The sequence below is a fragment of the Cupriavidus lacunae genome, from assembly GCF_003353055.1.
Taxonomy (GTDB): Bacteria; Pseudomonadota; Gammaproteobacteria; order Burkholderiales; family Burkholderiaceae; genus Cupriavidus; species Cupriavidus lacunae.
Map to the genome: position 1 here is coordinate 54,525 of NZ_QKWJ01000020.1, position 54,369 is coordinate 108,893.

The following is a 54,369-nucleotide window of genomic DNA, read 5'->3' on the forward strand; positions in this document are numbered from 1 at the left end:
TGGTTACGGCCAGCCGGGCAGCCCCTCCCACCTGTACGCCGAGTACGCCGTGCGGGGCCTGCGCAGCGGCGTGCCGCTGGTGACTGCCAAGGGCGAGGCCGCCGTGGTCCAGGAGATGCTTGCCGGGCGCATCAGCGCCTGCTTCTGCTCGTTCGCCGCGGTCCAGGGCCAGGTCAGGAGCGGCGCACTGCGGCTGGTCGGCGTTACCGGCGTGGCCCGCTCGCCGCTGGCGCCGCTGGTGCCGACGCTGCAGGAGTCGGGGCTGGAAGGCTATGCCGCGGCGGCCTGGTTCGGCGTGATGGCGCCGGCCAAGACCCCGCGCGCCATTGTGGCGCGGCTGGCGGGCGAGCTCGATGGCGTAATGGGCGAGCGCGAGGTGCGTTCGCGACTGCAGGCGGCGGGCCTCACGCCGGTGCGCGACTCGCCGGAGGCGTTCGCCACCGCGATTCGCTCGGAATCGATCCAATGGCAGGTGATCCTGAAGGATGTGGCGACCGTCCAGGAGCCTTAAGCCGCACTGCAGCAAACCGCGTTGGTCCGGTTCGGGGCCCGGCCTGGGCCCGCTAGGACGATTCTGAGCCTTCTCGGGCAGGATTCATGTGGCGCGGGACACACGGGTGCCAGCAGGGCTAGGTAGTAGACCTTATAATGCGCGCCTGTCCCGACCGGTGCCAACGTGACCGATTCTGCTCAAAACCTCGTCGAACTGAATGCGGTGGATTTCGCTTACGCGGACCACGGCAAGCCGATCCTGTCCGGCCTGACCATGCAATTCCCGCGCGGCAAGGTGATCGCGGTGATGGGCGGCTCGGGTTGCGGCAAGACGACGGTGCTGCGCCTGATCGGCGGCCAGGTCCGGCCACAATCGGGCGCCGTGTGCTTTGCCGGCACGGATATCCAGAAGCTGGATACCAGCGGCCTGTATGCCGTGCGCCGCCAGATGGGCATGCTGTTCCAGTTCGGCGCGCTGTTTACCGACCTGTCGGTGTTCGACAATGTCGCGTTCCCGCTGCGCGAGCACACCGACCTGCCCGAGTCGATGATCCGCGACCTGGTGCTGATGAAGCTCAACGCGGTCGGCCTGCGCGGCGCGCGCGACCTGATGCCGTCGCAGATCTCGGGTGGCATGGCGCGGCGCGTGGCGCTGGCGCGCGCGATCGCGCTGGACCCGGCGCTGCTGATGTATGACGAGCCCTTCGCCGGCCTGGACCCGATCTCGCTGGGCCTGACCGCGCGGCTGATCCGCAGCCTGAACGACGCGCTCGGCGCCACCACCATCATCGTCTCGCACGATGTGCACGAGACCTTCCAGATCGCCGACTACGTCTATTTCATTGCCGACGGCCGCATCGCCGCCGAAGGCGAGCCCGAGGCGCTGCGCGCTTCCACCGACCCGTTCGTGCACCAGTTTGTCCATGCCGAGGCCGATGGCCCGGTGCCGTTCCACTACGCCGGACCGTCGCTGGCCGAGGATTTCGCCGGAGGTGCGCGGTGACCGGCTTCCTGACGGGTTTCCTGAGCGCCATTGGCGCTGCCGTGCGCCGCAGCGTGTCGGGGCTGGGCAACGCCACGCGCATGTTCCTGACGGTGCTGGGCCTGTCGCCGGCGCTGCTGCGCCGCTTCCGGCTGGTGACCGACCAGGTCTTCTTTGTCGGCAATCTGTCGCTGGTGATCATCGCGGTGTCAGGCCTGTTTGTCGGTTTCGTGCTGGGCCTGCAGGGCTACTACACGCTTAACCGCTACGGCTCCGAGCAGGCGCTCGGGCTGCTGGTGGCGCTGTCGCTGGTGCGCGAGCTGGGTCCGGTAGTGACCGCGCTGCTGTTCGCCGGCCGCGCCGGCACCTCGCTGACCGCGGAGATCGGCCTGATGAAGGCGGGCGAGCAGCTGACCGCGATGGAAATGATGGCGGTGAACCCGCTGCAGCGCGTGGTCGCGCCGCGCTTCTGGGCGGGCGTGATCGCCATGCCGGTGCTGGCCGCGATCTTCAGCGCGGTGGGCATCCTGGGCGGCTATGTGGTCGGGGTGCAACTGATCGGCGTCGATGCCGGCGCCTTCTGGTCGCAGATGCAGGGCGGCGTGGATGTGCGGGCCGACGTGCTCAACGGCGTGATCAAGAGCTTTATCTTTGGCATCGCCGTGACGTTCATTGCCCTGTACCAGGGTTTCGAGGCCAAGCCCACGCCGGAAGGCGTCGCGCGCGCGACCACCCGCACCGTGGTGATCGCGTCGCTGGCCGTGCTGGCGCTGGATTTCCTGCTGACCGCGCTGATGTTCAGCAAGTGATACGGACGCCACCGGCCACAATGCGAACCACACGATAACAACACAGCGACAAGACACTACGGGGTTGAAGAAAGAGATCCGATGAAAAAGAACACACTCGATTTCTGGGTGGGGCTGTTCGTGGCGGCGGGGTTCGTCGCCTTGCTGTTCCTGGCCCTCAAGGCGGGGAACATGAGCACCCTCAGCTTCCAGGACACCTATAGCGTGCAGGCCCGCTTCGACAATATCGGCGGGCTCAAGCCGCGCGCGCCGGTCAAGAGCGCGGGCGTAGTGGTCGGCCGCGTTTCGGCGATCCGCTTCGACGACAAGACCTACCAGGCCACCGTCGAGATGAGCCTGGAGAAGCGCTACCAGTTTCCCAAGGACACCTCGGCCAAGATCCTGACCTCGGGTCTGCTGGGCGAGCAGTACATCGGCCTGGAAGCCGGCGGCGACACCGCCATGCTGGCCGAGGGCGGGCGCATCACCATGACGCAGTCGGCGGTGGTGCTGGAAAACCTGATTGGCCAGTTCCTGTACAACAAGGCGGCAGATGCCGGCGCCAGCGGCGGCGCGTCCGCGGGCGCCAGCGCGCCAGCACCGGGCGGGAACCTCAAATGAGCGCGGCTCCCTCCTTCCGCATGGGCCTGGCCGCGGCCGCCACCGCAGCCGCGGTCCTTGCCGGTTGTGCCACCGGCCCGACCGCCAACCCGAAAGACCCACTGGAGCCGTTCAACCGCGAGGTCTCGAAGATCAATGAAGACTTCGACAAGGGTATCCTGCGACCGGTGGCCCAGCTGTACGCCGACTACATGCCAACGCCGGTGCAGCGTGGCGTGGAGAACTTCTTTTCCAATGTGAGCGACGTCTATTCGGCGGTGAACAACCTGCTGCAAGGCAAGCCAAGCCGCGCCGCCGAAGACACCATGCGGGTGGCGATCAACACCGTGCTGGGGCTGGGCGGCCTGATCGACATCGCCACGCCGGGCGGCTTGCCCAAGTACAAGGAAGACTTCGGCCAGACCCTGGGCGTGTGGGGCGTGCCGGCGGGCCCGTACCTGGTGCTGCCGCTGTTCGGGCCGAGCACGGTGCGCGACACCGCCGGCATGCTGGTGGACCGCCAGTTCGATCCGTCGGCCTACTTCTACCCGGTATCGCTGCGCAATTCGCTGATCGGGGTGCGCATCGTTGCCGGCCGGGCGCAGTTGCTGGGCGCGAGCAACCTGCTGGAGCAGGCTGCGCTGGACAAGTACTCGTTCATGCGGGACGCCTACCTGCAGCGGCGCCAGTACCTGATCTACGACGGCAACCCGCCGGACGCAGACGAGGATACGGAAAAGACCCCGGCCAGCCCCGCGGCCCCCGCCGGGACCGAAGGCGAAAAGCCAGCGGCACCCGCTACGCCGGCCCAACCGGTTCAGCCGGCTCAACCGGTTCAGCCGGCCCAACCGCCACAAGCGGCCCCTGCAGCGCCACCAGCCGACGCCTCTGCCCCTGCCGCCACGCCGGCACAGCCGACGCAGACGCCTTCAGGCGATCTCCAGCCTGAGAGCCAGAGCCTGCCGGTGCCCGCCGTGGATCCGATGCAGCGGATTGCGCCGGGGGTCATTCGCATTCGCTGAACCCCGTGGCGCGGGCGGCTCCAGGGCCCGCGCCAGGCTGTGAATGCCCTGTGAGGGCTGAAACAATTTGTTTTTAAGTGGCTGAAAAGCCACTCGCGCGTACAACCACCGGCGCGCGCTTGTGTTCCAATCACCGCAAGGCCCACGCGCCGCCCATGGCGCCCTGGCCGGTTCGCCCAGGCGAAAACGTCTTTGATGAAGAAGGAAAATCCATGATAAAGCGACTGTTGGTCCCCTTCCTTACGGTAGTTGCATTTGCCGGCGCGGCGCACGCCGAGGTGGCGCCGGACGCGGCCACCCCGGACGGGCTGGTCAAGGCCGTGGTCAGCGACGTGATGTCGACCGTGAAGGCCGACAAGGATATGCAGGCCGGTAATATCGGCAAGATCACCGCGCTGGTCGAGCAGAAGATCCTGCCCAACGCCAACTTCCAGAGGACCACCCAGATCGCCATGGGCCGCAACTGGTCCAAGGCAACGCCCGAGCAGCAGAAGCAGATCACCGAGGAGTTCAAGACCCTCCTGATCCGCACCTACGCCGGCGCCATCGCCCAGATCCGCGACCAGACCGTGCAGTACCGCCCGTACCGCGGCACCGCTGACGATACCGACGCCACTATCCGCACCCAGGTCGTCAACAAGGGCGAGCCGATCCAGATGGACTACCGCCTGGAAAAGACCGCGCAGGGCTGGAAGGTCTATGACATCAACGTGCTGGGCGCGTGGCTGACCGAGGCCTACAAGGGCAGCTTCAACACCATCGTCGGCCAGCAGGGCGTCGAAGGCGTGATCAAGACGCTGCAGGACCGCAACCGCCAGCTGGCCAACGCCAAGAGCTGACGCGTGCGTCCAGCGGCGTGCCGCTGCGCAGCACGGCGCGCCGAAGTGCTCTACAATGGCCGTTCGCGGCACAGGCTCCCGCCCCGGTGCGGGAGTCGTCGTTTTTGCCGCCGCTTTCAAGCTATCGCATTCAAGCCATCCACATTCAAGCCGCAGGCCACGCATCCATGCTCTCGCTCGGTACCTCGCTGACCAACCAGAACGCCGCCGCCGTGCTGCGTGACGGGCTGGCACGCGTGGCGCAAGGCGAGGTGCAGGTCGACTGCGCCGGCCTGGCCCAGGTCGATTCCTCCGCGGTCGCCGTGCTGCTGGCATGGAATCGCGCCGCCGCCGCGCGCAACCTGGCCCTGTCGCTGCGCGGCGTGCCGGCGCAGCTGTCGCAGCTGGCCAGCCTGTACGGCGTGGATGGTCTGCTGGGCCTTGCGCCCGACGCCGCGGCGCAGGGACACCACCACCGACATTGATCCGGCATCGCCGGTCGCCAGCACGGCGGCCGCTCGCGATGCCGCGGCGACGGCCTGGTGCGGTCGCCGAGCCCCTGGGGGCGGATCCGGTCGGGATCAAGCGGGACCCACCCCGCATCCCCTATAATTCCGGGTTGTTCGCCCATCCCCCCGCCTGTTACCGGTTCATGCCACGCCGGGCCAGGATATCCGGGCACGTAGTTGCTCCCAATTCCTGGCGGCCGGCCCCTCAAAGAGCCGGATCCGCCACAAACAATCGGCCATGAAAGCCATTGAAATCCACGACGTTCGCAAGCGCTACCGCAACCTGCAGGCGCTCAAGGGCGTCAGCTTCACCGTCGAACGCGGCGAATTCTTCGGCCTGCTCGGGCCCAATGGCGCCGGCAAGACCACGCTGATCTCGATCCTCGCCGGCCTGAACCGCGCCGATTCCGGCCGCGTCAGTGTGCTCGGGCACGATGTCGTCGGCGACTACCGGATGGCCAGGCGTATGCTGGGCGTGGTGCCGCAGGAGCTGGTGTTCGATCCGTTCTTCACGGTGCGCGAGACGCTGCGGCTGCAGTCAGGCTATTTCGGCCTGACCCGCAACGACGACTGGATCGACGAGATTATGGCCAACCTGGACCTGACCGGGAAAGCCGATGCCAATATGCGCCAGCTCTCGGGCGGCATGAAGCGGCGCGTGCTGGTGGCGCAGGCGCTGGTGCACCGCCCGCCGGTGATCGTGCTCGACGAGCCCACTGCCGGCGTCGACGTGGAGCTGCGCCAGACGCTGTGGAAGTTCATCTCGCGCCTGAACCGGGAAGGGCACACCATCATCCTGACCACGCACTACCTGGAAGAGGCCGAGGCGCTGTGCGACCGCATCGCCATGCTCAAGTTCGGCGAAGTGGTGGCGCTGGACCGCACCAGCAACCTGCTGACGCAGTTTGCCGGGCTGCAGCTGGTGCTGACCTTTGCGCGCGGCGGCCTGCCGCCGGCGCTGGAGCCGCTGCGCATGCCGTCCAACCCCGGCGAGCGCGCGGTGCGCCTGCGGCTGTCGGGCTACCAGGCGGTGGAGCCGATCCTGGCCGCCTGCCGTGAAGCGGGCTGTGAAATCGAAGACATGGAAATCAACAAGGCCGACCTCGAGGACGTATTTGTGCAGATCATGCGCCGCGAGGGGCATATGCCCGGCGCGCTGCCCGATCCGGCGATGGAGGCCGCGGCATGAAGCAGCCTGGCGAAATCGAAATCCTGGAAGACACCCGCCTCGGGCCGATGGCCGTGGGCAGCCTGGTGGGCTTCCGTACCCTGCTGTACAAGGAAGTGCTGCGCTTCTGGAAGGTCAGCTTCCAGACCGTGGCCGCGCCGGTGCTGACCGCGGTGCTGTACCTGCTGATCTTCGGCCATGTGCTGGAAGACCGGGTCAAGGTCTACGACCAGATCAGCTACACCGCCTTCCTGGTGCCGGGCCTGGTGATGATGAGCGTGCTGCAGAATGCGTTCGCCAACAGTTCGTCGTCGCTGATCCAGTCCAAGATCACCGGCAACCTGGTGTTCGTGCTGCTGCCGCCGCTGTCGCACTGGGAGATGTTCGGCGCCTACGTGGTGGCCTCGGTGATCCGCGGGCTGACCGTGGGCCTGGGCGTGCTGCTGGTGACGGCGTGGTTCGCCAACCTGCATTTCGCCAATGTCGGCTGGATCCTCGTCTTTGCACTGCTGGGTGCGGGCATCCTCGGCACGCTGGGGCTGATCGCCGGCATCTGGGCCGAGAAGTTCGACCAGCTGGCCGCGTTCCAGAACTTCCTGATCATGCCGGCGACCTTCCTGTCCGGCGTGTTCTATTCGATCCATTCGCTGCCCGCCTTCTGGCAGGCGGTGTCCCATGCCAATCCGTTCTTCTACATGATCGACGGCTTCCGCTATGGCTTCTTCGGCGTCTCGGACGTGTCGCCGCTGTTCAGCCTGGCGGTGGTCGGATCGGCGTTCGTGGTGCTGGCCGCGCTGGCGCTGCACCTGCTGAAGTCCGGATTCAAGCTGCGCCACTGAGCGGCGGCCGGCCCTGTTGAATCAAGCTGAATCACGCTGAAGAGAACCCCATGCTGCCTACACCGGAACAAGTCAGGGAATACATTGCCCAAGGACTGCCCTGCGAACATCTGCAAGTCGAGGGCGATGGCCAGCACTTCTTTGCCACCATCGTCAGCAACGAATTCGAAGGCAAGCGGCTGATCCAGCGCCACCAGCGTGTCTATGCCGCGCTGGGCGATCGCATGCGCGCCGAGATCCACGCGCTGTCGATGAAGACGCTGACGCCTGCCGAGTGGCAGGCGGGCGAGGGCAAGTAAGCCTCGCCGACATGCGCCGCGCCATGCGCGCGGCCCCAGAACCATGACGCCGGGCGTGTGCCCGGCTCCAGACGACAGAACATGGACAAATTCCAGATCCACGGCAACGGCCCGCTGAAGGGCGAAATCCGCGTGTCGGGCGCCAAGAACGCCGCCTTGCCGATCCTGTGCGCGGGCCTGCTGACGGCCGACACCGTCTCGCTGGACAACGTGCCGAACCTGCAGGACGTGCGCACCACGCTCAAGCTGCTGCGCCAGATGGGCATGCAGGCCGAGCTGGACGGCGCCCGCGTGACCCTGAACGGCGCCGACGTCAATGTGCTCGAGGCCCCGTATGAGCTGGTCAAGACCATGCGCGCCTCGATCCTGGTGCTGGGCCCGCTGGTGGCGCGCTTCGGCGAGGCCCGCGTGTCGCTGCCCGGCGGCTGCGGCATCGGCGCGCGCCCGGTCGACCAGCACATCAAGGGCCTGCAGGCGATGGGTGCCGAGATCACCATCGAACACGGCTTTATCCATGCCCGCGCCAAACGCCTGAAGGGCGCGCGCGTGGTCACCGACATGATCACCGTGACCGGCACCGAGAACCTGCTGATGGCCGCCACGCTGGCCGACGGCGAGACCGTGCTGGAAAACGCCGCGCGCGAGCCCGAGGTGACCGACCTGGCCAACCTGCTGGTCAAGATGGGCGCGAAGATCGATGGCATCGGCACCGACCGCCTGGTGGTGCACGGCGTCGAGCGCCTGCACGGCGCCAGCCACAGCGTCATCGCCGACCGCATCGAGGCCGGCACCTTCCTGTGCGCCGCCGCCGCGACGCTGGGCGACCTGGTGCTGCGCGGCGTGCAGCCGGACATCCTCGACACCGTGCTCGACAAGCTGCGCGAAGCCGGCGCAAAACTCGAGACCGGCGCCGACTGGATCCGCCTGGCCATGCCGCAGCGTGCGAAGGCCGTAAGCTTCCGCACCTCGGAATACCCCGCTTTCCCGACCGACATGCAGGCCCAGTTCATGGCACTCAATGCCGTGGCCGAAGGCACCGCGCGCGTGACCGAGACCATCTTCGAGAACCGCTTCATGCACGTGCAGGAGCTGAACCGCCTGGGTGCCGATATCGTGGTCGAAGGCAACACCGCGGTGGTCAACGGCGTGCCGCGCCTGTCGGGCGCCAACGTGATGGCGACCGACCTGCGCGCCTCGGCCAGCCTGGTGATCGCCGGCCTGGTGGCCGATGGCGAGACCGTGATCGAGCGCATCTACCACCTGGACCGCGGCTACGACCGCATGGAAGACAAGCTGTCGGCAGTGGGCGCGAAGATCCGCCGCATTGCCTGAGGACGTCCGATGAGCCCCACTTTCAACGCATCGCCCAACCAACTGACGCTGGCGCTGTCCAAGGGCCGCATCTTCACTGAGACGCTGCCGCTGCTCGAAGCCGCCGGCATTCGCGTCACCGAGGACCCCGAGACCTCGCGCAAGCTGATCCTGCCGACCTCCGATCCCGCCGTGCGCGTGGTGATCGTGCGCGCCTCGGACGTGCCGACCTACGTGCAGTACGGCGCCGCCGACTTCGGCGTAGCCGGCAAGGACGTGCTGATGGAAAGCGGCATGGCCGGCCTGTACGCGCCGATCGACCTGAACATCGCCCGCTGCCGCATGTCGGTGGCGGTGCCGGCCGGGTTTGACTACGCCAACGCCGTGCGCCAGGGCGCGCGCCTGGCCGTGGCCACCAAGTACGTGCAGACCGCGCGCGAGCATTTTGCGAAAAAGGGCGTTCACGTCGACCTGATCAAGCTGTACGGTTCGATGGAGCTGGGCCCGCTGGTGGGCCTGTCCGACGCCATCGTCGACCTGGTCAGCACCGGCAGCACGCTGCGCGCCAACAACCTGGTCGAAGTGGAAGAGATCGTGCAGATCTCGTCGCGGCTGGTGGTGAACCAGGCCGCGCTCAAACTCAAGCGCGAGCGGCTGGCGCCGATCCTCGACGCCTTCGAACGCGCTTCAGCGGCGCTGGCCTGAGGCCGGGTCGCCCGAGAGGAACAGAAGTCATGAACGCAACCGAAATGGAAAACCTGCCGATCCGCCGGCTTGATTCCAGAGAACCGGGCTTTGCCGAGGCGCTGCGCCAGGTGCTGGCCTTCGAAGCTGGCGAGGACGAGGCCATCGACCGCGCCGCCGCGCAGATCCTGGCCGACGTGAAGGCGCGCGGGGATGCCGCGGTGCTGGAATACACCAAGCGTTTCGACCACCTGGAAGCGTCGTCGATGGGCGCGCTGGAGATCTCGCAGCAGCAGCTCGAAGCCGCGCTCGAAGACCTCGAGCCCAAGCGCCGCGCCGCGCTGGAGGCCGCCGCCGCGCGCGTGCGTGCCTACCACGAGAAGCAGAAGATCGAATGCGGCAGCCACAGCTGGGAATACACCGAGGCCGACGGCACCATGCTGGGCCAGAAGGTGACGCCGCTGGACCGCGTCGGCATCTACGTGCCGGGCGGCAAGGCCGCGTACCCGTCGTCGGTGCTGATGAATGCGATCCCGGCGCGCGTGGCGGGCGTGAAGGAAATCATCATGGTCGTGCCCACGCCGGGCGGCGTGCGCAATGAACTGGTGCTGGCCGCGGCGCAGATCGCCGGCGTGGACCGCGTGTTCACCATCGGCGGTGCACAGGCGGTGGGCGCGCTGGCCTACGGCACGGCGACGCTGCCGCAGGTGGACAAGATCGTCGGCCCGGGCAATGCCTATGTGGCCGCGGCCAAGCGACGCGTGTTCGGCACCGTCGGCATCGACATGATCGCCGGCCCGTCCGAGATCCTGGTGATCTGCGACGGCACCACCGACCCCGACTGGGTGGCGATGGACCTGTTCTCGCAGGCCGAGCACGACGAACTGGCGCAGTCGATCCTGCTGTGCCCGGACGCTGGCTATCTCGCCCGCGTCGAAGCCAGCATCCAGCGCCAGATCGGCACCATGCCGCGGCGCGAGGTGATTGCCGCGTCGATGTCCGGCCGTGGCGCGCTGATCAAGGTGCGCGACATGGAAGAAGCCTGCGAGATCGCCAACGCGATCGCGCCCGAGCACCTGGAGATCTCGGCCGAGAACCCGCGCCAGTGGAGCGAGAAGATCCGCCATGCCGGCGCCATCTTCCTGGGCCGCTACACCAGCGAGTCGCTGGGCGACTACTGCGCGGGCCCCAACCATGTGCTGCCGACCTCGCGCACCGCGCGCTTCTCGTCGCCGCTGGGCGTCTATGACTTCCAGAAGCGCTCGAGCCTGATCGAAGTGAGCGAGGGCGGGGCGCAGATGCTCGGCCAGATCGCCGCCGAGCTGGCCTACGGCGAAGGCCTGCAAGCCCACGCCCGCAGCGCGGAATACCGTTTCAAGCGCAGTTGATCCCCCGCAGTTGATCCTCTGAACCCACGCAAGCCCAAACAGGAGTTTCCATGTCAGCCGTAGAGCCCTCCCTGATCGAACGCATCATCCGTGACGACGTGCGCGCCATGGGCGCCTACCACGTGCCGGATTCGCACGGTCTGGTCAAGCTCGACGCCATGGAGAACCCGTACCGGCTGCCGCCCGCGCTGCGCGAGCAACTGGCCGCACGCCTGGGCGAGGTGGCGCTGAACCGCTATCCCGTGCCCAGCAGCGAGGCGCTGCGCGCCAAGCTCAGGAGCGTGATGGAGGTGCCCGCCGGCATGGACGTGCTGCTGGGCAACGGCTCGGACGAGATCATCAGCATGCTGGCGCTGGCCGCGGCCAGGCCCGGTGCCAAGGTGATGGCGCCGGTGCCGGGCTTTGTCATGTACGCGATGTCGGCGCAGTTTGCCGGCCTGCAGTTCGTGGGCGTGCCGCTGCGCGCCGACTTCACGCTGGACCGCGCCGCCATGCTGGCCGCGATGGCCGCGCAGCAGCCCGCCATCATCTACCTGGCCTACCCGAACAACCCCACCGGCAACCTGTTCGACGCCGCCGACATGGAGGCCATCATCCGCGCCGCCCAGGGCGAGGTCTGCAACAGCCTGGTGGTGGTGGACGAGGCCTACCAGCCGTTCGCCCAGCAAAGCTGGATGCCCCGCCTGGCGGAGTTCGGCAACCTGCTGGTGATGCGCACCGTGTCCAAGCTGGGCCTGGCCGGCATTCGCCTGGGCTACCTGGCCGGCGCGCCGGAATGGCTGTCGCAGCTGGATAAAGTGCGCCCGCCCTACAATGTCAATGTGCTGACCGAGGCGGCCGCGCTGTTCGCGCTGGAACACGTATCGGTGCTGGACGAGCAGGCCGCGCAACTGCGCGCCGAGCGCACCCGCGTGGCCGACGGCATGGCCGCGCAGGCCGGGGTCACGGTGTTCCCCAGCGCCGCCAACTTCCTGCTGGCGCGCGTGCCGGATGCTGCACAGACGTTCGACCGGTTGCTGGCTCGGAAGGTATTGATCAAGAACGTGAGTAAAATGCACCCGTTGCTGGCCAATTGTCTGCGCGTCACGGTCAGCACTCCCGAAGAAAACGCGCAGTTCCTTGAGGCATTCGCAGCGTCGCTGCAGGATTAACACCATGCGTGTTGCAGAGGTCACCCGCAATACTTCGGAAACGCGGATTCGCGTTTCCCTGAATCTCGACGGCAGCGGCCGCCAGAAACTGGCGTCCGGCGTGCCGTTCCTTGACCACATGCTGGACCAGATCGCCCGGCATGGCATGTTCGACCTGGAGGTCGAAGCCACCGGTGACACGCATATCGACGACCACCATACGGTGGAGGACGTGGGCATCACGCTCGGCCAGGCCGTGGCGAAGGCCATCGGCGACAAGAAGGGCATCACCCGCTACGGCCACAGCTATGTGCCGCTGGACGAATGCCTGTCGCGCGTGGTGATCGATTTCTCCGGCCGTCCCGGCCTCGAGTTCCATGTGCCGTTCACGCGTGCACGCGTGGGCAGCTTCGATGTGGACCTGACCATCGAGTTCTTCCGCGGCTTCGTCAACCATGCGGGCGTGACCCTGCATATCGACAACCTGCGCGGCATCAATGCCCACCATCAGTGCGAAACCGTGTTCAAGGCCTTTGGCCGGGCACTGCGCATGGCGGTGGAGCGGGATCCGCGCGCGGCCAACACGATTCCGTCGACCAAGGGTACGCTCTGATCTTCCCGAAACCGTAGGCGTGCCGGCTGGTTGCGGCGCCCGCCGACCTTCCAAGTCTGAACCTGGCCAGCGACGCTGGCGACCCGCAACCAATGGATACGCTCAAGTCGTTTATTTCGCTGCTGGCGCTGATCAACCCGATCGGGGCGATCCCGTTCTTCATCAGCCTGACCACGCAGCAGACCGAAGCGGAAAAGCGGCATACCATCAAGATTGCGTCGATTTCGGTGGCAATCGTGGTGGCGGTGTCGGCGTTGCTGGGGCAGCAGATCATCGAGTTCTTCAATATCTCGGTGGCCTCGCTGCAGGTGGGTGGCGGGCTCATCATGATCATGATGGCCATGAACATGCTGAACGCGCAGACCAGCCGCACCAAGGCCACGCCGGAAGAAGAGGATGAGGCCGAGGTAAAGTCCAGCATCGCGGTGGTGCCGCTGGCGCTGCCGCTGCTGACCGGGCCGGGCTCGATCAGCACGGTGATCGTCTATGCCGGCAAGACGCAGCACTGGTACCAGTTGCTGATTCTGGTCGGCCTGGGCGTGGTGATCGGTGCGGTGGTGTACCTGGTGTTTCGCGCGGCCGACCCGATCGCCCGGGTGATCGGGCGCACCGGCATCAATATCGGCACGCGCCTGATGGGGCTGATCCTGTCGGCGCTGGCCGTGGAATTCATTGTGGACGGGCTGAAGACATTGTTGCCTGTTTTGAAATCATGACTACCATAGCAATTGTGGATTACGGCATGGGCAACCTGCGCTCGGTGGCGCAGGCGCTGCGTGCCGCGGCGCCGGAAGCGGACGTCCGGGTGGTGGATGCTCCCGAAGGCATCCGCTCGGCGGACCGCGTGGTGCTGCCCGGCCAGGGCGCGATGCCCGACTGCATGTCGGCGCTCGGCGCGTCCGGGCTGCAGGAGGCGGTGTGCCAGGCCGCCGCCAGCAAGCCGATGCTGGGCGTGTGCGTGGGCGAGCAGATGCTGTTCCAGTTCAGCACCGAAAGCCGGGCAGGCTCGGACCGCACGCCGGCGCTGGGCCTGATGCCCGGCCAGGTGGTGCGCTTTGCGCTGGACGGCATGACGCAGCCCGACGGCTCGCGCTACAAGGTGCCGCAGATGGGCTGGAACCGGGTGCGCCAGGCCAGGCCGCACCCGCTGTGGGATGGTATCCCGGACGACAGCTGGTTCTATTTCGTCCACAGCTACTATGTGCAGGCGCAGGATCCGGCCCATGTCGCCGGCGAAACGGAATACGGAGTCGTGTTTACCAGCGCGGTAGCGCGCGATAATATTTTCGCGACGCAGTTCCACCCGGAGAAAAGCGCGGCCCTGGGCCTGCAGCTGTACCGGAACTTCGTCCACTGGAATCCCTGAAGCGCAGGCTTGCCGATTCGCGATTCGCTTTTTTACCGATGATCGACCGCTAACCGACCCGTCACTTGACCAGTTTCCGATCGACTATCGACCCGACCTGACCGGCACGCGCCGGTCTCGCTCAATCTCTATCACTCAACCACGCTCGTCACGCATATGTTGCTCATTCCGGCCATCGACCTGAAGGACGGTCAGTGTGTACGCCTCAAACAAGGCGACATGGACCAGGCCACCGTCTTTTCCGAAGATCCCGCCGCCATGGCACGCCACTGGGTGGAGCAGGGCGCCCGCCGCCTGCACCTGGTGGACCTGAATGGCGCGTTCGTGGGCAAGCCCCGCAACGAGGAGGCCATCAAGGCCATCATCGCCGAGGTCGGCGACGAGATCCCGGTGCAGCTCGGGGGCGGCATCCGCGACCTGAACACCATCGAACGCTGGCTGGACGACGGCCTGTCGTACGTCATCATCGGCACTGCGGCGGTGAAGAACCCCGGCTTCCTGAAGGACGCCTGCTCGGCCTTCGGCGGCCATATCATCGTCGGCCTGGATGCCAGGGACGGCAAGGTGGCCACCGACGGCTGGAGCAAGCTGACCGGCCACGAGGTGGCGGACCTGGCGCGCAAGTACGAAGACTACGGCGTCGAGGCCATCATCTACACCGACATCGGCCGCGATGGCATGCTGCAGGGGATAAATATCGACGCCACCGTCAAGCTGGCGCAGTCGATGTCGATTCCGGTGATCGCCAGCGGCGGGTTGTCCAACCTCGCCGATATCGACAACCTGTGCGCGGTTGAGGGCGAGGGTGTCGAAGGCGTCATTTGCGGCCGCGCGATCTACTCCGGCGACCTCAACTTTGCCGCCGCGCAGGCGCTGGCGGACAAGCTGCGCGAAGGGCAATAAGGCAACGGCGCCGCGGGGCGCAGCCGCCTGGCCGCTGCCTGCACGGCAGCGGTGGCGGACAAGGAATCTCATGCTAGCCAAACGTATCATCCCCTGCCTGGACGTGACCAACGGGCGGGTGGTCAAGGGCGTCAACTTTGTCGAGCTGCGCGACGCGGGCGATCCCGTGGAAATCGCGCGCCGCTACGATGAGCAGGGTGCCGATGAAATCACATTCCTGGACATCACCGCGACCAGCGACGGGCGTGACCTGATGCTCCACATCATTGAAGACGTCGCCTCGCAGGTCTTTATCCCGCTGACGGTGGGCGGCGGCGTGCGCACGGTCGAAGACGTGCGGCGCCTGCTCAACGCCGGCGCCGACAAGATCAGCGTCAACTCGTCGGCCATTGCCAATCCGCAGCTGGTCTCGGATGCCACCGCCCGCTATGGCTCGCAGTGCATCGTGGTGGCGATCGACGCCAAGCGCAGTTCCGCCCCGGGCGAAGCGCCGCGCTGGGAAGTCTTCACCCACGGCGGGCGCAAGGCGACCGGGCTGGACGCCGTCGAATGGGCGCGCGAGATGGCGGCGCGCGGTGCCGGCGAGATCCTGCTGACCAGCATGGACCGCGACGGCACCAAGAGCGGCTTCGACCTGGAGCTGACCCGCGCGGTCAGCGACGCGGTGCCGGTACCGGTGATCGCCTCGGGCGGCGTCGGCGGCCTGCAGGACCTTGCCGACGGCATCACCCAGGGCCGCGCCGACGCGGTGCTGGCCGCCAGCATCTTCCACTACGGGCAACACACCGTGGGCGAAGCCAAGGCATTCATGGCCCGCGAGGGCATTCCCGTGCGGATCTGATCATGGCAAAGAAGTGGCTCAACAAGGTCAAGTGGGACGATAACGGCCTGGTGCCGGTGATCGTGCAGGAAGTCGGCTCGAATGACGTGCTGATGTTCGCGTTCATGAACCGCGAGGCACTGCAGCGCACCGTGGAGCTGGGCGAGGCCGTGTTCTGGTCGCGCTCGCGCAAGCGCCTGTGGCACAAGGGCGAAGAGTCGGGCCACGTGCAGAAGGTGCATGAGCTGCGCCTGGACTGCGACGAAGACGTGGTGCTGCTGAAGGTGACACAGGTGGACAGCATTGCCTGCCATACCGGACGGCATTCCTGCTTCTTCCAGAAGTTCGAGGGCGATGTGGATTCCGGCGACTGGCAGACGGTCGAGCCGGTGCTGAAGGACCCTGCCCAGATCTACACCAAGCCATGAGCGACACCCCACTCAGCAGCAACGATGTCCTGGCGCGCCTGGCCGAAGTGCTGGAATCGCGCAAGCCCGCCAACGGCGGCGACCCCGACAAGTCCTACGTCGCGCGCCTGTTCAGCAAGGGCGATGACGCCATCCTGAAGAAGATCGGCGAGGAAGCCACCGAGACCGTGATGGCCGCCAAGGACGCGCGCGCCGCCGGCCAGAGCGGCGCCGAGGCCGGCAAGGTAGTCTATGAAGTGGCCGACCTGTGGTTCCACAGCATGGTATTGCTGGCCAACTTCGGCCTGACGCCGGCCGACGTGGTCAACGAGCTGGCGCGGCGCGAAGGGCTGTCCGGCCTCGAGGAAAAGGCCCGGCGCAAGGACTAGTTGGCCCAGGCGCCGGCCGGTCTTCCGCCTGCCGCAAGGCAGTGCATCTAACCAAGGGCGAATATGGCGAACGACTACACCGCGCAAGTCACCACCCCCAGCGGCGAACAGCTGAGCAGCCTGCGCAAGCTGCTGCACATCCTGTATGCCCTGTATGCGATCTTCTGGCTCACCGGCGGCATCACCGCGCTGATCGCCATCGTGATCGACTACGTCAAGCGCGACGACGCGCGCGGCTCGCTGTATGCCTCGCACTTCGCATGGCAGATCCGCTCGTTCTGGTGGTCGGTGGTCTGGGGTGTGCTGGGCGGGGTGCTGTTTGCGACAGTCGTGCTGATGCCGCTGGCCTTTGCCGTCTGGGGCGTGCTGTCGTTGTGGATGCTGTATCGTATCGTCAAGGGCTGGCTGTACCTCAATGACAGCAAGCCGATGTACCCGGATCAGCAGTTCTGAGGCCGGGCCGGCCGGGCGCGCGAAATTGATGCCGGGTGCCGCGGCCGTCGCAATGAAATCTTCATGAACACTCAGGATAATTGCATTTTCTGCAAGATCGTGGCCGGCCAGCTTCCGTCGCGCAAAGTCTATGAAGACGACGACATGGTGGCTTTCCACGATATCCATCCCAAAGCCCCGGTACACTTGCTGGTCATTCCCAGGTCGCATGTCGACTCGCTGGCCGATTGCGGCGCCGGTGAAGGGGAGGTGCTTGCTAGAATGATGCTGAAGGTGCCTGAACTGGCGCGCGCGGCAGGCTGCTCCAACGGTTTCCGGACGGTGATCAACACCGGCCCGGACGGTGGGCAGGAGGTCTACCACCTGCACTTCCATGTGCTCGGTGGGCCGCGCCATGAGTGGAAGGGACCGCCGCCCTGACCGGGCAGCCTTGGCATGGGAGCGTCCGCGGCGGTAACGCCCGGGCAGATGTTGCGCCGGCAACCGTCGCCCGGCGCGGCCATAACGGGACGGAACAACGGGTCCGGGCAACTATGATTGCGCCCGCGGCTTCATCAGGAGCAAGAAATGGGTTCGTTTAGCATTTGGCACTGGCTGATCGTGCTGGTGATCGTCATGCTCGTGTTCGGCACCAAGAAACTGCGCAATATCGGCCAGGACCTGGGCGGCGCGGTCAAGGGCTTCAAGGACGGCATGAAAGAGGGTGAAGACAAGGCGGCCCAGCCGGCCCAGTCGAAGGAACTGCGCGACTCCACCACCATCGACGTCGACGCCAAGGAAAAGTCCCGCCAGCAGTAAGCCGGCGGTGTGCCTTCCCTTCAACGCAAACCTCGCTGCCTGCGTGTCGTCCCGCGCCTGCGCTTTTTTGGCATGTTGTCCGCATGATGTGTCCGCATGATTGATCTCGGCATTTCCAAGCTGGCGCTGATCGGCGCCGTGGCACTGATCGTGATCGGTCCCGAACGGCTGCCCAAGGTCGCGCGCACGGTCGGCGCGCTGGTCGGCCGGGCGCAGCGCTACATCAACGACGTCAAGGCCGAAGTCAGCCGCGAGGTGGAACTCGAAGAACTGCGCAAGATGCGCACGGAATTCGAGGACGCCGCGCGCGATGTCGAGCGCACCATCCACAAGGAAGTCAGCGAGCAGACCCAGGCGCTGAACGAAGCGCTGGGTGGGGCCGAGACAACCGGCGCCGGCAGCAGCACTGACGCAAGCGGCGGTTTCGTGCCCAGCTGGGACGCGGCCCACAAGGCGCACAACGGGCGCAAGAGCTGGCGCGTCAAGCAGGGCGCCCGCCCGCTCTGGTTCAAGCGCCAGCACAATGTCCGCGTCTGGGTGCAGTCGGGGGCGGCGCGCGTCAAGCGTCACCGGCCGGCCACCCGGTCGGCCCGATCCTTCTTCGAGTGAGCATGATCCGCGGCGACACCTTGCCGGCCGTCGTTCCGGCCGCTGCCGTCGTGGCCGCAGTCGTGGTCGCACACGCGCGCCGCCGCGTGGCGGCTGCATCGATCCACCTTGCCAGCCCCCGCGGCTGAGCGGTTCACGCCATGAGCGACACCCGGTCCCCAGATCCCCAAGACCCGCAAGACGAGTCGCAGCAGGAAACCTTTATTTCCCACCTGATCGAGCTGCGCCAACGCCTGGTCAAGGCGGTGGCGGGCATCATCCTGGTCTTCGTGGGCCTGGTCTACTGGGCCCCGCTCATCTTCAACCTGTTTGCCGCACCGCTGATGGAGTCGCTGCCCAAGGGCGGCAGGATGATCGTGACCGACGTCACCGGCTCGTTCTTCGTACCGATGAAGGTGACCTTGCTGGTGGCCTTCCTGATCGCGCTGCCGTGGGTGCTGTACCAGGTCTGGCAGTTTGTCGCGCCCGGCCTGTACCAGCATGAGAAGCGCCTGATCGTTCCGCTGGTGTCGAGCAGCTACGTCCTGTTTCTGTGCGGGGTGGCGTTCGCGTATTTCCTGGTGTTCCCGACCGTCTTCCACTTCATGGCGCACTACAACGCGCCGCTGGGTGCGGACATGTCGACCGACATCGACAAATACCTCAGCTTTGCCATGACCATGTTCCTGGCCTTCGGCATCACCTTCGAGGTGCCGGTGGTGGTGATCGTGCTGGTGCGCTTCGGCGTGGTGGAACTGGACAAGCTCAAGCAGATCCGCCCCTATGTGATCGTGGGGGCCTTCATCATTGCGGCCGTCGTGACGCCGCCGGATGTGCTGTCGCAGCTGCTGCTGGCCGTGCCGCTGGTGGCGCTCTATGAACTTGGCCTGATCATGGCGCGCTTTGTCGGCCGCCCGGCACCTGAAGTGACCGCTTCAGGGGAAACGCAGCCCGACTAACTCCGCTGAGGTAGGCCTTTCCGGCCTGCCAATCCCCGTTTTTGCACCAAAACGGGGATTTCTCGGTGCATTCCTGTTGCTCCCCGACAACAAAAACCGCCAGTAAGCATGGTTTACGCCGAAAAAGCCTTCTGACGGCCGGGGGGGCTGGCACATAATACGCAGCAGACGTGAAGCCAAATGCGTCGCCCAAACACTTGGGCAACCAAGATTTCCCAATCAGTTGACAAGGAAAGTGTCGATATGAAGATGAAACTGTTTGCTGCTGCCGTCGCCGCTCTGGCCGCTGGTGGCGCTTATGCCCAATCGAGCGTGACCCTGTACGGCGTGGTTGACGCTGGTATCGAATACGCGAACCACCAGCCTGGCGTGTCGGGTAGCCACGACGTCGTGCGCCTGACCTCGGGCAACATGTCCGGCAGCCGTTGGGGCCTGCGTGGTGTGGAAGACCTGGGCGGTGGCCTGAAGGGTGTCTTCGTGCTGGAAAGCGGTTTCAACGTTGACACCGGTACGTCGGCCCAAGGTGGTCGTCTGTTCGGTCGTCAGGCTTACGTTGGTCTGAACAGCCAGTGGGGTCAGCTGACCCTGGGTCGTCATCAGACCCCGCTCTACGACTTCGGCCTCCAGTTTGACCCGATGGCCATCTCCACGAACTACTCGATCACCGCTCAAGATGGTGGTTTCTCGAGCCGTGCCGACAACTCGCTGAAGTACATCGGCACGTTCGGTGGCCTGACCGCCGCGCTGCTGTACAGCCAGGGCGCCAACACCGTTGGTACGGCTAACGCCTACCAAGGCATCTCCGGCGAAGTTCCGGGCTCGTACAAGACTGGCCGTGAATACAGCGCCAGCCTGATCTATAGCGGTGGCCCGTTCTCGGTCGGCGCGGTCTTCGACGAAACCAACCTGGGCAACCCGACGGGTGCCAACACCACGCGTGCCAAGATTCAGCGCGCTTCGCTGGGTGGTACGTACGCGTTCGGCCCGGCCAAGGTGTTCGCCGGCTATCGCTACTCTCACGCCCTGGACAACGCTCTTCTGCCGGGTGGCACGCTGGCGAACGGCACTGTTGCAGCCAACGTCTCGAACCTGTACTGGCTGGGTCTGGGTTACCAGCTGACCCCGGCTCTGTCGCTGACGGGCGCGGCTTACTACCAAGACTTCCGCAACACTGGTGCTGATCCGTGGAGCTTCGTGGTGTCGACGGACTACGCTTTCTCGAAGCGTACGGACGCCTACTTCAACGTGGCCTACACGAAGAACAAGGATGGCTCGACCCTGGGCGTTTCGTCGGGTGGTCCGGGCTCCATCGCTGGCTCGGGCTTCGGCACGACCAACGGCTCGACGAACCAGTTCGGCGCCGTGGTTGGTCTGCGTCACAAGTTCTAATCTTAAGCGGGCCTCAGCCCGCTTAAGGTTGGCTTGAAAAACGCCGGCATCCGCAAGGATGCCGGCGTTTTCTTTTGTGCGACCGGGGCATGGAGGGCGGTTGCAGGCTGATTTCTGAAGTTGCCTTCGCCGTGAATGTGGACCTTGGCGTGCACCGGCGAGATGCCAGAGTGCCACGGCCGATGAGATATCTGCCTGACGCAGGGTCGAAAGCCACCGCTCCTTCACGTTCCGCAAAACGTGTCCATGCAGAAGAACTGCGCCTGGCGCCGTGCGTGCAGGGGGGAATGGCATGACTGACATGCCCCTCGCCGAAGTGGTGTGCGTTGCCATTGCCATAGCGCGCCACGTCATCTTGCCTGGCTGGGATGCCCGGCATCCGGAGGCCAGCCGCAACATCAGGTCATAAAAAAACCCGCCATGCCTGGCGGGTTTTCGCATCGAACTGGCAACGCCGGCTTCACTCTTCCTCTTCGAGCGGCAGCGCACGGCGCGGCGGCGGAGGCCGTTTGCCGATCGTCACCGTCAGGTCCGTGGGCTTGCCGCGGCGGATCACGGTCATCTTGATGTCCACGCCCGGCTTGAGCTGGGCAATCGCGTTGAGCAGCGCGGTCGTGTCCGTGATCGACGAGCCATCCACCTTGCTCAGCACATCGCCGGGTTTCACGCCTGCCTTGTCGGCCGGCCCGCCCTGGACCACGGCGGCAATCAGTGCGCCTTCCTTGGCATCGAGCCCGAAGGATTCGGCGATCTCAGGCGTCATGTCCTGCGGCTCGACCCCGATCCAGCCGCGTGTCACGCTGCCGGTGGAGATGATCGACTCCATCACCTGCTTGGCGGTCGACACCGGAATCGCAAAGCCGATCCCCAGCGAGCCGCCCGAGCGCGAGTAGATCGCCGTATTGATGCCCAGCAGGTTGCCCTGCGCATCCACCAGCGCACCGCCCGAGTTGCCCGGGTTGATGGCCGCATCGGTCTGGATGAAGTTCTCGAAGGTGTTGATGCCCAGGTGGCTGCGGCCCAGTGCCGAGACAATGCCCATGGTCACGGTCTGGCCGACGCCGAACGGGTTGCCGATGGCCAGCACCACGTCGCCGACCTTCACGTTCTCTAGCCGGCCCAGGGTGATCGCGGGCAGGTCCTTGAGCGTCACCTTGAGCACGGCCAGGTCGGTTTCCGGGTCGGAACCCACCACCTTGGCGTTGGCCTTGCGGCCGTCGGTCAGCGCGATCTCGATCTCGTCGGCACCGTCGACTACGTGGTGGTTGGTTAGAATGTAACCCTCGGCGCTGACAATGACGCCGGACCCCAGGCTGGAGACCGGTTCCTGCCGCTCGGGCAGGCGGTCGCCAAAGAAGAAGCGGAACCACGGATCCTCGGCCTGCGGGTTGGGCGAGCGCTTGTTGCCGTTCTTGCTGGTAAAGATATTGACCACCGCCGGCATGGCCTGCTGGGCGGCCTGGCTGTAAGACCCTTCGGCTGCAGGACCGGACACGTTGGGCACGACTTCCTTGAGCGCCACGATGGGCGAACCGGACTGGACCGCGACCCGCCCCCTCTGCAGCCATTCAGGCTTGAGCGTTGCCACGACGAACCAGACCGCCAGCACGACGGTGACAGCCTGGGCAAAGAACAGCCAAAAGCGCCGCAACATATTGGAGTTTTGAGCAGAAAATGAAAACAAAAGAGCTTGAATTGTACTTGAACGACCTGTTGGAAGTTTCCCGCTACAAGGACTATTGTCCGAACGGGCTGCAAGTGCAAGGTCGCTCTGAGATCACACACGTGGTGACCGGTGTGACGGCAAGCCTGGCGCTGGTCGATGCGGCGATCGAGGCGGGTGCCGACGCCATCCTCGTCCATCACGGCTACTTCTGGAAAAACGAAGATGCACGCGTGGTCGGGCAGAAGCACGCGCGCTTGAAGCGCCTGCTCGGCGCCGACGTCAATCTGTTTGCCTACCACCTGCCGCTGGACAACCACCCGGAGTTCGGCAACAACGCCCAGCTTGGCCTGCACCTCGGCTTTACCCCCACTGGCCGCTTCAGCGACGACCAGCTCGGCTGGACCGGCACGCTGCCCGCGCCGATGCCGCTCTCTGCGCTGGCTGCGCACGTTGGTGGCGTGCTTGGGCGCGAGCCGCTGGCCATTGGCGAGCCTGAGCAGATGATCCGCACCGTTGGCTGGTGCACGGGCGGGGCGCAAGGCTATTTCGATGCAGCGGTTGCCGCGGGTGTCGATGCCTACCTGAGCGGCGAAGTCTCGGAGCAGACCACGCACCTCGCGCGCGAGAGCGGCGTGGCGTATCTCGCGGCAGGCCATCACGCCACCGAGCGCTACGGCATCCGCTCACTGGGTGAGCATGTGGCCGAACGCTTTGGCCTGCGCCATACCTTTATTGATATTCCAAATCCCGTCTGATCTGACGCAAAACAAAACGGCCCCATCGGGGCCGTTTTATCTTTCGGGGTCGGATCAGCGCGTCTTCAGGCTGTCGCGGATTTCACGCAGCAGCACCACTTCCTCGGGCGGCGCGGCGGGCGGTGCTGCCGGTTCCTTGGCGCGCATCCGGTTAAAGGCACGCACCATCAGGAAGATGATGAACGCCAGAATCAGGAAGTTGACAACGATAGTCAGGAAATTGCCATAGGCAAATACAGGAACGCCGGCTTTCTTCAAGGCATCGAGCGTTGAAGGCGTGCCGGGTGGAGGATCGGCCAGCAAGATGAACATATTGGAAAAATCCAGCTTGCCGACGATACGGCCAATCACCGGCATGATCAGGTCATTCACAACAGAATCCACGATTTTGCCGAATGCCGCGCCAATGATCACGCCGACCGCGAGGTCGACGACATTGCCGCGCATGGCGAAGGTTCTGAATTCCGAGATCATGCCCATGGGGGGTTCTCCTTCTTGTGACTAGCGATGAACGGCTTCAAGCTCGAAGCCTGCCGCATCACTGACCGGAACGCAAGCACGCACGCCGCTTTCCGGATTGCATGTCCGATAATCGCGCATGGTCGTGGCATTTTCTGCCTATCTAGTGCGCAGGTGTCTAAGGTACACTTTATGGTTGACGCAAAATCTAAATTGACTTCCCCTGGGGTTTGGAATGAGTGACCAGCAAGACGTGAAGAGCGTGGATAAAGGTCGCCGCAATTGGTTGATCGCGACATCCGTCGCTGGCGGCGTCGGAGGCGTAGCGGTAGCGGTTCCTTTCGTCAGTACTTTTGCACCATCGGAGAAGGCCAAAGCCGCGGGTGCCCCGGTCGAGGCGGATATCGGCGCGCTCAAACCGGGCGAGATGATGACCGTCGAATGGCGCGGCAAGCCTGTCTGGATTCTGAAGCGGACCGAGGAAATGCTCGCGTCGCTGAAGAAGACGGATGGCGAAGTGGCCGACCCGAATTCCGACGTGCCATTCACCATGAAGACCCCTGAGTACTGCAAGAACGAAACCCGTTCCCGTGCAGACCACAAGGATCTCCTGGTCGTGGTGGGCATCTGTTCCCACCTTGGCTGTTCGCCTTCCGGCCCCTTCGCTTCAGGCGCCAATCCCCAACTCGGCACCGATCCCGGTTTCCTCTGCCCCTGCCATGGCTCGACCTTCGACCTGGCCGGCCGTGTCTTCAAGAACAAACCGGCTCCGCAAAATCTTGACGTACCCCCCTACCAGTTCCTGACCGATACCAAGATCGTGATCGGCAAGGACGAGAAAGGAGAAGCTTGATCATGGCGGCCGAAAAACAAGTCAAGACGACCGGCCTGCTGGGCTGGATCGACGCCCGCTTCCCCGCAACCCAACTGTGGGAAGACCACCTCTCCAAGTACTACGCACCGAAGAACTTCAACTTCTGGTACTTCTTCGGCTCGCTGGCGCTGCTGGTGCTGGTCATCCAGATCGTTACCGGCATCTTCCTGGTGATGAACTACAAGCCGGACGGCACGCTGAACGCCGCCGGCATTCCCGTGGCCTTCGCCAGCGTGGAATACATCATGCGCGAAGTCCCCTGGGGCTGGCTGGTGCGCTACATGCACTCCACCGGCGCCTCGGCCTTCTTCGTCGTGGTCTACCTGCATATGTTCCGGGGCCTGCTCTACGGTTCGTACCGCAAGCCGCGCGAACTGGTCTGGATCTTCGGCTGCCTGATCTTCCTGTGCCTGATGGCCGAAGCCTTCATGGGCTACCTGCTGCCATGGGGCCAGATGTCGTACTGGGGCGCCCAGGTGATCGTGAACCTGTTCTCGGCGATTCCCGTGATCGGCCAGGACCTGTCGCTGTTCATCCGCGGTGACTACGTGGTGAGCGATGCAACGCTGAACCGCTTCTTCTCGTTCCACGTCATCGCCGTGCCGCTGGTGCTGCTGGGCCTGGTCGTTGCCCACATCATCGCGCTGCACGAAGTGGGTTCGAACAACCCGGACGGCGTCGAGATCAAGGCCAAGAAGGACGAGAACGGCGTGCCCCTGGATGGCATTCCTTTCCACCCGTACTACTCGGTGCACGACACGCTGGGCGGGGCCGGCTTCCTGATGATTTTCTCGGCCGTGATCTTCTTCTTCCCGGAAGTGGGCGGCTATTTCCTGGAAGCCAACAACTTCTTCCCGGCTGATCCGCTCAAGACCCCGCCGCATATCGCGCCGGTCTGGTACTTCACGCCGTTCTACTCGATGCTGCGCGCCACCACGTCGAACTTCCTGCCGATCCTGTGGGTGTTCTTCGCGCTGGTGCTCGGCATGGTGTTCCTGCGCAGCAAGGATGCGCGCGTGAAGGTCGGTGCCATCGCCATCGCCGTGATCCTGGCCGTGGGCTTCTACTTCATCGACGCCAAGTTCTGGGGCGTGCTGGTGATGGGCGGCTCGGTCGTGATCCTGTTCTTCATGCCGTGGCTCGACTGCTCGCCGGTGAAGTCCATCCGCTATCGTCCCGCCTTCCACAAGACCATCCTGATCGTCTTCGTGGTGGTGTTCCTGGTCCTCGGCTACCTCGGTGTGCAACCGCCGTCGCCGGTTGGTGAAAAGGTGTCGCAGCTCGGTACCCTGCTGTACTTCGCCTTCTTCCTGACCATGCCGCTGTGGAGCCGTGCCGGCGAGTTCAAGCCGGTGCCGGAGCGCGTCACGTTCCATCCGCACTGAGCGAAGCGCGAACCCGACAAGAGGACAAGGACACAAGATGAAAAAGCTGCTTTCGATCTTCGCGCTGGCCGGCGCCTGCTTTGCCGCCGCACCTGCCATGGCATCCGAGGGGGGCTTCCCCCTTGAGCCGGCACCGGTGAACACTGCCGACCTGTCGTCGCTGCAGCGCGGCGCCAAGCTGTTCGTCAACTACTGCCTGAACTGCCACGGCGCATCGATGATGCGCTACAACCGGCTCAAGGACATCGGCCTGACCGACGACCAGATCCGCGAAAACCTGCTGTTCAGCGCGGACAAGGTTGGCGAGACCATGACCATCGCCATGCAGCCGAAGGAAGCCAAGGCCTTCTTCGGCGCGCAGCCGCCGGACCTGTCGGTGATCGCCCGCGCCCGCGGCGACGACTGGCTCTACACCTACCTGCGCACGTTCTACCGTGACGACAGCCGCGCCACCGGCTGGAACAACCTGGTGTTCCCGAGCGTCGGCATGCCGCACGTGCTGTGGGAACTGCAGGGCCAGCGCGCCGCCAAGTTCACGGAAGTGGAACAGCACGGCGAGAAGGTGCACAAGTTTGCCGGCTTCGAGCAACTGAGCCCGGGCAAGCTGAGCAAGGTCGAGTACGACCAGGCCGCCGCTGACCTGGTCGGTTTCCTGGACTGGATGGCCGAGCCCGCGCAGAACCACCGCAAGCGCCTGGGCGTCTGGGTGCTGATGTTCCTGGGCGTGTTCACCGTCTTTGCCTGGCGCCTGAACGCCGCGTACTGGAAGGACGTGAAGTAAGCCGTGCCAGCGGCCCGAACCCGGGCCCTGACAGGACAAAGGCCAGGAGTGGCCGCTGCGAAAGCAGCGCCGCTCCTGGCTTTTTTACTTGGGAGCGTGCAGAACGTCACCAGGAAAGTGCGCCATTTGCCATAAATTTGCTTTCTGGTGATGGACTTTGGCAGAATGTCAGACCTTACTGTCCGACCCTGCTTCGGCTAAGCCCAAGGAATCCAACCATGATGGTGTTGTATTCGGGTACGACTTGCCCGTTTTCCCAACGTTGCCGCCTTGTCCTGTTTGAAAAGGGCATGGACTTTGAAATCCGCGACGTAGACCTGTTCAATAAGCCCGAAGATATTTCGGTGATGAACCCGTACGGCCAGGTGCCCATCCTGGTCGAGCGCGACCTCATCCTGTATGAGTCGAACATCATCAACGAATACATCGACGAGCGCTTCCCGCACCCGCAGCTGATGCCGGCCGACCCGGTGCAGCGTGCCCGCGCCCGCCTGTTCCTGTTCAACTTCGAAAAGGAACTGTTCACCCACGTCTACACGCTGGAGAACGAAAAGGGCAAGGCCGCGGAGAAGAACCACGAACGCGCCCGCGCCGCGATCCGCGACCGCCTGACGCAGCTCGCGCCGATCTTCGTCAAGAACAAGTACATGCTGGGCGAAGAGTTCTCGATGCTCGACGTCGCCATCGCGCCGCTGCTGTGGCGCCTGGACCACTACGGCATCGAGCTGTCGAAGAACGCCGCGCCGCTGCTGAAGTATGCTGAACGCATTTTCAGCCGTCCCGCGTACATCGAAGCGCTCACCCCGTCGGAAAAGGTGATGCGCCGCTAAGCGGCACCGGCCCGAGCGCATCCGCCCTCGGGCCATCGCGGCGCCATTGGAAGCACAATGTCTGAAACCTCCACCAAGCCCTACCTGATCCGCGCCATCTATGAATGGTGCACGGACAACGGCTTCACGCCGTACATCGCCGTCTTCGTCGACGCCAACACCAGCGTGCCGCGCGAGTTCGTCAAGAACAACGAGATCGTGCTCAACGTCAGCTTCGACGCCACCAGCGGCCTGGACATGGGTAACGAGTGGATTACCTTCAGCGCACGCTTCGGCGGCATCTCGCGCAAGATCGACGTCCCCGTCGAGAACGTGCTGGCCATCTACGCCCGTGAGAACGGGCAGGGCATGGCCTTCCCGGTCGAACGCAGCGTGCCGGAAACCCAGGCCGCCACCGAGCGTGAGAACAACCCGCCGCCCAAGCTGGCCCCGGTGGAAGCCGAGACCTCGGCCAGCACCACCAGCACCGACTCCGGCGACGACGACACGCCACCCCCGGTGCCCCGCATCGGCGGCAAGAAGCCCGCACTGAAAGTGGTGAAGTAAGCCATCCCAAAACGGACCGCAATGCAGTAGAATCGCGGTCTGCACCAGACATGCCGGCTTAGCTCATCAGGTAGAGCAGTTGATTTGTAATCATCAGGTGGCGGGTTCGAGTCCTGCAGCCGGCACCAGAATTTGAAGGGGTTGCGCGAAGTCTGCGCGACCCCTTTTGCATTTGAGGCACCCATCGCCAAGATGCCTTCCGGCACCCGGAAGACAATCCTCCGCAAGATCAGCTTGCCGGCCACGCGCGATTGCAGAACTTGGCGCAAAGCCAGTGTATCTAACCGGCCTGCGATTCAGCCGCCTGGTACGGGCCCTTCACTGGAATCAGGACAGCCACACTCAAGCCTGTCTGGAGCCCTTCGTCAGAGAAGCCCAGGCGAATATCCGCGCCGATGCGCTTCGCAATTGTCCGGACTATGAAAAGCCCCAGGCCTGAACCGACCTGCGCGCTGCCAAGCGTGCGGTAGAAGGGGTCAAAAACCCGATCCCGTTCGGCCAAAGGGATGCCCGGCCCGGTGTCCTGAATGCGCAGCACGGTACACCCTTCTGCCGAGCTGACTGAAAGATCCACCCGGCCACCCTGCGGGGTATAGCGGATGGCGTTGTCGACCAGGTTCCTGACCACGGCGATCAGGTCCAGCTCACTCGCCCACACCCGAGCGTCTTGCGCGCCCTCGACACCGATGTCGATCTGCTTTGCCTCGGCCAACGGCATGAGGTCCTCCAGAACACGGCGGTAGATGGCCTGGATGGATACCGGCGACGTCGGCAATTCGGCAGGCGATTGCACCCTGGCCAAAGTCAGGAGCTGATCCAGCAGGCTCCTGCCGCGTTCGATGCCCTGGCGCAGCACGTTCAGTCGTGCACGCGCCGCGCCGGACATTTCCGCTTCCGCCAGTCGTTCCGCTTGCAGCGACAACGCCGTCAGGGGTGAGCGCAACTCGTGCGCGGCATCCGCGACAAAGCGGCGCTGGGTGTCCATCGACTGCGCAACGCGGGCGAGCAGGCGGTTGATCGCCACCACAAACGGACGCACCTCCGAGGGAAGGCGGCGGTCGTCGATGGGGTGCAGCTCTTGCTCGGCACGCTGGTCGATTTCCCTGGAGAGCGCGGCAATAGGCTGGAACATCTTGCGCACCAGGTCGGCGACGATCAGCAGCAGGAGCGGCACGAGGATCAGGAAGGGTGTCACGGTACGCAGGGCGCTTTCGCGCGCAATCTGATCCCGGAAGCCGGACTCCTGCGCTACCGCAATGCGCTCGCCGGCGGTGGTTGTCCCGACCAGTACACGGAAGGTCTCGCCGCCGACGTCCAGCGTGTGCAGACCATCCGTCAGCGTCGCGGGCAGGGGTAACAGCCCGCCGGCATCCACGCCTGTCTGTGACCCCTTGCCGTCGCCCAGGCGCTGGACGATCACACGCGATTCCTCGTTGCTTTCCTTGAGGCCAGCATCTGTGGGCGCGGGGGCAGGCGACAGGTGCTGCTGGCGCATCAGCCACGCGACCTGGCGCAAGACATCATCTTGCAACTCGTGCGCCTCATCGAAGGCGGACATGAACGAGAAGATGCCCGCCACGACAGCAACGACCACAATCGCGGCAGCCAGGGTGAAGGACAGTTTGATCTGGACCGACGCGTTCAGGCGCCCTTTGAGACCATCCATCCCACCCCCCTGACGTTCTTGATGACCTCGCTGCCCAGCTTGCGTCGCAGCGCGTGGATCAGATATTCGACGGCATTGCTTTCGACCTCTTCTCCCCAGCCGTAGATGCGATCCTCCAGCTCGCTGCGTGACAGGATGGCCCCTGGTCGTATCAACAAGGCCTGCAGGAGCGCGAACTCACGGTTGGAAAGCTGTATGGGTGCCTCACTGCCCACCGACGCCTGCCGCGTGGCCGGATCAAGTGAGACCGCGCCATTGCTGAGGACAGGCGCGGCGCTGCCTCCCTTGCGCCGCAGCACGGCACGCATCCGCGCGAACAGTTCCGCAATCTCAAAGGGCTTGAGGACGTAATCGTCGGCCCCCCCATCCAGGCCGCGCAAACGGTCATCCAGTTCATCGCGAGCCGTGATGATGAGCAAGGGAACGGGGTTGCCCCTGGCCCGAATGCTGGTCAGCACGTCCAGGCCGTCCTTGCCTGGCAAGCCAAGGTCGAGCAGCACCAGGTCATAGTGCTGGCAGTCCAGTGTGGCGAGGGCGGCCTGGCCATTGCTTACCCAGTCAGCCGCATAAGACGCATCCTTCAATGCGCCCTGGATCGCTTCACCAATCATGGGATCGTCTTCGACCAGCAAGACCCGCATGCCGCCTCCCTTCAATCTTCGTCGTTCAATGCGCCGTTCGCGCTGCGCGCTGCCTGAACAGCAGGATACCGGTCAGGATGAAGGCAAAAAGCGCAGCCGACGCGGAATAGCGGCTCAGCGCCAGACCTCCGGCGTTCAGAGGCTTGTCCAGGAAGTCACCGACCACGGCACCCAGCGGGCGGGTCAGGATGAACGCCGCCCAGAACAGAAGAGTACGGGATACACGGGTCCAGTAGCAGGCCGCCACGATCAAGGCCAGCAAGCCGCCAAAGACGATGGCCGCGCCGGTGTAGCCCAGGCCCGCCGTATCGGCGGTCCAGTCGCCGAGTGCCGTGCCCAATGTCTGGGAGAACATGATCGTTACCCAATAGAACGCCTCCGCCCTGGGCGAGCTGACCGTGCTCACCGACACGGAGCCAAGGGTACGATGCCAGACAAAGAGCGAGCCGAGCAGCATCGCCAGCAGCAATCCCGAGCCGCCGGCGTACCCGATGCCGAGCGAGCGGTCGGCAAAATCGGCCAGCGTCGTGCCCACCGTGGTGGTCGCGATAATCGTGGTCCAGTACAGGAAGGGATGGAACCGCCTGGCTCTGATCTGCGCGATCACGGCGGCCAGGAATATCGCTGCGAAGATGCCCGTGCCGACCAGATAACCCAGGTTCATTGACATCGAGACGGCATCGCCGCCGGTTTCGCCGAGCGTGGTGGCGGCGATCTTGATCAGCCAGAACCCCAGCGTGACTTCGGGGACTTTGGCCAGGGCGTGTTCTGTGGATGTTTTCATAGGAGCTCGCGCTAGTTGGTCAGGGAAGAGGCTACGCAGGCAGACTTAGCTGGCACTGAGCCAGGCAGCCTCGTCTTGGTACGGCCCCTCGGGCAACGACACGGCGTGCTTCATTAGCCGCTCGCAGAATGTCCGGCGCGGCAATGTCCCAGTCTTCATCACGGATCGCGGCAAACCGGCGCATGTGCTGTTGAGCTTCGGGGCGTATCAGAGGTGCATGCGCGCGGCGTTTGCAGCGGGAAAGCGAATGTGCTGCACGGATCTGCTGAAACGGCTGCACGTGTGCCGCATTTCACCGTGATACGTTCAGCCATGGTCCACAACAGCCGCATTCCGATTCCGATGCAACGACGCAAACGATCGAGGGGCACGTCATGAGGCTGGCGCAGCGCAGCCTAAGCAGCCCCGAAGCGGGCGTACACCTGCCTGACTATGACCGCCGCCGCCTGTCGCGCGGTGCGGACGCACTGCAGTCCTGCTGAGCCACACCCCTGACGAAGAGGAGACAACCACATCATGGCCAAGCTGTTTACCCGCCGAGAGTTCGGCGCGCTCGCCGCCACAGGCCTCGCGCTGGCACTGCCGGTGCGCAGGGGGCTCGCCCAGAACGCCACCCTCAAGCTCAAGTACGGCACGGCATTCCCGGCAGACCATCCGGGCACGCTTCGCCTCCGCGAGGCCGCCGAGGGCATCCGCCAGGACACCCGCGGCAAGGTGGACCTGCAGGTCTATCCCAACAGCCAGTTTGGCAGCGAGCCGGACATGATCTCGCAGACGCTGGCCGGCGCGATCGATTTCATGTCGACCGCCAGCACCAACCTGCAGACGCGGGTGCCGGCCGCCAGCATCAATGGTGTGGCCTTCGCCTTCAAGGACTACGCCACGGTCTGGGCGGCCATGGATGGCGGGCTGGGTGCCTACGTGCGCGGCTTGCTCAGCAAGGTGAACCTGCATGTCTTCGACAAATGCCTGGACAACGGCTATCGCAACATCACGTCGGCTATCCGGCCGGTGAACACGCCGGCCGACCTGAAAGGGTTCAAGATCCGTGTCCCGGTGATTCCGCTCTGGGTGTCGATGTTCAAGACGCTTGGCGCCTCGCCGACGGTGATACCGTTCGCGGACCTCTACTCCGCGCTGCAGACCCACGTGGTAGATGGCCAGGAGACGCCGCTGTCGCTGATCCGCAGCGGCAAGCTCTATGAAGTGCAGAAATTCTGCTCGATGACCGCGCATACCTGGGACGGGCACTTCATCTTCGGCAACGCCAGGAAATTCCAGACGCTGCCGCGCGAGGTGCAGGCGTCCCTGACCACCCGCTTCACGGCCGCGGCGCTGAAGCAACGCGAGGACATCGCGCGCGTCGACGTGGAGGCGCGCGCGGAGATGACCCGGCTCGGCATCACGTTCAACCAGCCCGACCCCGCGCCGTTTCGCAAACTGCTGCAACAAGCGGGCTTCTATGCGGAGTGGCGCAGGAAGTACGGCGAGGAGGCCTGGCAGATGCTGGAAAAGTACACCGGGCCGCTGGTCTAGCCACCAGCCATTTGCAGAACAACAAGGAGAACAGCGATGGATGACACCGCCTGGCCCCAGGCTAATCCTGCCCGACTGCCCGCTACCGCCAGTGCACGCTGGGGCCAGGTGCTGGCCTGCGTGGTCGAGGTGCCGGCCGCGCTGATTGTCGTGGCCGAAGCCCTGATTCTCGGGGGCGGCGCATTTGCGCGCTATGCGCTGCACGCGCCGCTGCCATGGACCGACGAGGTGGCCAGCCTGCTCTTCGTCTGGCTGGCAATGTTTGGCGCCATCATCGCGCTGCAGCGCGGGGCGCATATGCAGCTCACCACCTTTATCAAAAACCAGCCGCCGCGCAAGCGCGCATGGCTGGATGCGTTTGGCATGTGGATGGTGGTGGCGTTCCTGTTGCTGCTGTTGCAGCCTGCATGGGAGCACCTAGCCGAACACCGGGGCGTGCAGATGCCTACCCTGGAGATCAGCGAAGCCTGGCGTGCCGGCGCGATCCTTGCCGGGACCGTGCTGATGCTCGTGACCGCCGTCATCCGCCTGCTGTCGTGCGCCAGCCTCAGACAGACGGCGGTAAGCGGCCTGGCGGCTGCGCTTGGTGCTGGCGCGTTGTGGCTGCTCTCGCCGGTACTGACGGACCTGGGCAACGCCAACCTGGTGATCTTCTTCCTGTTGATGCTCGGCGGCTGCGTTGCTATCGGCGTGCCGATTGCCTTTGCCTTCGGGCTTGCCACACTGTGCTACCTGGTGCTGTCCACGGCTACGCCGCTGTCCATCATCCCGAACCGGATGCAGGAGGGCATGTCGCACATGATCCTGCTGGCGGTGCCGTTGTTCATCTTTCTGGGCGGGCTGATTGAAATGACGGGCCTGGCGCGGGCGATGATCCAGTTCCTGGCCGGACTGATCGGCCACCTGCGCGGCGGGCTGCAGTATGTGCTGCTGGGGGCGATGTACATCGTTTCGGGCATCTCCGGATCAAAGGCGGCCGACATGGCCGCGGTGGCGCCCGCACTGTTCCCGGAGATGAAGCAGCGGGGGGCGAAGGACGGCGACCTGATCGGGCTGCTGTCGGCGTCGGGGGCGATGTCGGAGACGATTCCGCCCAGCATCGTGCTGATCACCGTGGGTTCGGTGACGGGCGTATCGATTACCTCGCTGTTCATCGGCGGGCTGATGCCGGCCCTCGTCGGGCTGGTGATGATGGCGCTCGTGGTCTGGTGGCAGACGCGCAAGGAAGACATGCGCGGCGTCGCGCGGCCATCGCGGCGGGCGCTGCTGAGGCTGCTGGTGGTGGCACTGCCGGCGCTTGCGCTGCCGGTCATCATCCGCACGGCGGTGGTTGAGGGCGTGGCGACGGCTACCGAGGTGTCGACCATCGGCATCTTCTATGCGGCGCTAGCCGGAGTGCTGGTGTACCGACAGTTCGACTACCGCCGGATTTATCCGATCCTGCTCAATACCGCGGCATTGTCCGGCGCGATCCTGCTGATCGTCGGCTGCGCTACCGCCATGGCATGGGCGCTGACGCAGTCGGGCTTCGCGCAGGACCTGGTCCGCATCATGTCCGCGGTGCCGGGAGGGAAGTCAGGCTTCCTGCTGGTATCGGCACTGGCCTTTATTGTGCTCGGCAGCCTGCTGGAAGGGATTCCGGCGATCGTGCTGTTCGGGCCGCTGCTCTTCCCCATCGCCAGGCTTGTTGGCGTGCATGAGGTGCATTACGCGATGGTCGTGATCTTTGCGATGGGACTGGGCTTGTTTGCGCCGCCATTCGGGGTGGGGTTCTATGCGGCCTGTGCGATCGGGCGGGTATCGCCGGATGTGGCCATGCCGCGTGTCTGGCCACATATGGCGGCATTGTTCATCGCGCTGTTGCTGTTGACGTTGGTGCCGTGGTTTTCGATTGGTTTTTTGTGAGGAGTACGGCGTCGCCAACTGGCGCTGGCGCCGGATTTCCTGCGATTCGCGCCGCTGATCTGCCGGCTCCCCCCAATGTCGTATCAGCACCCGGCAACGCGGTGGTAATCTCGCGGCATCTCCGCCCGCATCCACCTGCCCGTGCATACCCCAGACTCCCGCATCTGGCGATCCGCCCCCGAACAGCGTGCCTATGAAGACGCCCGCCGGCGCGTGCGCGCGCTGCGCTTCTTCTACATGCACGCCATGCTCTACGTGGCGGTCAATGCATTGCTGATCGGCTTCCACCTGCTGGGATCGCCGCAGCGCCCGTGGTCCGGCGGGCCGCTTGTGGGCTGGGGCATCGGACTGGCCATGCACGGCGTCATGACCTGGGGCCGCGTCGGCCTGCTCGGGCGACAGTGGGAAGAACGCAAGATCGCCGAGTACATGGCGCAGGAACAGGTGCGCACGCTGTCGACGGAGAAGCAACTGGTCGAAGCCCGCATGCGCCTGCTGCAGGCCCAGATCGAACCGCACTTCCTGTTCAACACCCTGGCCAACGTGGTCAGCCTGATCGAGCCCGCGCCGCAGAAGGCCACGCTGATGCTGGAGCATTTCATCGCCTACCTGCGCGCATCGCTGGCAGCTAGCCGCGCCACACAAGGCACGGTGGCGCAGGAAGCGAAGCTTCTGCGCGACTATCTGGCACTGATCCGGATCCGCATGGGTGACCGGCTGCGCTACTCGGTCGATGTCGACCCGGAACTTGAGCTGATGCCGCTGGCGCCGATGTTGCTGCAGCCCGTGGTCGAGAATGCGATCAAGCACGGGCTGGAGCCGAAGATCGAAGGCGGGCGGCTGCAGGTCCGGCTGGAGCGGCGCGGCCCGCGCATGCTGGCGACCATCGAGGACGATGGCATGGGCTTCCGCCCCTCGGCCGGCGCCGGCGTCGGGCTTTCGAACCTGCGTGAACGGCTGGCCGTACTGTATGACGGCGATGCCCATGTGCGAATCGAAGAGCGTGCGCCGGGCACTGCCGTGCTGATCGACATCCCGCTGCCGCGCCAATCCTGATACGGAGACGCCCCATGACGCCCACCGCCCTGATTGCCGACGATGAAGAGCACCTGCGCGCGTATCTGCGCGGCAAGCTGCAACGCCTTTGGCCGGAGTTGCAGATCGTCGCCGAGGCGACCAACGGTATTGAAGCCGCCGACGCCATCGCAAGGCTATCGCCGAGTGTTGCCTTCCTCGACATCAAGATGCCCGGCCTGTCCGGCCTGGAAGTGGCGCAAGGCATTGAAGCCGATACGCGGCTGGTGTTCGTCACGGCCTATGACGAATTCGCGCTCGATGCGTTTGAACGCGCCGCAGTCGACTACCTGGTCAAGCCGGTCAGCGAGGAACGGCTTAGCCGCACCATCGAACGGCTGCGCAAGGCGTTGCAGGAAGCGGCGCCGCTGCCCGAACTGGCCCAGCTGCTGAACCAGCTCACACGCGCCCAGCCGCGCGCGGAAAGCGGTGGCCAGCTGCGCTGGGTACGCGCCAGCCGCGGCAATACCACCAGCCATGTGCCAATCCAGGAGGTGATGTACTTCCAGAGCGATGACAAGTACGTGGTCGTGCATACCCGCGAGGGCGAACACCTGATCCGCACGCCGCTGGCGGAGTTGATCGCCGGTCTCGATGCGGAGGTGTTCTGGCAGATCCACCGCTCGTCCATCGTCAATATGGAGTTCGTGGCCGGCACGCGCCGTGATGAGTCGGGACGGCTCTTTGTCAGGATGCGCGACAGCGATGCCGAGCTGCCGGTATCGCGCGCCTACATGCACCGGTTCCGGCAGATGTAAGAGCGCCAGCGGCGCCACTGCGCCGCTGGCAGAGGGAACTACTGGCGATCCATGAATTCCTGGATCTTGCGCTGTTCCCAGTCACGCCCGCGGCGCGACAGCCGCGTCCAGACCAGCAACCCATGCACGGTCAGTCCCAGGCCCCAGGCCAGGGTAGTGGTCAGCGGCCACGGCCAGCCCGTAGTGGAGTAATGCGACCACGCCGGCGAGGGAAAGTAGAAGAAGCGCAACCAAAGCCAGGCATTGACGACAGCGTAGACCAGCAGGTGGATGTACCAGCCGCGCAGGGCACGCACCATGCGGCGCGCGCGCCAGTAGGCCATGGCGTTGGGGTCGTTGGGCGGGAAGGCGTGGGGCATGGGATACCTCGTCATGAAGTTCGTTGTCATGCGTAAGGTAGGGCACCACAAAGAGCAGTACCAGGCCTATGGGGCGAATCGACGGATTTCGTTCGCCGGTGTGCGCCCGGATAGCGTGAATGTCGGCGGCTCCGACACCTCTATGACCCCCGACTTGCTGAAGTCCGGTTAGCTTTGCCTCTGCCGCCGGGAATACCCGCATAGGAAAAGCCCGCTCGTTGATCATAATCATAGTAATTATGATCATAAATACGAAGCAATGGACTCCAAGCCTACCCCGCAGATAGAGGGCAGCAAACGCGTGAAGCGGTCGGACCAGGTGGTCAACGATATCAAGCGCTGGATCGTGCAGACGCACCAAACGGTCGGAGACAAGCTGCCGCAGGAAGCGGCGCTGATCGAACAGATGGGCGTTGCACGCGGGACGGTGCGTGAGGCGCTTGCCTCGCTGCAGGCGCAGGGGCTGGTCAAGGTCAGCACGGGCCCGAACGGCGGCGCCACGCTGACGCAGCCGCCCTATGAGCGATGCCTGGAGGCAGTGTCCAACTTCCTGTACTTCCAGTCGGTCGACATCGTCACGCTGTACGCCCTGCGCCGCGCGGTTGAGCCGGAACTGGCCGCCAACGCCGCCTTGCGCCTGACCGATGCCGATATCGCCGATCTTGAAGCCCTGGTCGGGCTGAGCCACCCGGAACATGGCGGCAGCACGGACTGGAACGAGCGGCGCGAGGCCGACCTGCTGTTCCACGACCGTCTGGCCGATGCCTGCAGCAGCCCGATGCTGGCGTTGTTCTGCCGCCTGCTCAACGACATCATCCGCCGCGTCATCGTGGTACGTAATGCGCAAGATGATTTCGACGACTTTGATGAAGAGACTTTCCACAGCCACAGAGCGCTGATCGATGCGTTCCGGTCGCGCGACCCGGAGCGTGCGCGCGCGCTGATGCAAGAGCATATGGCGCATGCGGAATCCCTGGCCCTGGAGGCCGAATCCCGGGTGGATCGAGGGAGCTTGCTGATGAGCCCGGGCGACTGATCCCCTGACGCGCTAGCGTCCCCCTTTTTTCTGCACACCCAACCGCCATCGTCGCATCCGACACGGCGGGTGGGATTCCTATTGCCTGAATGCTGGGAGCCTTGCCGTGAAACCTGATGAAACGCTTTGGCGCTGGAGCGCTGTCGACATTGCCGATGCCGTGCGGCGGCGCGAAATTTCCTGCCGCGAAGTCACGGCCAGCGTGCTGGCTCGCATCGAAGCGCTTAACCCTCGTCTCAATGCGTTGCCCGAAGTGCTTGCAAAAGAGGCGCTGGCCAGCGCGGATGCCGCGGATCGTCAGGTCGCTGAGGGCGCGGAGCTGGGGCCGCTCCATGGCGTGCCGGTCACGATCAAGATCAATGTCGACCAGGCAAGCCATGCCACCACCAACGGCGTGATCCCGCTGAAGCACAACATCGCGCGTGAGGATGCCCCCGTGGTCGCAAACCTGCGCAGTGCCGGGGCCATCATCGTCGGGCGCAGCAATACGGCTACCTATTCCTCGCGCTGGTTTACCGACAACGGCCTGCATGGGCGTACGCTGAACCCGTGGGATGCGGATATCACTCCCGGCGGCTCCAGCGGCGGTGCCGCGTCCGCGGTCGCTTCCGGCATGGGGGCGCTGGCGCATGGCAATGACATCGGCGGCTCCATTCGCTATCCGGCCTATGCCTGTGGTGTCGTCGGCTTGCGGCCGACGACGGGGCGGGTGCCCGCATACAACCCGTCGGCCACTGCCGAGCGCAGCATCACGCCACAGCTCATGTCTGTGCAGGGGCCGCTTGCGCGCAGCATTGCCGACCTGCGGCTCGGCTACCACGCCATGGCCCGTTATGACGGGCGCGACCCGGCGTGGGTGCCGGTGCCGCTGGAACTGCCGCTGCCGCCCGGGCCGATACGCGTGGCGCTGTTCCGGCGCTGTCCGGGCATTCCCGTCGATCCCGCGGTCAGCGCGGCGCTGGACAGTGCCGCGCAATGGCTGCAGCAAGCGGGCTACGCCGTCGAGGAAGCCAGCCTGCCTGACTTTATGGAAGCGGCGGCGCTGTGGCGCACGCTGACGGTCGACGACAGCCGCCGCAACATCATCGCCGGGGTGGAGCAGCATGGCGACGAGGCCATGCGGCAAAGCCAGCGCAACATGCTGGACGGGATGCAGGAAACCGATCGCGATGGCTTTCTGGATGCCCTGGCGCGGCGCCAGGCGATCGCACGCAACTGGTCGCTGTTCATGCAAACGTATCCGCTGGTGCTGATGCCGGTGTCGTGGCAGCGCCCAAGCGTACAAGACGCAGATATCCGCACGCCTGAAGAGAACCGTGCCTTGCTTGACGCACAGAGCCCCCTGCTGGCAACGGCAATGCTCGGCATGCCCGGGCTGTCCGTACCGACAGGCATGGCAAGCGGCGTGCCCGTCGGCGTGCAACTGATGGCATGGCGCTTCCGCGAAGACCTCTTGCTGCGCGCCGGCCAGGCCATTGAAGACGCGGCGCGCTTCACCCCTTTCACCGACGTGCAAACCGGCATCTAGACCCAGGAGCTTCCCATGAACGAACGCAAACCTGCTTACGCCCCACGGCTTTCCCGCCGCGCCATGCTGGCCGGCACCGCCGCCGCGCTGTGTACCGGTGCCCTGCTCTCCAGGGCCGCATGGGGGCAGTCCGTATCGCGCATCATCGTGCCGTTTCCGGCGGGAGGTCCGGCCGACTACATGGGCCGCCTGCTGTCCGAGAAGCTGAAAGACGCCATGGGCCGTACCGTCATCGTCGACAACCGCCCCGGTGCCGGGACGCGCGTGGCGGCCGAATTCCTGAAGAACGCGCCGGCCGACGGCACCACCGTGCTGCTGGCACCCGTCGATCCGATGTTCATCGGGCCGCTGATCTACAGCAATATGCGCTTCAACCCCGCCACGGATTTCACCGCGCTCACCGATGTGACGGGGATCCAGTTCGGCATTGCGGTCAGCGCCAGCTCACCCATCAAGACGCTGGCCGACTTCGTCAAGGCCGCCAGGGCCAAGCCGGCTGACTATTCGATCGGCATCAGCACGGTTGGCACACTGCTGCATTTCCTTGCCGAGGAATTCGTCAGCCAGTCTCACACCGGCAGCACGCTGGTGCCGTATCGCGGTGGCTCGGCGATGGCGACGGAAATGATGGGCAACCAGATCGCGGCAGGCATGGACGCCATCACGACTTTTACCGAGCTGCATCGCGGCGGCAAGCTCCGCGTGCTGGCCGTGGCCGGGGAAAAGCGCGCCGATGCCTTGCCGGATGTGCCTACCTTTGCGGAGTCTGGCTTTCCGAACCTTGTGACCTCGTCGCGCTATCTGCTTTATGTCCGCGCCAACACGCCGCCCGACACGGCAACGCAGTGGTATCAGGCCGTGCGCAAGGTGCTGGCCAAGCCGGACGTGCGTGAGAAGCTGGCGCGCGCCGGGTATGACATCCTGCCGGGCGGCACTTCTGATGAGGTTGCCAGATATGCGAGCGCGCTTTCGGCAAGGTGGACGCCGGTGATCAAGGCGTCGGGTTTCAAGGGGGATTGAGAGAAATTTCGTAGCCGCAGCCAAACTCGGATGGAGACGATTTCTATTTGTGCCAGCTTGCTGGAGAATTCCCGCGGCACCCTCCTCCTGTAGGGTGTCGCGTTGTATTAAGCATGTCCGCCCCAGTGTCGTAATTAGCCTCAGAAGACAACCTGGGCGGCGCCAAGGGAAAGTGCCAATGGCGCCGCATCGTGCCGCCTGGCGCAATTGCTGTGGGGCGCAGCCACACAGGTTGCGAGCCATATACTCGAGCGTATCCAGCCATGACCTCCTTCTCTTTCCGCGCCCGCTGCCTGTGGCTCGCCACAGGCTTTAGCCTGGCACTCTCCGCCTGCGCCCCCATGATCGCGACCACCCCGGCAACAGTGGAGCTTATGCAGCCAGCCGCCACGGCCAAGCGCGTCCAGCTTCTGTCGCCAGCCCAGGTCAAGCTCGACACCGGCTATTCCCGCGACCTCGTCGCCAAGTCGACCTGGTCGCAGGTCGGACGCCTTCCGCAAGGCGATGTCTATCGGCCCGTCGGCACCATTCTCACGATCGAGGGCCGCCACGTTCACGAGGCCTACCTGGTCGTTCGCAACAAGACGCTGGTGGGCTTCTATCTGCCCGGGGAGCAGAACTACTCCCCGCTAACGACAGCAGTACCTTTGAACTTGGGAGAATCGGAATGAAACGGGTTGCGCGCTTGCTGATCGCCGGACTGGCGGTGTCGTCGCTGCTGGCCGGATGCGCTTCGGGTGTCAAGCACGCCGAGATGGCGGCATCGATGCCTACGCTGAAGCCGGGCGAGGGTCGGATTTATTTCCTGCGTTCGGCGTCGATGTTCGGGGCGGCCATCCAGCCGGATATCCGCCTGAATAACCAGGTCGTCGGCGAATCCAAGCCCGGCGGTTTCTTCTTCGTGGACCGCACGGCTGGCAAGTATGTCGCGGCAGCCTCGACCGAAACCGAGAAGACGCTCAGCTTCGTGCTGGACGCCGGCGAGACGAAGTATGTGCGCAGCTCCCCGTCGCTGGGGCTGATGGTGGGCCGCGTGGTGCTGGAGCTGGAAACGCCGGAGAAGGCGAAGGAAGAGCTGGCGTCGCTGAGCTATACCGGGGACCAGGTGAAGACTGCGGCGAAGTAAGCATTACAAGCTTGCTCTGGTTGACGACGCAATGCGTCGTCAACCGAAGGCGTCCGGATCAAGCGGCTGAATCCTCTGCCAACAACTCTCCAGCTACGCCTTCACCAACCCCAACAGACAAAACGCACTAAAGCAGGCCTCCGACTGCTCGCTGTATTGTTCCAGCAGCACAAGCACGCCTTCCATACCCGCTGCCACCGTCTCAAGGCTGTACCGCGCCGTGGATAGATCGATTTCCGACATAGGACCTCCTATTGTTGGATGAAGGTCCGCCGCACGACGTTAGGGTAGGGTGGCGGGCCTGACGACGAGGGTGGAAGCCCGATGCGCACAGCTATTGCCGGTCAGCCTTGCGGCTGCCTCGCCCGGCCCGCCATTGAGGAGGTCTATCCCGAATGGGTAAGAACGGTCGTCAGCGACGACCGTCCTGCTATGCGCATGCGGGCTTCCACGCCCGGTCACCGTTGTGTGCGATGACCGTGTCAGTCTCCCGCGTCGGAGCCAACAACTCGATAAGACACTTCGCATTCCCATCCGGACGCCGCATCCTGCCCGAGCCACGCCCGCCAGCAAATAGCCAAACGCCTAAACCACCCGCCTCAATCCACCAGCGTCGCCAACGCTTCCCGCGCCTCCCGGCGCAGCTTCTCCAGATCCAGCCCCACGATCGCGCCATCGCGCACTACCTGCCGCCCGCGCACCAGCACATCCCGCACCGGCGTTGGCTCGCCAGCCGCCACCGGCGCCGTGCCGATGTCGTGGAAGCCATGGAACCGCAGCCCGCTGACGTCATAGATCGCCAGGTCGGCCGACTGTCCCGGCGCCAGCGTGCCGATTCCCGGCAGGCCCAGCACCTGTGCACCGCCTGCGGTGCCCCAGTGAATGACTTCCTCCACGCGGGTTTGCGCAGCCCCGCCCAGCGCCCGGTGCACCAGCCACGCGAAGTTGGCTTCATGGACCATGCTGCCCGATTCGTTGGACGCCACTCCATCCACGCCCAGTGAAATCGGCACGCCCGCATCGGCCATCGTGCGTACCGGCGCGATGCCGCTGCCCAGCCGCGCATTGCTGACAGGGCAATGCGCCATGCCGGTGTTGGTCACGGCCAGCATGCGGATCTCTTCAGGGTTCACGGTGACCAGGTGCGCGAACCAGACGTCAGGCCCAAGCCAGTCGTGGTCGGCGACGAACTGCACCGGCGTGCACTGGTACTTCTCGCGGCAGAACTTCACGTAGTTGTCGGTCTCCGACAGGTGCGAATGCAGCCGCAGGTCCATGCCGCGCCCGAAGGCGGCCAGCTCGCGCAACAGGGCGGGTGGCAGCGAGAAAGTTGGCGTCGTTGGTGCGACCACTACGCGGCGCAGGCCATCTGCGGAGGCATCGTGATAGCGCGCCTTGAGCCGCTCGATATCGGCCAGCATCTCGTCCAGCGTCTCGGGCACCAGTGCAGTCGCGCGCATGCCGGGGTGATCGGAGGCTGACTGGATGGCGCCGCCGCGGCACAGCACCAGGCGCATGCCAAGCTCTTCCGCTACCTCGAACAACACGTCGCCGGTCTCAGCACCGTGGCCGTGGTGGTAGAGGTAGTGATGATCGGCGCAGGTGGTGGTGCCGGACAGCAGCAGCTCGGCCATGCCCAGCCGCACCGCGGTGCGGAAGATCTCTGGCGTGAAGCGTGCCAGGCGCGGGTAGGCGGCCGAGGCCAGCCATTGCTCCAGCCCCACATTCATGCCGCTGGGCACGGCTTTGAGCAGGTTCTGGAACAGGTGGTGATGGGTGTTGACCCAGCCCGGGTAGACCACGCAGCCGGTGGCGTCGAGCACGGCCTCGCCGTCGTGGCGCGGCAGGCTGGCGCCGATTTCGGCGATGCGGCCGTCGCGGATGCGGATGTCGGCGGCGCCGGCGCGCGCGGCGTTGCCGGTGCGGCCGGTCATCACGGCGGCGGCGTTGCGGATCAGCAGGTCGCCGGTGGGTGCGGCGCTGGTGGTGTTGATGTTCTGCTCCATGTTTCAGACCCCTTGGGCGTTGTCGGCAGTGGCGGGCAGCTCGTCGGCTTCACGGGTGGGCATGCCGTTGAGAATCAGGTTGAGGACCACGGAGACCACGCAGGCGATGATCACGCTGCTGTGGACAAAGGGCTGCAGGAATCCGGGCAGCTTCTCCAGCATGCCGGGCAGCATCACCGGCATCATCGCGCAGCCGAGCGTGATGGAGACGATGGAGAGGTTGTTGGGGTTGCGCTCGTACTCGACCTCGCCCAGGGTCTTGATGCCGGCGGCGACGACTACGCCGAACATCACCATGGTGGCGCCGCCCAGTGCGGCGGCCGGGATCGAGGCAAACAGCGCGCCGATCTTGGGCACCAGCGCCACGGCGCACAGCATCGCGCCGCAGGTGGCGACTACCCAGCGGCTGCGCACGCCGGTGACGATCACCAGCCCAACGTTCTCCATGAAGGCGATATACGGGAAGGCCGCGAACATGCCGCCGATGGCGCTGGCCAGGCCGTTGGCGCGCAGGCCGCGAGTGGCGTCGCGTTCGGTCAGGGGGCGCTTGACGATATCGCCGACGGCGATGAACAGGCCCATCGATTCCACCATCTGCACCACCATCACGATCACCATGGTGGTGATGGCGCCCACGTTGAAGGTGGGCATGCCAAAGGCAAACGGCGTCACCATGGTGAACCACGGTGCGCGCGCGACTTCATCGAAGCTGCCCATGCCCAGCATCCACGCCACCGTGCCGCCGACCAGCAGGCCGATCACGACGGACAGGTTGCGGATCAGTTCGCCGCCGTGCCGGTTGATAAACAGGATCAGCGCCACCACGCCAAAGGCGACGATGAAAAAGATGGGGGCGCCGAAATCCGGCGCCCCCCTTCCGCCTCCAAACCAGTGAAACGAAACCGGGAACAGCGAAAGGCCCACCGCCGTGATGGTGCAGCCGCTGACCACCGGTGGGAAGAAGCGCTTGAGCTTGCCGATGATGGGCGCAAGGAACATCGCGATCACGCCCGCGGCGATGATGGCGCCGCAGACGCCGTTGAAGCCGAGCGCCGGATCGGTGCCGATGGCGATGACGGGTCCCACTGAGCTGAACGCCACGCCCTGCATCAGGGGCAGGCGCACGCCGAACTTCCAGAAGCCGACGGTCTGCAGCAGGGTGGCGATGCCGGAGGTGAACAGCGCGGTGCTGATCAGCATGGTGGTCTGCGCCGGCGTCATCTTGAGCGCGCCGGCCACGATCATCGGCACCGCAATGGCGCCGAGATAACTGACAAGCATGTGCTGGAAGCCGAGCGACGCCATGGCGCGTGCCGGCAGGATCTGGTCGACGGGGTGAACCGCTGCTTGCATGATGTTGTCTCCTGCCGCGCTGGGGGAAAGTGCGCCATGCCGGCGGCGGCTGGCCCGGTCTGTTGGTTGCCGGGCTCGGTCCGTCACGGTGCCATGCGCGGCGCATGGCCGACGCATGCCTTGCACAGTAGTGATGCACGGGATGGCGTCATAGCGTTATTGCGAAGGCCCTGCCACCGGGCCGCAATCGGGCTTGCAAAATGCGCGCACGGGGCATCAGGGGTTTCCCTTGGGTTGCGTGAGGGCGGGGGTGGTCATAGGATGGACGCGCTCGTCAGGGTCGCTTGTTTGCTCCCCTCTCCCGCGTGCGGGAGAGGGGTTGGGGGAGAGGGCAGGCATGTGCAGGAGCGCGATCATTTGAATGACTGGGTGCTGTTGCGCTGGCGGTCTGGTGGCCTGTGAGATCGCATCGCTCTAGCCAGCTCCTGCCCTCTCCCCCGCCCCTCTCCCGCAAGCGGGAGAGGGGCGAAAACCGTCGGATATTGATGCGTCGGTAGCCGTCGATCCTTTCCACCTCTTTCTCTAACGCCATGTCACCCACCGCAAGATGGTTTGCCGCAGCCTCCCGCTCGCCAGTCAGCCGCGGCGGTGACCTCGATCGCATCCAGTCGCTGTCCGGCCGCGTGTTTGGCCCTACGCGGCTGCGCGCGACGGAAGCCGATGCGGCGCTCGATGCCCGTATCGACACCAGCACCATCGGCCGCCTGACGCTGGTCACCATCGCCTACAACCAGGCCGTGCAGATCGAGCCGCAGGCGAACAAGGATGAGTTCGTGATCCAGACCGTGCTGGCGGGCACATGCCGCGTCGAGACGCCGCGTGGCGCGATGCTGATGCCGCCGGGTGCGACCTTTGTGTTCTCGCCCACCGTGCCGGCCACGCTGTCGCTGGACCCGGGTTGCGAGCGCTTCAGCGTGGTGATCCGCCGCCAGCTGATTGAAGAGGCGTTCCGCCAGCAGTTCAGCTTCGAGCCGCCGGCGCCAATTGAATTCGACATGCAGCCAGTGGCGGACGATGGCCGCGCCGAGCGTTGGCAGGCGCTGGTGAGCTACCTGCGCGCGGAAACGCGCGTGCGGCGCGAAGGCAGCGGCGTGCCGGCGGTGGATGCCAGCATCGAGCGCATCGTGCTGTCGACGCTGCTGCTCGACCGCTTTGCCGCGGACGGCAATATGCTGCCGCGCCCGTTCGACGCGGCACTGCCTGATTATGTGCGCAATGCTATCAGTTACCTGCGTGCCAATCTTGAGCAGCCACTGACGCTGGAGCAGATCGCCGCGCACTGCGGCGTATCGGCGCGCACCTTGCAGCTGGGTTTCCGCAAGAGCAAGAACACCACGCCGATGGAATACCTGCGGCTGCTGCGCCTGCATGGCGCGCGGGCCGATCTGCAGCGGGCGCGGCAAGAGAAGGGGATGGTCAGCGCGATTGCGCTGCGGCACGGCTTTACGCACCTGAGCCTGTTCTCGCGCGAGTACCGGCGCGAGTTTGGAGAACTGCCGTCGCAGACGTTGAGGGCGGTAGTGCAGCAGGGAGACTGACGGCGGGTCCGTCTCCCTGCTGGTCAGGACAGTCAGGCCGCCTGTGCCACGGGCAGACAGACCTTCAACAGCGTCTGCAAGCGCAGCTTGTCGAGGTGCCGGCCGATAAACACGAACTTGCTTTGCGCCGCTTCGGCGCCCCACGCATCGGCGGGATGGAAATCCATCAGCCGGTGCACCGCCTGCAGCACGTAGCGGCGGTCATCGCCCTCTACCGCCACGATCCCTTTCATCCGGAACACGTCGTCGCCCTGCGCGGCCAGCAGGGCCTTCAGGCCGTGCTCAAGGCGCTGGCGGTCGAAGGGCTGGTCGAACACCAGCGATACGGACGTGACCGACGGATCGTGACGGTGGCCGTGCGCTTCGTCATCGTGCACGTGGTCGCAATGCTCGTCGCACACATGGTCGTGATGGTCATGGTCATGATCGTGCGCGTGATCGCGGTGGTCATCGTGCGCGCCCGCCTGGATCGTGCCCGTAGTAAAGCCGCCGATGCCGAGGATCTTGCCCAGGTCCACCTGTGCGAAGTTGGAGCGCAGGATCTGCGCGCCTTCGTTCAGGCGGTGGATGCGTGCCTCCAGCCTGTCGAGCTGCGCGGCATCCACCAGGTCGGTCTTGTTGAGGATGACCCGGTCGGCTGCCACGATCTGGTCGACGGCCTGGTTGTCGAAGCCGGTCAACTGGGGATCATCGAGGTGGCTCTCGATATGCACGGCGTCCACCAGCGTCAGGATGCCGTCCAGCGTGACTTGTTTGGCGACTTCGTTGTCCATGAAGAAGGTGGCCGCCACCGGCGTGGGATCGGCCACGCCACTGGTTTCGACCAGGATATGGTCGAAGCGCTCGGGGCGCTCTAGCAGCTTCTGCAGGATGCGGACAAGGTCGGTACGCACATCGACCACGCAGCAGATGCAGCCGTTGGTCATCTGGTAGATCTCTTCGTCGGAGGTCATCACCAGGTCGGAATCGACATCGACCTCGCCGAACTCGTTCTCGATCACGGCGATGCGGTGGCCGTGCTTCTGCGTCAGGATGTGGTTGAGCAGCGTCGTCTTGCCCGAGCCGAGAAAGCCGGTAAGGATGGTGACCGGGACGGGCGGCTGCTGTGCGACGGCAGGTGCGTTCATGTTGTCTCCTGATTGGGTGCTGCGTTCCTCGCTGCTGCGAGGCGAAATTTTCGTCTCACGCGGTGGCGACGTTGGGGCGCAAGCCTTCCCAGCGCTCCACCAATTCATCGTGCTGCACATCGAACAGGTCCAGCACGCGCCCCACGGTATGATTGACGATGTCGTCCACCGACTGCGGATGCGCGTAGAACGCCGGCACCGGCGGCAGCACGATGGCGCCCATTTCCGTCACGGTGGTCATATTGCGCAGATGCACCAGGTGGAAAGGCGTTTCGCGTGCCAGCAGCACCAGCCGGCGCCGCTCCTTGAGCATCACGTCGGCGGCGCGGGTGACGAGGTTGTCGGCAAGCCCTGTGGCGATGGCGGCCAGCGTGCGCATGGAGCAGGGCGCCACCACCATGCCATCGCAGCGGAACGAGCCGCTGGCGATGGTCGCGCCGATATCGCGCACGTTGTGCACCACGTTGGCCATGGCTTCGATCTGCGGGCGCTGCAGGCCCAGTTCGTGGTGCGCGGTCAGCAGGCCGGACGGCGAGCAGACCAGGTGGGTCTCCCAGCCGTCCAGCGCCGACAGCGCCTGCAGGATGCGCACGCCGTACACGGCGCCGCTGGCGCCGGTGATGGCGACCACCAGGCGTTGCTTGCGGGTCATGAGGTGACGCCCGCCTTCGCCGCCTTCTCCGCCAATGCCTGCAGCACTTGCTCCGGCTTGATCGGGTAGTGGCGGAAGCGCACGCCGATGGCATCGAACACCGCATTGGCAATCGCCGGTCCGATCGCGACGATCGGGTCCTCGCCCACGCCCTTGGCGCCGAACGGGCCGCCAGGGTCGGGCGCCGCTTCCAGGATCACCGTGTGGATGGGCGGCATATCCATCGCCAGCGGCATCTTGTAGTCGACAAAGTTGGCGTTGAGCGAGCGGCCGGTGCGCATGTCGATGTGGTAGTCCTCATACAGCGTGTGGCCGATGCCTTGCTGGATGCCGCCTTCGATCTGCCCCGCGGCCGCTACAGGGTGGATCACCTTGCCGACGTCATGCACCGGCACCACCTGCTGCACGGTGATGAAGCCGGTCTCAGTATCGACCGCCACCTCGACAAAATGCGCGGCGAACGAATACGACTTGGTCGGATGATAGGTCGCGGTGCCCACCAGTTGCGCGGCGGGAATGCCCTTGCGCGGCATCACAGCCTCGCGCACGGTCAGCGTGGGGCCGTCGCGGTCACGCACGGCGATCACGCCGGCGGTCAGCGTCAGGGCTTCGGGCTCGCATTCCATCAGCTTCGCGGCGCGGTCGAAGAGCTGGCGCTTGATCTCGCCCGCCGCCATCTGCGCGGCCTTGCCGACCATATAGGTGGTGTGGCTGGCAAAGGCGCCGATGTCCCAGGGCACGACGTCGGTGTCGCCGTGCACAACAGACACCGCTTCGAACGGCAGCGTCAGTTCTTCCGCCACGATCTGCGCGAGTGCGGTATGCGCACCAGTACCCAGCCCGGCCGCGCCGGTCAGCAGAACCACTGTCCCATCCTCATTCATCTTGATGATGGCGTTGCCCTGTTCCTTGATGCCGGGATAGGCGCTGCTGCCGTGCATCTCGCAGCCCAGGCCCCAGCCGGTGCGGATCGGGCCGGTGGAGTCGCGCTGGCGGCGGCGCAGCGCGGGCCAGTCGACCAGCTCCATGCCTTTTTCGATGCAGGCCTCCAGGCCATGCCCGATCAGAGGATGGTTGGACGGCGCGATATCGCCCTCGCGCACGGCGTTCTTCAGCTTCAGTTCGGCGGGGTCCAGGCCCAGGTGCTCGGCGGCCTCGTCCATCTGCACATCGAGCGCGTAGTAAGTCTGCACCACGCCATAGCCGCGGAAGGCACCGGCAATGGGGCTGTTGGTGTAGACGCAGCGGCCTTCCAGCAGCACGTTGTCGCAGCGGTACAGCGAGACCATGGCGGCAGTGCCGACATTGGTCACGCCCGGGCCATGCGAGCCATAGGCGCCGGAGTTGAACACCACCCGGGCTCGGCGCGCGGTGATGGTGCCGTCATTGCGGAAACCTTGCCTGAGCCAGATCTTGGCCGGATGGCGCGTGCGCCCGCCGAGGAAGGTTTCCTCACGCGTGTATTCCATGCGCACCGGGCGGCGCGTCTCGCGCGCCAGCAGTGCGCACAGGAACTCATGCTGGAACAGGTCCTGCTTGGCGCCGAAGCCGCCGCCCATATGGTCGACCAGCACGCGCACCTTGTGCAGCGGCAGGCCCAGCACCTCGGCCATGATGCCGCGCACCATGAAGGCGGTCTGGGTGGAGATCCACACTGTCAGGTTGCCGTTGCCGTCCCAGCTGGTGGTGCAGACGTTGGGCTCCATGTAGGCCGGGGTGGGACGGCCGCCTTCGTAGATGCCTTCGAGAATGAAGTCCGCCTCGGCAAAGCCGGCTTCCACGTCGCCGCGCTTGATGATCACCGGCGGCAGCACCAGGTTGCCGCCGGGTTCGCGGTCGTGGATGCGCGGGGCGTCGGAGCGCTCGGCGTCCTCGGTGGTGAAGACGGCGGGCAGCGTTTCGTATTCGACTTCGATCAGCTCGATTGCGCGCGCGGCGATCTCTTCGCTGATGGCGGCGACCGCGGCCACGCCTTCGCCCCAGTAACGCACCTTGTCGTCCAGGATGTACTGGTCGCAGGTCACCGAGGCGGAGCGCGGGTGCGGCGATCCCGCGTGGAGCACGCGCGGCACGTTCTCATGGGTCAGCACGGCCTTGACGCCTGACAAGGCCAGGGCACGCGAGGTGTCGATGTGGCGGATCCTGGCATGCGCGACGTTGCAACGCTTCATCTTGCCGAACAGCAGGCCGGCGAAGGGCATGTCGGCAACGTATTTGGCGTTGCCGGTGACCTTGTCGAGCAGGTCGGTGCGCTTGACGCTGTGTCCGATCACGGCGTGGGTCATCATGCCTCCTCGCTGGCAGGGGTGCGGTGGGTGCACCCGGCGGGGTCCATGGCCTCGGCGGTCTTTTCGATGGCCTCGATGATCTTGGTGTAGCCGGTGCAGCGGCAGATATTGCCGGCAATGGCAAAGCGGATCTCGTCGCGCGTGGGATGCGGGTTCTCGTCCAGCAGCGCCTTGGCCATCACCACGAAGCCCGGCGTGCAGAAGCCGCACTGCGCGGCGCCGCACTGCATGAACTGCTCCTGGATCGGGTGCACGGTGTCGGGCGCGGGCTGGATGCCTTCGATGGTGGTGATGTGGCAGCCGTGCGCTTCGGGCGCCAGCACCAGGCACGAGTTCATCGGCTGGCCGTCGATGATGACGGTGCATGAGCCGCATTCGCCCACGTCGCAGCCCTTCTTGGTGCCGGTCAGGCAGGCGTCGTTGCGCAGGGCGTCGAGCAGCGTGCTGTGCGGCGCCACGGCCAGTTCGCGCGGCTCGCCGTTGATGACGAGTTCGATTATTTTTCGCATGTTGCGGCCTCCAGTGCTTGTTCGAGAGCACGGCGGGTCAGCACGCTGACCATCTGCCGCCGGTACGCTTCGCTGGCGCGCACGTCGCTGATGGGGCGCGCATCGCCCATGGCGGCGTGCGCGGCCTGCAGGATCAGGGCGTCGGTGACGCGCTGGCCGCGCAGGACCTGCTCGGCGCGCACGGCGCGTACCGGCGTCGGGCCGACCGCTGCTAGCACGATGCCGAGGTGGGCGCAGTGGCCGCTCTCAATCGTCAGCGATACCGCCACGCCGACGGTGGCCAGTTCCATCTGCACGCGGCGGCCATGCTTGAGGTAGACCTTGCCGGTGTGGGGGCGCGGCGCCGGCACGGTGATGCGGGTGACGATCTCGTCCGGCGCGATGGCGGTCTTGCCGACGCCGGTGACAAAGTCTTCCACGCGCAACTCGCGCGAGCCGGACAAGCCGTACAGGTGCACCGAAGCACCGTCGGCCACCAGCGGCGCGATCGAATCGGCCGAGGGCGACGCGCGGCAGACGTTGCCCACCACGGTGGCGCGATGGCGCACCTGGATCGAGGCGAAGTCCGTCACGGCTTTCGCCAGGCTGGCGTAATGGCGCTGCACAAAGTCCGACGTCTCCACCGCGCGCGTGGTCACCAGCGCGCCGATGCGCAGGCCGTTGACGGGATCGAACGTCAGCACGTCCATGCCGGGGATCTTCTTGATGTTGATCACCTGCTCGGGCTTGCGCACGGACTCCTTGATCTGGACCAGCAGGTCCGTGCCGCCGGCCAGCACGCTGGCCTTGCCGCCGCACCGGTGCAGCATGGCCGAGGCTTCCGCCAGCGTTGCCGGTTCGAAGTACTCAAACGCTCTCATTGCTCCTCCTGGTCTGTGCCATCGGCGGCGTCTGCCTGTTGTGTGGGGCGCGCACCGTTGAAGTCATCATGGGCGGATGGACTTCATCGGTAAAGGTCCGGAAACGGATTAATTGATCGTGTTACTCTCTGAATCAGACGCGCCCGCCAGACTTGGCGAAGCAAGCGCGCACCCCGACATCCCGGAGGCAGACAACGTGACCAACATCAGCAACATGAACGTGTCGCTGCGCCAGCTGCGCGCGTTCATTGCCGTGGCGCAAGAGCGCCATTTCACCCGCGCAGCCGAGAAGCTGGACCTGTCGCAGTCGTCGGTCAGCGCGCTGATCCACGAGCTGGAAGGCAATCTCGGCCTGAAGCTGTTCGACCGCCACACGCGCCAGCTGCACATCACCCAGGCGGGCGCGGAGCTGCTGCCGCTGGTGAAGAAGGCGGTGGCCGATATCGACAGCGTGATCGAGAACTCCAGCGAGTTGCGCACGCTGGGGCGCGGGCGCGTGTCGATCTCGGCATCGTCGATCCAGGCGGCGCTGATGCTGCCGCGCGTGATCCGCGAGTTCTGCGTGAGCCATCCGGGCGTGAAGGTGGAACTGCACGATGTGTCCGAGCATGAGGTGACCAAGATGGTCAGCTCGGGCGAGGTGGATTTCGGCATCGGCACCATCCCCGAGGGCCAGCCCGACCTGAGCGCGCACCGGCTGATGTCCGATCCCTTCGTGATCGTGATGCCCGCGCACCATCCGCTGCGCCGGCGCAAGGCGCTGCGCTGGGAGGACGTAGCCGGCCTGCCCGTGATCGGGCCGCACAAGGGCAACCCGATCCGCGATTGCCTGGATACGGCGCTGGCCGCGCGCGGCATCTCGCTGCAGCGCGTGCACGAGGTGTTCCTGCCGCTGACCATGGTGGGCATGGTGGATGCCGGGCTGGGCATCGCGGTGATGAGCGCGGCGGTCACGCGGCTGACTTCCGCGCTGGGGCTGGCCACGGTGATGCCGACCGATCCGGTGATCCACCGCGAGATCTCGCTGCTGGTGCACGCGGACCGGTCGCTGTCACCGCCGGCCCAGGCTTTCCGCGACCTGCTGATGCGCTATCGCGCCAAGCTTGCTGATGCAGGCTGACTACGTCATGCCGGCTCCTTTGCCAGCCCGTGGGCCTGGGGGACCGGCGAGCGGGCGTTTAACAGCAGGTTCAGCAGCACCGCGGTCAGTGTGCCGAGCAGGATGCCGTTCTGGCAGAACTTGGCCAGCAGCTCCGGCATCTGCGCGAAGAACTTGTCCGACACCAGCGGGATCATGCCCAGCGCCACGCTGACCGCGACGATATAGGCGTTCTTCTTGTTCTCGACAAAGTCCACATGGCCGAGGATGCGCACGCCGGTGGCGGCCACCATGCCGAACATCACCAGCGCGGCGCCGCCCAGCACGTATTGCGGGATCGATGCGGCAAAGAAGGCCAGCTTGGGCAGGCAGCCCAGCACGATCAGGATTCCGCCGGCGGTGGCGCAGACCCAGCGGCTGCGCACGCCCGTGACCTGCACCAGTCCCACGTTCTGCGCGTACGAGGTGTAGGTGAAGGTGTTGAACACCGCCCCGACCAGCGCGCCGACGCCGTCGGCACGCAGGCCGCGCGCGAGGTCGTCGCAGCCCACCGGGCGGCCCACGATCTCACCGAGCGCCAGGAACTGGCCCACGCCCTCGATCATGATCACGATCATCACCACGCACAGGGTGGCCGTGGTCATGGCGTCGAAGGTGGGCCAGCCGAAATGGAAGGGCGTGATCAGCTCCACCCAGTGCGCGTTGTGCAGACCGTCGAAGTTGACCTTGCCCAGCGACAGTGTAATCAGGAAGCCCACTGCAATGCCGATCAGCACCGCAACGTTGCACAGGAAGCCCCTGGCAAAGGCCACCAGCGCCAGCACCGTGCACAGCACCGCGGTGGCAATGGCGATGTTCACCGGCAGGCCGAAATTGGGATTGGGCACGGGACCGGCCGCGGTGTTGATGGTCGGGTTGCCGCCCGCCGCCCAGTTGATGCCCACGCGCATCAGCGAGATGCCGATCACCAGCACGACGGTGCCGGTCACCACCGGCGGGAACCAGCGCACCATCTTGCCGACATACGGTGCGGCAAAGTAGGTGAAGATGCCCGCCACCATCACCGCGCCGAACACGGCCGGCAGGCCCAGCGACGGATTGGAGCCGGTGGCGATGATCGGCGCGATCGCGGTGAAGGTGACGCCCATCATCACTGGCAGGCGGATGCCGATCTTCCAGATGCCGATGCTCTGGATCATCGTCACCAGGCCGCAGCAGAACAGGTCCGCCGCGATCAGGAAGGCGATCTGGTCCTTGGGCAGCTTGAGGGCGCCGCCGATGATCATCGGCACGGCAATCGCGCCGGCATACATCACCAGCACGTGCTGCAGGCCCAGGGCGAGCAGGCGGGGCGGGGGCAGGACCTCGTCAACGGGATGCACGGGGGCATTCCCTTGCGCAGGCAGGGTGGGGTTCATGCTGTCTCCTTTGGTCGGTACCACGCCGGTCGCGCATTGCGCTCACGTGTCGCCAAGGTCGCCGGCGGTTTCCTT

General features: G+C 65.2%; 60 protein-coding genes and 1 tRNA gene (1 of these 61 cut by a window edge). 46 read left to right on the top strand and 15 right to left on the bottom strand.

Features of this window, described 5'->3' with window-relative positions:
• The 27 genes from DN412_RS17540 to DN412_RS17670 all read left to right on the top strand — a co-directional run.
• On the top strand, positions 1-511 hold the end of the coding sequence (locus DN412_RS17540; protein WP_115212771.1) for a Bug family tripartite tricarboxylate transporter substrate binding protein. 578 nt of this gene lie to the left of the window's left edge; only the last 511 of its 1,089 coding nucleotides appear in the window; its start codon lies beyond the left edge, outside the window; it ends in the stop codon at positions 509-511.
• A gap of 165 nt (positions 512-676) precedes the next feature.
• Entirely contained in the window at positions 677-1,495 is an 819-nt protein-coding gene (locus DN412_RS17545) for an ABC transporter ATP-binding protein (protein WP_115212772.1), read from the top strand.
• Positions 1,492-2,283, top strand: a complete 792-nt coding sequence (gene mlaE / locus DN412_RS17550) for a lipid asymmetry maintenance ABC transporter permease subunit MlaE (RefSeq protein ID WP_425267426.1) — start codon at positions 1,492-1,494, stop codon at positions 2,281-2,283. Before DN412_RS17545 ends, mlaE begins: the two co-directional genes overlap by 4 nt.
• A gap of 81 nt (positions 2,284-2,364) precedes the next feature.
• Positions 2,365-2,883 (top strand): outer membrane lipid asymmetry maintenance protein MlaD, encoded by a 519-nt coding sequence (gene mlaD, locus DN412_RS17555; RefSeq protein WP_115212773.1) that lies wholly within the window; start codon positions 2,365-2,367, stop codon positions 2,881-2,883.
• On the top strand, positions 2,880-3,884 hold the full coding sequence (locus tag DN412_RS17560; protein WP_115212774.1) for an MlaA family lipoprotein: 1,005 nt from the start codon (positions 2,880-2,882) through the stop codon (positions 3,882-3,884). The genes mlaD and DN412_RS17560 overlap by 4 nt, the downstream gene beginning before the upstream one ends.
• A 212-nt stretch (positions 3,885-4,096) precedes the next feature.
• Positions 4,097-4,723 (top strand): MlaC/ttg2D family ABC transporter substrate-binding protein, encoded by a 627-nt coding sequence (locus tag DN412_RS17565; protein WP_115212775.1) that lies wholly within the window; start codon positions 4,097-4,099, stop codon positions 4,721-4,723.
• Positions 4,724-4,866: 143 nt separating this feature from the next.
• The gene (locus DN412_RS17570; protein WP_341868066.1) at positions 4,867-5,187 is read left to right on the top strand and encodes an STAS domain-containing protein; all 321 of its coding nucleotides are present in this window, start codon (positions 4,867-4,869) and stop codon (positions 5,185-5,187) included.
• A 262-nt stretch (positions 5,188-5,449) separates the two neighbouring features.
• Positions 5,450-6,400: an ABC transporter ATP-binding protein gene (locus DN412_RS17575; RefSeq protein WP_078198115.1), complete on the top strand. Its 951-nt coding sequence runs from the start codon at positions 5,450-5,452 to the stop codon at positions 6,398-6,400.
• Positions 6,397-7,218 carry an ABC transporter permease gene (locus DN412_RS17580; RefSeq protein ID WP_078198114.1) on the top strand — a complete coding sequence of 274 codons (822 nt, stop codon included), beginning with the start codon at positions 6,397-6,399 and terminating at the stop codon, positions 7,216-7,218. Before DN412_RS17575 ends, DN412_RS17580 begins: the two co-directional genes overlap by 4 nt.
• 50 nt (positions 7,219-7,268) lie before the next feature.
• Positions 7,269-7,517 (top strand): BolA family protein, encoded by a 249-nt coding sequence (locus tag DN412_RS17585; protein ID WP_078198113.1) that lies wholly within the window; start codon positions 7,269-7,271, stop codon positions 7,515-7,517.
• Between the two features lie 81 nt (positions 7,518-7,598).
• Entirely contained in the window at positions 7,599-8,849 is a 1,251-nt protein-coding gene (gene murA / locus DN412_RS17590) for a UDP-N-acetylglucosamine 1-carboxyvinyltransferase (RefSeq protein WP_115212777.1), read from the top strand.
• Positions 8,850-8,858: 9 nt separating this feature from the next.
• Positions 8,859-9,533 (top strand): ATP phosphoribosyltransferase, encoded by a 675-nt coding sequence (hisG, locus tag DN412_RS17595; protein ID WP_010812333.1) that lies wholly within the window; start codon positions 8,859-8,861, stop codon positions 9,531-9,533.
• Between the two features lie 29 nt (positions 9,534-9,562).
• Complete coding sequence (hisD, locus tag DN412_RS17600) at positions 9,563-10,900, top strand: histidinol dehydrogenase (RefSeq protein ID WP_115212778.1); 1,338 nt, start codon at positions 9,563-9,565, stop codon at positions 10,898-10,900.
• 50 nt (positions 10,901-10,950) lie between these two features.
• Complete coding sequence (gene hisC, locus DN412_RS17605) at positions 10,951-12,051, top strand: histidinol-phosphate transaminase (protein ID WP_115212779.1); 1,101 nt, start codon at positions 10,951-10,953, stop codon at positions 12,049-12,051.
• Positions 12,052-12,055: 4 nt separating this feature from the next.
• Complete coding sequence (hisB, locus tag DN412_RS17610) at positions 12,056-12,643, top strand: imidazoleglycerol-phosphate dehydratase HisB (RefSeq protein ID WP_115212780.1); 588 nt, start codon at positions 12,056-12,058, stop codon at positions 12,641-12,643.
• A gap of 92 nt (positions 12,644-12,735) precedes the next feature.
• Positions 12,736-13,359 (top strand): YchE family NAAT transporter, encoded by a 624-nt coding sequence (locus tag DN412_RS17615; protein WP_078198108.1) that lies wholly within the window; start codon positions 12,736-12,738, stop codon positions 13,357-13,359.
• Entirely contained in the window at positions 13,356-14,009 is a 654-nt protein-coding gene (hisH, locus tag DN412_RS17620) for an imidazole glycerol phosphate synthase subunit HisH (protein WP_167471099.1), read from the top strand. The genes DN412_RS17615 and hisH overlap by 4 nt, the downstream gene beginning before the upstream one ends.
• 156 nt (positions 14,010-14,165) lie before the next feature.
• Positions 14,166-14,912 (top strand): 1-(5-phosphoribosyl)-5-[(5-phosphoribosylamino)methylideneamino]imidazole-4-carboxamide isomerase, encoded by a 747-nt coding sequence (gene hisA, locus DN412_RS17625; protein WP_078198106.1) that lies wholly within the window; start codon positions 14,166-14,168, stop codon positions 14,910-14,912.
• Positions 14,913-14,982: 70 nt separating this feature from the next.
• On the top strand, positions 14,983-15,753 hold the full coding sequence (gene hisF / locus DN412_RS17630) for an imidazole glycerol phosphate synthase subunit HisF (protein WP_078198105.1): 771 nt from the start codon (positions 14,983-14,985) through the stop codon (positions 15,751-15,753).
• A 2-nt stretch (positions 15,754-15,755) separates the two neighbouring features.
• Positions 15,756-16,160 carry a phosphoribosyl-AMP cyclohydrolase gene (gene hisI, locus DN412_RS17635; RefSeq protein WP_078198104.1) on the top strand — a complete coding sequence of 135 codons (405 nt, stop codon included), beginning with the start codon at positions 15,756-15,758 and terminating at the stop codon, positions 16,158-16,160.
• A complete protein-coding gene (locus tag DN412_RS17640) occupies positions 16,157-16,528 on the top strand; it encodes a phosphoribosyl-ATP diphosphatase (RefSeq protein ID WP_115212782.1) in 372 nt (123 codons plus the stop codon). Before hisI ends, DN412_RS17640 begins: the two co-directional genes overlap by 4 nt.
• Positions 16,529-16,591: 63 nt before the next feature.
• Entirely contained in the window at positions 16,592-16,981 is a 390-nt protein-coding gene (locus DN412_RS17645; protein WP_078198102.1) for a DUF4870 family protein, read from the top strand.
• 63 nt (positions 16,982-17,044) lie between these two features.
• Positions 17,045-17,401, top strand: a complete 357-nt coding sequence (locus DN412_RS17650) for a histidine triad nucleotide-binding protein (protein ID WP_115212783.1) — start codon at positions 17,045-17,047, stop codon at positions 17,399-17,401.
• Between the two features lie 147 nt (positions 17,402-17,548).
• Entirely contained in the window at positions 17,549-17,779 is a 231-nt protein-coding gene (gene tatA / locus DN412_RS17655; protein ID WP_115212784.1) for a Sec-independent protein translocase subunit TatA, read from the top strand.
• Between the two features lie 96 nt (positions 17,780-17,875).
• Positions 17,876-18,388 (top strand): Sec-independent protein translocase protein TatB, encoded by a 513-nt coding sequence (gene tatB / locus DN412_RS17660; RefSeq protein WP_115212785.1) that lies wholly within the window; start codon positions 17,876-17,878, stop codon positions 18,386-18,388.
• Between the two features lie 140 nt (positions 18,389-18,528).
• Positions 18,529-19,326 (top strand): twin-arginine translocase subunit TatC, encoded by a 798-nt coding sequence (tatC, locus tag DN412_RS17665; protein ID WP_115212786.1) that lies wholly within the window; start codon positions 18,529-18,531, stop codon positions 19,324-19,326.
• A gap of 243 nt (positions 19,327-19,569) precedes the next feature.
• Complete coding sequence (locus DN412_RS17670; RefSeq protein WP_244222680.1) at positions 19,570-20,715, top strand: porin; 1,146 nt, start codon at positions 19,570-19,572, stop codon at positions 20,713-20,715.
• A 460-nt stretch (positions 20,716-21,175) separates the two neighbouring features.
• Here the strand turns inward: DN412_RS17670 and DN412_RS17675 are convergent, their stop codons facing one another.
• The gene (locus DN412_RS17675) at positions 21,176-22,369 is read right to left on the bottom strand and encodes a Do family serine endopeptidase (protein WP_115212788.1); all 1,194 of its coding nucleotides are present in this window, start codon (positions 22,367-22,369) and stop codon (positions 21,176-21,178) included.
• A gap of 20 nt (positions 22,370-22,389) precedes the next feature.
• On the opposite strand from DN412_RS17675, the gene DN412_RS17680 reads away from it, so the two are divergent.
• A complete protein-coding gene (locus tag DN412_RS17680) occupies positions 22,390-23,136 on the top strand; it encodes a Nif3-like dinuclear metal center hexameric protein (protein ID WP_115212789.1) in 747 nt (248 codons plus the stop codon).
• Between the two features lie 54 nt (positions 23,137-23,190).
• Here the strand turns inward: DN412_RS17680 and mscL are convergent, their stop codons facing one another.
• On the bottom strand, positions 23,191-23,616 hold the full coding sequence (gene mscL / locus DN412_RS17685) for a large conductance mechanosensitive channel protein MscL (RefSeq protein WP_115212790.1): 426 nt from the start codon (positions 23,614-23,616) through the stop codon (positions 23,191-23,193).
• Between the two features lie 214 nt (positions 23,617-23,830).
• Between mscL and petA the strand changes: the two genes are divergently transcribed.
• The 6 genes from petA to DN412_RS17715 all read left to right on the top strand — a co-directional run bounded on the left by petA (position 23,831) and on the right by DN412_RS17715 (position 28,139).
• Complete coding sequence (gene petA / locus DN412_RS17690; RefSeq protein ID WP_115212791.1) at positions 23,831-24,448, top strand: ubiquinol-cytochrome c reductase iron-sulfur subunit; 618 nt, start codon at positions 23,831-23,833, stop codon at positions 24,446-24,448.
• Positions 24,449-24,450: 2 nt separating this feature from the next.
• The gene (locus tag DN412_RS17695) at positions 24,451-25,854 is read left to right on the top strand and encodes a cytochrome b (protein ID WP_115212792.1); all 1,404 of its coding nucleotides are present in this window, start codon (positions 24,451-24,453) and stop codon (positions 25,852-25,854) included.
• 37 nt (positions 25,855-25,891) lie between these two features.
• On the top strand, positions 25,892-26,635 hold the full coding sequence (locus DN412_RS17700; protein WP_078198090.1) for a cytochrome c1: 744 nt from the start codon (positions 25,892-25,894) through the stop codon (positions 26,633-26,635).
• 218 nt (positions 26,636-26,853) lie between these two features.
• On the top strand, positions 26,854-27,465 hold the full coding sequence (locus DN412_RS17705) for a glutathione S-transferase N-terminal domain-containing protein (protein ID WP_010812311.1): 612 nt from the start codon (positions 26,854-26,856) through the stop codon (positions 27,463-27,465).
• Positions 27,466-27,522: 57 nt separating this feature from the next.
• Positions 27,523-28,011 (top strand): ClpXP protease specificity-enhancing factor, encoded by a 489-nt coding sequence (locus DN412_RS17710; RefSeq protein WP_115212793.1) that lies wholly within the window; start codon positions 27,523-27,525, stop codon positions 28,009-28,011.
• 52 nt (positions 28,012-28,063) lie between these two features.
• Positions 28,064-28,139, top strand: a tRNA-Thr gene (locus tag DN412_RS17715).
• Positions 28,140-28,291: 152 nt separating this feature from the next.
• Here the strand turns inward: DN412_RS17715 and DN412_RS17720 are convergent.
• From DN412_RS17720 to DN412_RS17730, 3 genes are read right to left on the bottom strand one after another with little or no spacing between them, the layout of a single operon-like run.
• Positions 28,292-29,677, bottom strand: coding sequence for an ATP-binding protein (locus DN412_RS17720; RefSeq protein ID WP_115212794.1), 1,386 nt, complete (start codon positions 29,675-29,677; stop codon positions 28,292-28,294).
• Positions 29,653-30,318, bottom strand: coding sequence for a response regulator (locus DN412_RS17725; protein WP_115212795.1), 666 nt, complete (start codon positions 30,316-30,318; stop codon positions 29,653-29,655). The genes DN412_RS17720 and DN412_RS17725 overlap by 25 nt, the downstream gene beginning before the upstream one ends.
• A 25-nt stretch (positions 30,319-30,343) precedes the next feature.
• Positions 30,344-31,102, bottom strand: a complete 759-nt coding sequence (locus tag DN412_RS17730; RefSeq protein WP_115212796.1) for a COG4705 family protein — start codon at positions 31,100-31,102, stop codon at positions 30,344-30,346.
• A 516-nt stretch (positions 31,103-31,618) separates the two neighbouring features.
• Here DN412_RS17730 and DN412_RS17740 point away from each other — a divergent pair.
• The 4 genes from DN412_RS17740 to DN412_RS17755 all read left to right on the top strand — a co-directional run bounded on the left by DN412_RS17740 (position 31,619) and on the right by DN412_RS17755 (position 36,375).
• A complete protein-coding gene (locus DN412_RS17740) occupies positions 31,619-32,638 on the top strand; it encodes a TRAP transporter substrate-binding protein (protein ID WP_115212797.1) in 1,020 nt (339 codons plus the stop codon).
• Between the two features lie 36 nt (positions 32,639-32,674).
• On the top strand, positions 32,675-34,543 hold the full coding sequence (locus DN412_RS17745; protein WP_115212798.1) for a TRAP transporter large permease: 1,869 nt from the start codon (positions 32,675-32,677) through the stop codon (positions 34,541-34,543).
• A gap of 141 nt (positions 34,544-34,684) precedes the next feature.
• A complete protein-coding gene (locus tag DN412_RS17750; RefSeq protein WP_115212799.1) occupies positions 34,685-35,599 on the top strand; it encodes a sensor histidine kinase in 915 nt (304 codons plus the stop codon).
• A 14-nt stretch (positions 35,600-35,613) separates the two neighbouring features.
• Complete coding sequence (locus DN412_RS17755; protein WP_115212800.1) at positions 35,614-36,375, top strand: LytR/AlgR family response regulator transcription factor; 762 nt, start codon at positions 35,614-35,616, stop codon at positions 36,373-36,375.
• A gap of 38 nt (positions 36,376-36,413) precedes the next feature.
• On the opposite strand, the gene DN412_RS17760 is transcribed toward DN412_RS17755, so the two are convergent.
• A complete protein-coding gene (locus DN412_RS17760; protein WP_115212801.1) occupies positions 36,414-36,734 on the bottom strand; it encodes a 2TM domain-containing protein in 321 nt (106 codons plus the stop codon).
• On the opposite strand from DN412_RS17760, the gene DN412_RS43425 reads away from it, so the two are divergent.
• The 6 genes from DN412_RS43425 to DN412_RS17785 all read left to right on the top strand — a co-directional run bounded on the left by DN412_RS43425 (position 36,733) and on the right by DN412_RS17785 (position 41,444).
• The gene (locus DN412_RS43425) at positions 36,733-36,906 is read left to right on the top strand and encodes a hypothetical protein (protein ID WP_161564011.1); all 174 of its coding nucleotides are present in this window, start codon (positions 36,733-36,735) and stop codon (positions 36,904-36,906) included. The two genes, DN412_RS17760 and DN412_RS43425, sit on opposite strands and share 2 nt — an antisense overlap.
• 129 nt (positions 36,907-37,035) lie before the next feature.
• Entirely contained in the window at positions 37,036-37,770 is a 735-nt protein-coding gene (locus DN412_RS17765) for a FadR/GntR family transcriptional regulator (protein WP_244222681.1), read from the top strand.
• Between the two features lie 106 nt (positions 37,771-37,876).
• Positions 37,877-39,298 (top strand): amidase family protein, encoded by a 1,422-nt coding sequence (locus DN412_RS17770; protein ID WP_115212803.1) that lies wholly within the window; start codon positions 37,877-37,879, stop codon positions 39,296-39,298.
• A 15-nt stretch (positions 39,299-39,313) separates the two neighbouring features.
• On the top strand, positions 39,314-40,318 hold the full coding sequence (locus DN412_RS17775) for a Bug family tripartite tricarboxylate transporter substrate binding protein (protein WP_115212804.1): 1,005 nt from the start codon (positions 39,314-39,316) through the stop codon (positions 40,316-40,318).
• A gap of 263 nt (positions 40,319-40,581) precedes the next feature.
• Positions 40,582-40,989: a hypothetical protein gene (locus tag DN412_RS17780; protein WP_115212805.1), complete on the top strand. Its 408-nt coding sequence runs from the start codon at positions 40,582-40,584 to the stop codon at positions 40,987-40,989.
• Positions 40,986-41,444, top strand: a complete 459-nt coding sequence (locus DN412_RS17785) for a DUF2846 domain-containing protein (RefSeq protein ID WP_115212806.1) — start codon at positions 40,986-40,988, stop codon at positions 41,442-41,444. The genes DN412_RS17780 and DN412_RS17785 overlap by 4 nt, the downstream gene beginning before the upstream one ends.
• Positions 41,445-41,537: 93 nt before the next feature.
• On the opposite strand, the gene DN412_RS43800 is transcribed toward DN412_RS17785, so the two are convergent.
• The 3 genes from DN412_RS43800 to DN412_RS17795 all read right to left on the bottom strand — a co-directional run bounded on the left by DN412_RS43800 (position 41,538) and on the right by DN412_RS17795 (position 44,803).
• On the bottom strand, positions 41,538-41,687 hold the full coding sequence (locus DN412_RS43800; RefSeq protein ID WP_167471100.1) for a hypothetical protein: 150 nt from the start codon (positions 41,685-41,687) through the stop codon (positions 41,538-41,540).
• Positions 41,688-42,043: 356 nt separating this feature from the next.
• Entirely contained in the window at positions 42,044-43,450 is a 1,407-nt protein-coding gene (locus DN412_RS17790) for an amidohydrolase family protein (RefSeq protein WP_115212807.1), read from the bottom strand.
• Positions 43,451-43,453: 3 nt separating this feature from the next.
• Complete coding sequence (locus tag DN412_RS17795) at positions 43,454-44,803, bottom strand: nucleobase:cation symporter-2 family protein (RefSeq protein ID WP_115212808.1); 1,350 nt, start codon at positions 44,801-44,803, stop codon at positions 43,454-43,456.
• Positions 44,804-45,333: 530 nt separating this feature from the next.
• On the opposite strand from DN412_RS17795, the gene DN412_RS17800 reads away from it, so the two are divergent.
• The gene (locus DN412_RS17800; RefSeq protein ID WP_115212809.1) at positions 45,334-46,341 is read left to right on the top strand and encodes an AraC family transcriptional regulator; all 1,008 of its coding nucleotides are present in this window, start codon (positions 45,334-45,336) and stop codon (positions 46,339-46,341) included.
• 32 nt (positions 46,342-46,373) lie between these two features.
• Here the strand turns inward: DN412_RS17800 and DN412_RS17805 are convergent, their stop codons facing one another.
• The 5 genes from DN412_RS17805 to DN412_RS17825 are packed head-to-tail and all read right to left on the bottom strand — an operon-like array spanning position 46,374 to position 51,777.
• Positions 46,374-47,468, bottom strand: coding sequence for a CobW family GTP-binding protein (locus tag DN412_RS17805; RefSeq protein ID WP_115212810.1), 1,095 nt, complete (start codon positions 47,466-47,468; stop codon positions 46,374-46,376).
• A 55-nt stretch (positions 47,469-47,523) separates the two neighbouring features.
• A complete protein-coding gene (locus tag DN412_RS17810) occupies positions 47,524-48,120 on the bottom strand; it encodes a UbiX family flavin prenyltransferase (RefSeq protein ID WP_115212811.1) in 597 nt (198 codons plus the stop codon).
• Complete coding sequence (locus DN412_RS17815; protein ID WP_115212812.1) at positions 48,117-50,405, bottom strand: xanthine dehydrogenase family protein molybdopterin-binding subunit; 2,289 nt, start codon at positions 50,403-50,405, stop codon at positions 48,117-48,119. The genes DN412_RS17810 and DN412_RS17815 overlap by 4 nt, the downstream gene beginning before the upstream one ends.
• Positions 50,405-50,917, bottom strand: a complete 513-nt coding sequence (locus tag DN412_RS17820; protein ID WP_115212813.1) for a (2Fe-2S)-binding protein — start codon at positions 50,915-50,917, stop codon at positions 50,405-50,407. Before DN412_RS17820 ends, DN412_RS17815 begins: the two co-directional genes overlap by 1 nt.
• Entirely contained in the window at positions 50,905-51,777 is an 873-nt protein-coding gene (locus DN412_RS17825) for an FAD binding domain-containing protein (RefSeq protein WP_115212814.1), read from the bottom strand. Before DN412_RS17825 ends, DN412_RS17820 begins: the two co-directional genes overlap by 13 nt.
• A 196-nt stretch (positions 51,778-51,973) precedes the next feature.
• On the opposite strand from DN412_RS17825, the gene DN412_RS17830 reads away from it, so the two are divergent.
• A complete protein-coding gene (locus DN412_RS17830; protein ID WP_482764216.1) occupies positions 51,974-52,897 on the top strand; it encodes a LysR family transcriptional regulator in 924 nt (307 codons plus the stop codon).
• A 5-nt stretch (positions 52,898-52,902) separates the two neighbouring features.
• Here DN412_RS17830 and DN412_RS17835 read toward each other — a convergent pair whose 3' ends face one another.
• Positions 52,903-54,294: a nucleobase:cation symporter-2 family protein gene (locus DN412_RS17835; protein ID WP_115212815.1), complete on the bottom strand. Its 1,392-nt coding sequence runs from the start codon at positions 54,292-54,294 to the stop codon at positions 52,903-52,905.
• Positions 54,295-54,369 lie beyond the last annotated feature (75 nt).

Excerpts from the sequence above, each read along its gene's own strand:
- murA (WP_115212777.1), top strand. The coding sequence starts at position 7,599 with ATGGACAAATTCCAGATCCACGGCAACGGCCCGCTGAAGGGCGAAATC.
- DN412_RS17790 (WP_115212807.1), bottom strand. The coding sequence starts at position 43,450 with ATGGAGCAGAACATCAACACCACCAGCGCCGCACCCACCGGCGACCTG.
- hisD (WP_115212778.1), top strand. The coding sequence starts at position 9,563 with ATGAACGCAACCGAAATGGAAAACCTGCCGATCCGCCGGCTTGATTCC.
- DN412_RS17720 (WP_115212794.1), bottom strand. The coding sequence starts at position 29,677 with ATGGATGGTCTCAAAGGGCGCCTGAACGCGTCGGTCCAGATCAAACTG.
- DN412_RS17580 (WP_078198114.1), top strand. The coding sequence starts at position 6,397 with ATGAAGCAGCCTGGCGAAATCGAAATCCTGGAAGACACCCGCCTCGGG.
- DN412_RS17645 (WP_078198102.1), top strand. The coding sequence starts at position 16,592 with ATGGCGAACGACTACACCGCGCAAGTCACCACCCCCAGCGGCGAACAG.
- DN412_RS17730 (WP_115212796.1), bottom strand. The coding sequence starts at position 31,102 with ATGAAAACATCCACAGAACACGCCCTGGCCAAAGTCCCCGAAGTCACG.
- hisA (WP_078198106.1), top strand. The coding sequence starts at position 14,166 with ATGTTGCTCATTCCGGCCATCGACCTGAAGGACGGTCAGTGTGTACGC.
- DN412_RS17745 (WP_115212798.1), top strand. The coding sequence starts at position 32,675 with ATGGATGACACCGCCTGGCCCCAGGCTAATCCTGCCCGACTGCCCGCT.
- DN412_RS17670 (WP_244222680.1), top strand. The coding sequence starts at position 19,570 with ATGAAGATGAAACTGTTTGCTGCTGCCGTCGCCGCTCTGGCCGCTGGT.
- DN412_RS17565 (WP_115212775.1), top strand. The coding sequence starts at position 4,097 with ATGATAAAGCGACTGTTGGTCCCCTTCCTTACGGTAGTTGCATTTGCC.
- tatC (WP_115212786.1), top strand. The coding sequence starts at position 18,529 with ATGAGCGACACCCGGTCCCCAGATCCCCAAGACCCGCAAGACGAGTCG.
- DN412_RS17800 (WP_115212809.1), top strand. The coding sequence starts at position 45,334 with ATGTCACCCACCGCAAGATGGTTTGCCGCAGCCTCCCGCTCGCCAGTC.
- hisB (WP_115212780.1), top strand. The coding sequence starts at position 12,056 with ATGCGTGTTGCAGAGGTCACCCGCAATACTTCGGAAACGCGGATTCGC.
- hisC (WP_115212779.1), top strand. The coding sequence starts at position 10,951 with ATGTCAGCCGTAGAGCCCTCCCTGATCGAACGCATCATCCGTGACGAC.
- DN412_RS17810 (WP_115212811.1), bottom strand. The coding sequence starts at position 48,120 with ATGACCCGCAAGCAACGCCTGGTGGTCGCCATCACCGGCGCCAGCGGC.
- DN412_RS17680 (WP_115212789.1), top strand. The coding sequence starts at position 22,390 with ATGAAAACAAAAGAGCTTGAATTGTACTTGAACGACCTGTTGGAAGTT.
- DN412_RS17615 (WP_078198108.1), top strand. The coding sequence starts at position 12,736 with ATGGATACGCTCAAGTCGTTTATTTCGCTGCTGGCGCTGATCAACCCG.
- hisF (WP_078198105.1), top strand. The coding sequence starts at position 14,983 with ATGCTAGCCAAACGTATCATCCCCTGCCTGGACGTGACCAACGGGCGG.
- DN412_RS17825 (WP_115212814.1), bottom strand. The coding sequence starts at position 51,777 with ATGAGAGCGTTTGAGTACTTCGAACCGGCAACGCTGGCGGAAGCCTCG.
- DN412_RS17695 (WP_115212792.1), top strand. The coding sequence starts at position 24,451 with ATGGCGGCCGAAAAACAAGTCAAGACGACCGGCCTGCTGGGCTGGATC.
- hisG (WP_010812333.1), top strand. The coding sequence starts at position 8,859 with ATGAGCCCCACTTTCAACGCATCGCCCAACCAACTGACGCTGGCGCTG.
- DN412_RS17585 (WP_078198113.1), top strand. The coding sequence starts at position 7,269 with ATGCTGCCTACACCGGAACAAGTCAGGGAATACATTGCCCAAGGACTG.
- DN412_RS17785 (WP_115212806.1), top strand. The coding sequence starts at position 40,986 with ATGAAACGGGTTGCGCGCTTGCTGATCGCCGGACTGGCGGTGTCGTCG.
- petA (WP_115212791.1), top strand. The coding sequence starts at position 23,831 with ATGAGTGACCAGCAAGACGTGAAGAGCGTGGATAAAGGTCGCCGCAAT.
- DN412_RS17700 (WP_078198090.1), top strand. The coding sequence starts at position 25,892 with ATGAAAAAGCTGCTTTCGATCTTCGCGCTGGCCGGCGCCTGCTTTGCC.
- DN412_RS17760 (WP_115212801.1), bottom strand. The coding sequence starts at position 36,734 with ATGCCCCACGCCTTCCCGCCCAACGACCCCAACGCCATGGCCTACTGG.
- mlaD (WP_115212773.1), top strand. The coding sequence starts at position 2,365 with ATGAAAAAGAACACACTCGATTTCTGGGTGGGGCTGTTCGTGGCGGCG.
- DN412_RS17560 (WP_115212774.1), top strand. The coding sequence starts at position 2,880 with ATGAGCGCGGCTCCCTCCTTCCGCATGGGCCTGGCCGCGGCCGCCACC.
- DN412_RS17640 (WP_115212782.1), top strand. The coding sequence starts at position 16,157 with ATGAGCGACACCCCACTCAGCAGCAACGATGTCCTGGCGCGCCTGGCC.
- DN412_RS17725 (WP_115212795.1), bottom strand. The coding sequence starts at position 30,318 with ATGCGGGTCTTGCTGGTCGAAGACGATCCCATGATTGGTGAAGCGATC.
- DN412_RS17820 (WP_115212813.1), bottom strand. The coding sequence starts at position 50,917 with ATGCGAAAAATAATCGAACTCGTCATCAACGGCGAGCCGCGCGAACTG.
- DN412_RS17575 (WP_078198115.1), top strand. The coding sequence starts at position 5,450 with ATGAAAGCCATTGAAATCCACGACGTTCGCAAGCGCTACCGCAACCTG.
- DN412_RS17675 (WP_115212788.1), bottom strand. The coding sequence starts at position 22,369 with ATGTTGCGGCGCTTTTGGCTGTTCTTTGCCCAGGCTGTCACCGTCGTG.
- hisH (WP_167471099.1), top strand. The coding sequence starts at position 13,356 with ATGACTACCATAGCAATTGTGGATTACGGCATGGGCAACCTGCGCTCG.
- DN412_RS17835 (WP_115212815.1), bottom strand. The coding sequence starts at position 54,294 with ATGAACCCCACCCTGCCTGCGCAAGGGAATGCCCCCGTGCATCCCGTT.
- DN412_RS17775 (WP_115212804.1), top strand. The coding sequence starts at position 39,314 with ATGAACGAACGCAAACCTGCTTACGCCCCACGGCTTTCCCGCCGCGCC.
- tatB (WP_115212785.1), top strand. The coding sequence starts at position 17,876 with ATGATTGATCTCGGCATTTCCAAGCTGGCGCTGATCGGCGCCGTGGCA.
- DN412_RS17815 (WP_115212812.1), bottom strand. The coding sequence starts at position 50,405 with ATGACCCACGCCGTGATCGGACACAGCGTCAAGCGCACCGACCTGCTC.
- DN412_RS17795 (WP_115212808.1), bottom strand. The coding sequence starts at position 44,803 with ATGCAAGCAGCGGTTCACCCCGTCGACCAGATCCTGCCGGCACGCGCC.
- mscL (WP_115212790.1), bottom strand. The coding sequence starts at position 23,616 with ATGGGCATGATCTCGGAATTCAGAACCTTCGCCATGCGCGGCAATGTC.
- DN412_RS17805 (WP_115212810.1), bottom strand. The coding sequence starts at position 47,468 with ATGAACGCACCTGCCGTCGCACAGCAGCCGCCCGTCCCGGTCACCATC.
- hisI (WP_078198104.1), top strand. The coding sequence starts at position 15,756 with ATGGCAAAGAAGTGGCTCAACAAGGTCAAGTGGGACGATAACGGCCTG.
- DN412_RS17740 (WP_115212797.1), top strand. The coding sequence starts at position 31,619 with ATGGCCAAGCTGTTTACCCGCCGAGAGTTCGGCGCGCTCGCCGCCACA.
- DN412_RS43800 (WP_167471100.1), bottom strand. The coding sequence starts at position 41,687 with ATGTCGGAAATCGATCTATCCACGGCGCGGTACAGCCTTGAGACGGTG.
- DN412_RS17710 (WP_115212793.1), top strand. The coding sequence starts at position 27,523 with ATGTCTGAAACCTCCACCAAGCCCTACCTGATCCGCGCCATCTATGAA.
- DN412_RS17780 (WP_115212805.1), top strand. The coding sequence starts at position 40,582 with ATGACCTCCTTCTCTTTCCGCGCCCGCTGCCTGTGGCTCGCCACAGGC.
- DN412_RS17705 (WP_010812311.1), top strand. The coding sequence starts at position 26,854 with ATGATGGTGTTGTATTCGGGTACGACTTGCCCGTTTTCCCAACGTTGC.
- tatA (WP_115212784.1), top strand. The coding sequence starts at position 17,549 with ATGGGTTCGTTTAGCATTTGGCACTGGCTGATCGTGCTGGTGATCGTC.
- DN412_RS17650 (WP_115212783.1), top strand. The coding sequence starts at position 17,045 with ATGAACACTCAGGATAATTGCATTTTCTGCAAGATCGTGGCCGGCCAG.
- DN412_RS17755 (WP_115212800.1), top strand. The coding sequence starts at position 35,614 with ATGACGCCCACCGCCCTGATTGCCGACGATGAAGAGCACCTGCGCGCG.
- DN412_RS43425 (WP_161564011.1), top strand. The coding sequence starts at position 36,733 with ATGGGATACCTCGTCATGAAGTTCGTTGTCATGCGTAAGGTAGGGCAC.